This is a genomic window from Micromonospora sp. PTRAS2 (genome assembly GCF_054052245.1).
This window is the reverse complement of record NZ_JBSWBU010000003.1, coordinates 784,998-842,200: the sequence shown is the minus strand read 5'-3', so window position 1 is coordinate 842,200 and position 57,203 is coordinate 784,998. Positions and strand designations below refer to the sequence as shown.

The 57,203-nt window shown below is 74.8% G+C and carries 48 protein-coding genes and 2 pseudogenes (2 of these 50 cut by a window edge); 27 read left to right on the top strand and 23 right to left on the bottom strand.

Features of this window, described 5'->3' with window-relative positions; genetic code table 11:
• Positions 1-114, bottom strand: partial view of a penicillin-binding protein gene (locus tag ACVMYR_RS14690; protein ID WP_457122059.1) — the beginning only. Its footprint begins 2,337 nt before the window's first position; only the first 114 of its 2,451 coding nucleotides appear in the window; it begins with the start codon at positions 112-114; the stop codon falls past the left edge of the window.
• A gap of 396 nt (positions 115-510) precedes the next feature.
• Between ACVMYR_RS14690 and ACVMYR_RS14685 the strand changes: the two genes are divergently transcribed.
• Positions 511-828: a WhiB family transcriptional regulator gene (locus ACVMYR_RS14685; RefSeq protein WP_043964926.1), complete on the top strand. Its 318-nt coding sequence runs from the start codon at positions 511-513 to the stop codon at positions 826-828.
• A 42-nt stretch (positions 829-870) separates the two neighbouring features.
• On the opposite strand, the gene ACVMYR_RS14680 is transcribed toward ACVMYR_RS14685, so the two are convergent.
• From ACVMYR_RS14680 to ACVMYR_RS14670, 3 genes are read right to left on the bottom strand one after another with little or no spacing between them, the layout of a single operon-like run.
• Positions 871-2,022 (bottom strand): ArsA family ATPase, encoded by a 1,152-nt coding sequence (locus tag ACVMYR_RS14680; protein ID WP_176734170.1) that lies wholly within the window; start codon positions 2,020-2,022, stop codon positions 871-873.
• A gap of 54 nt (positions 2,023-2,076) precedes the next feature.
• Positions 2,077-3,054 carry an ArsA-related P-loop ATPase gene (locus tag ACVMYR_RS14675; RefSeq protein WP_077937986.1) on the bottom strand — a complete coding sequence of 326 codons (978 nt, stop codon included), beginning with the start codon at positions 3,052-3,054 and terminating at the stop codon, positions 2,077-2,079.
• Positions 3,055-3,102: 48 nt separating this feature from the next.
• Positions 3,103-3,795: an Rv0361 family membrane protein gene (locus tag ACVMYR_RS14670; protein ID WP_396789588.1), complete on the bottom strand. Its 693-nt coding sequence runs from the start codon at positions 3,793-3,795 to the stop codon at positions 3,103-3,105.
• 361 nt (positions 3,796-4,156) lie between these two features.
• Here ACVMYR_RS14670 and ACVMYR_RS14665 point away from each other — a divergent pair, with 361 nt between their 5' ends.
• The 7 genes and pseudogenes from ACVMYR_RS14665 to ACVMYR_RS14635 all read left to right on the top strand — a co-directional run bounded on the left by ACVMYR_RS14665 (position 4,157) and on the right by ACVMYR_RS14635 (position 12,222).
• A complete protein-coding gene (locus ACVMYR_RS14665) occupies positions 4,157-4,645 on the top strand; it encodes a hypothetical protein (protein ID WP_043964934.1) in 489 nt (162 codons plus the stop codon).
• A 44-nt stretch (positions 4,646-4,689) separates the two neighbouring features.
• The gene (locus tag ACVMYR_RS14660; protein WP_018222171.1) at positions 4,690-4,845 is read left to right on the top strand and encodes a DUF4177 domain-containing protein; all 156 of its coding nucleotides are present in this window, start codon (positions 4,690-4,692) and stop codon (positions 4,843-4,845) included.
• Positions 4,846-4,850: 5 nt separating this feature from the next.
• Entirely contained in the window at positions 4,851-5,312 is a 462-nt protein-coding gene (locus ACVMYR_RS14655; protein WP_043966380.1) for a RidA family protein, read from the top strand.
• A 123-nt stretch (positions 5,313-5,435) separates the two neighbouring features.
• Positions 5,436-6,248, top strand: coding sequence for an MBL fold metallo-hydrolase (locus ACVMYR_RS14650; protein ID WP_457122011.1), 813 nt, complete (start codon positions 5,436-5,438; stop codon positions 6,246-6,248).
• Positions 6,245-9,826 (top strand): adenylate/guanylate cyclase domain-containing protein, encoded by a 3,582-nt coding sequence (locus tag ACVMYR_RS14645; RefSeq protein WP_457122010.1) that lies wholly within the window; start codon positions 6,245-6,247, stop codon positions 9,824-9,826. The genes ACVMYR_RS14650 and ACVMYR_RS14645 overlap by 4 nt, the downstream gene beginning before the upstream one ends.
• 179 nt (positions 9,827-10,005) lie before the next feature.
• Positions 10,006-10,461, top strand: a pseudogene (locus tag ACVMYR_RS14640) (hypothetical protein); the annotation flags it as partial.
• Between the two features lie 138 nt (positions 10,462-10,599).
• Positions 10,600-12,222, top strand: a complete 1,623-nt coding sequence (locus ACVMYR_RS14635; protein ID WP_457122009.1) for a serine/threonine-protein kinase — start codon at positions 10,600-10,602, stop codon at positions 12,220-12,222.
• Here the strand turns inward: ACVMYR_RS14635 and ACVMYR_RS14630 are convergent.
• Positions 12,209-12,559: a hypothetical protein gene (locus tag ACVMYR_RS14630; RefSeq protein ID WP_141722195.1), complete on the bottom strand. Its 351-nt coding sequence runs from the start codon at positions 12,557-12,559 to the stop codon at positions 12,209-12,211. The two genes, ACVMYR_RS14635 and ACVMYR_RS14630, sit on opposite strands and share 14 nt — an antisense overlap.
• Before the next feature lie 296 nt (positions 12,560-12,855).
• Here ACVMYR_RS14630 and ACVMYR_RS14625 point away from each other — a divergent pair, with 296 nt between their 5' ends.
• From ACVMYR_RS14625 to ACVMYR_RS14615, 3 genes are all read left to right on the top strand, one after another.
• Positions 12,856-14,670 (top strand): alpha/beta hydrolase, encoded by a 1,815-nt coding sequence (locus ACVMYR_RS14625; protein WP_457122008.1) that lies wholly within the window; start codon positions 12,856-12,858, stop codon positions 14,668-14,670.
• Positions 14,671-14,801: 131 nt separating this feature from the next.
• Positions 14,802-15,743 (top strand): transporter substrate-binding domain-containing protein, encoded by a 942-nt coding sequence (locus ACVMYR_RS14620; RefSeq protein WP_043964943.1) that lies wholly within the window; start codon positions 14,802-14,804, stop codon positions 15,741-15,743.
• Positions 15,740-16,762, top strand: a complete 1,023-nt coding sequence (locus ACVMYR_RS14615) for a hypothetical protein (protein WP_457122007.1) — start codon at positions 15,740-15,742, stop codon at positions 16,760-16,762. The genes ACVMYR_RS14620 and ACVMYR_RS14615 overlap by 4 nt, the downstream gene beginning before the upstream one ends.
• Here the strand turns inward: ACVMYR_RS14615 and ACVMYR_RS14610 are convergent.
• The gene (locus ACVMYR_RS14610) at positions 16,752-17,462 is read right to left on the bottom strand and encodes a hypothetical protein (protein WP_457122006.1); all 711 of its coding nucleotides are present in this window, start codon (positions 17,460-17,462) and stop codon (positions 16,752-16,754) included. The two genes, ACVMYR_RS14615 and ACVMYR_RS14610, sit on opposite strands and share 11 nt — an antisense overlap.
• 479 nt (positions 17,463-17,941) lie before the next feature.
• Between ACVMYR_RS14610 and ACVMYR_RS14605 the strand changes: the two genes are divergently transcribed.
• On the top strand, positions 17,942-19,087 hold the full coding sequence (locus tag ACVMYR_RS14605; RefSeq protein ID WP_457122005.1) for a phospholipase D-like domain-containing protein: 1,146 nt from the start codon (positions 17,942-17,944) through the stop codon (positions 19,085-19,087).
• Between the two features lie 51 nt (positions 19,088-19,138).
• Positions 19,139-19,783, top strand: coding sequence for an MBL fold metallo-hydrolase (locus ACVMYR_RS14600; protein ID WP_457122004.1), 645 nt, complete (start codon positions 19,139-19,141; stop codon positions 19,781-19,783).
• Between the two features lie 106 nt (positions 19,784-19,889).
• On the opposite strand, the gene ACVMYR_RS14595 is transcribed toward ACVMYR_RS14600, so the two are convergent.
• The 9 genes from ACVMYR_RS14595 to ACVMYR_RS14555 form a co-directional block, all read right to left on the bottom strand.
• On the bottom strand, positions 19,890-20,564 hold the full coding sequence (locus ACVMYR_RS14595) for a hypothetical protein (RefSeq protein WP_457122003.1): 675 nt from the start codon (positions 20,562-20,564) through the stop codon (positions 19,890-19,892).
• A 162-nt stretch (positions 20,565-20,726) separates the two neighbouring features.
• Positions 20,727-21,890, bottom strand: coding sequence for an acyl-CoA dehydrogenase family protein (locus ACVMYR_RS14590; protein ID WP_387107146.1), 1,164 nt, complete (start codon positions 21,888-21,890; stop codon positions 20,727-20,729).
• Positions 21,887-23,911: an ATP-binding protein gene (locus ACVMYR_RS14585; RefSeq protein ID WP_457122002.1), complete on the bottom strand. Its 2,025-nt coding sequence runs from the start codon at positions 23,909-23,911 to the stop codon at positions 21,887-21,889. The genes ACVMYR_RS14590 and ACVMYR_RS14585 overlap by 4 nt, the downstream gene beginning before the upstream one ends.
• 12 nt (positions 23,912-23,923) lie before the next feature.
• Complete coding sequence (locus ACVMYR_RS14580; protein WP_457122001.1) at positions 23,924-25,525, bottom strand: acyl-CoA carboxylase subunit beta; 1,602 nt, start codon at positions 25,523-25,525, stop codon at positions 23,924-23,926.
• Positions 25,522-27,207 carry an acyclic terpene utilization AtuA family protein gene (locus ACVMYR_RS14575; RefSeq protein WP_457122000.1) on the bottom strand — a complete coding sequence of 562 codons (1,686 nt, stop codon included), beginning with the start codon at positions 27,205-27,207 and terminating at the stop codon, positions 25,522-25,524. Before ACVMYR_RS14575 ends, ACVMYR_RS14580 begins: the two co-directional genes overlap by 4 nt.
• The gene (locus tag ACVMYR_RS14570) at positions 27,204-28,049 is read right to left on the bottom strand and encodes a TIGR03084 family metal-binding protein (protein ID WP_396789600.1); all 846 of its coding nucleotides are present in this window, start codon (positions 28,047-28,049) and stop codon (positions 27,204-27,206) included. Before ACVMYR_RS14570 ends, ACVMYR_RS14575 begins: the two co-directional genes overlap by 4 nt.
• Before the next feature lie 32 nt (positions 28,050-28,081).
• On the bottom strand, positions 28,082-28,687 hold the full coding sequence (locus ACVMYR_RS14565; RefSeq protein WP_077938001.1) for a TetR/AcrR family transcriptional regulator: 606 nt from the start codon (positions 28,685-28,687) through the stop codon (positions 28,082-28,084).
• A 389-nt stretch (positions 28,688-29,076) separates the two neighbouring features.
• Positions 29,077-29,820 (bottom strand): metallophosphoesterase family protein, encoded by a 744-nt coding sequence (locus ACVMYR_RS14560; RefSeq protein ID WP_457121999.1) that lies wholly within the window; start codon positions 29,818-29,820, stop codon positions 29,077-29,079.
• Positions 29,821-29,904: 84 nt separating this feature from the next.
• On the bottom strand, positions 29,905-30,582 hold the full coding sequence (locus ACVMYR_RS14555) for a Crp/Fnr family transcriptional regulator (RefSeq protein WP_007073398.1): 678 nt from the start codon (positions 30,580-30,582) through the stop codon (positions 29,905-29,907).
• Positions 30,583-30,740: 158 nt separating this feature from the next.
• Between ACVMYR_RS14555 and ACVMYR_RS14550 the strand changes: the two genes are divergently transcribed.
• From ACVMYR_RS14550 to ACVMYR_RS14525, 6 genes are all read left to right on the top strand, one after another.
• The gene (locus ACVMYR_RS14550; RefSeq protein WP_228986657.1) at positions 30,741-31,439 is read left to right on the top strand and encodes an adenosylcobinamide amidohydrolase; all 699 of its coding nucleotides are present in this window, start codon (positions 30,741-30,743) and stop codon (positions 31,437-31,439) included.
• 56 nt (positions 31,440-31,495) lie between these two features.
• Positions 31,496-32,680: a CapA family protein gene (locus ACVMYR_RS14545; protein WP_457121998.1), complete on the top strand. Its 1,185-nt coding sequence runs from the start codon at positions 31,496-31,498 to the stop codon at positions 32,678-32,680.
• Positions 32,681-32,764: 84 nt separating this feature from the next.
• The gene (gene nth / locus ACVMYR_RS14540; protein ID WP_457121997.1) at positions 32,765-33,553 is read left to right on the top strand and encodes an endonuclease III; all 789 of its coding nucleotides are present in this window, start codon (positions 32,765-32,767) and stop codon (positions 33,551-33,553) included.
• On the top strand, positions 33,550-34,176 hold the full coding sequence (locus ACVMYR_RS14535) for a TlpA family protein disulfide reductase (RefSeq protein ID WP_396789604.1): 627 nt from the start codon (positions 33,550-33,552) through the stop codon (positions 34,174-34,176). The genes nth and ACVMYR_RS14535 overlap by 4 nt, the downstream gene beginning before the upstream one ends.
• A complete protein-coding gene (locus tag ACVMYR_RS14530; RefSeq protein WP_457121996.1) occupies positions 34,173-34,871 on the top strand; it encodes an NUDIX hydrolase in 699 nt (232 codons plus the stop codon). Before ACVMYR_RS14535 ends, ACVMYR_RS14530 begins: the two co-directional genes overlap by 4 nt.
• 89 nt (positions 34,872-34,960) lie before the next feature.
• Complete coding sequence (locus tag ACVMYR_RS14525; protein ID WP_043964968.1) at positions 34,961-36,139, top strand: MarP family serine protease; 1,179 nt, start codon at positions 34,961-34,963, stop codon at positions 36,137-36,139.
• A gap of 102 nt (positions 36,140-36,241) precedes the next feature.
• Here ACVMYR_RS14525 and ACVMYR_RS14520 read toward each other — a convergent pair whose 3' ends face one another.
• The 4 genes from ACVMYR_RS14520 to eccCa all read right to left on the bottom strand — a co-directional run bounded on the left by ACVMYR_RS14520 (position 36,242) and on the right by eccCa (position 43,409).
• Positions 36,242-36,949 carry a phosphatase PAP2 family protein gene (locus tag ACVMYR_RS14520; protein ID WP_457121995.1) on the bottom strand — a complete coding sequence of 236 codons (708 nt, stop codon included), beginning with the start codon at positions 36,947-36,949 and terminating at the stop codon, positions 36,242-36,244.
• 30 nt (positions 36,950-36,979) lie between these two features.
• Complete coding sequence (locus tag ACVMYR_RS14515; protein WP_457121994.1) at positions 36,980-37,831, bottom strand: phosphatase PAP2 family protein; 852 nt, start codon at positions 37,829-37,831, stop codon at positions 36,980-36,982.
• A gap of 97 nt (positions 37,832-37,928) precedes the next feature.
• Positions 37,929-39,329: a type VII secretion-associated serine protease mycosin gene (gene mycP, locus ACVMYR_RS14510; protein ID WP_457121993.1), complete on the bottom strand. Its 1,401-nt coding sequence runs from the start codon at positions 39,327-39,329 to the stop codon at positions 37,929-37,931.
• A 99-nt stretch (positions 39,330-39,428) separates the two neighbouring features.
• A complete protein-coding gene (gene eccCa, locus ACVMYR_RS14505) occupies positions 39,429-43,409 on the bottom strand; it encodes a type VII secretion protein EccCa (protein WP_457121992.1) in 3,981 nt (1,326 codons plus the stop codon).
• Between the two features lie 101 nt (positions 43,410-43,510).
• On the opposite strand from eccCa, the gene eccD reads away from it, so the two are divergent.
• On the top strand, positions 43,511-44,911 hold the full coding sequence (eccD, locus tag ACVMYR_RS14500; RefSeq protein ID WP_457121991.1) for a type VII secretion integral membrane protein EccD: 1,401 nt from the start codon (positions 43,511-43,513) through the stop codon (positions 44,909-44,911).
• Between the two features lie 31 nt (positions 44,912-44,942).
• On the opposite strand, the gene ACVMYR_RS14495 is transcribed toward eccD, so the two are convergent.
• Positions 44,943-45,449: an inorganic diphosphatase gene (locus ACVMYR_RS14495; RefSeq protein WP_077938009.1), complete on the bottom strand. Its 507-nt coding sequence runs from the start codon at positions 45,447-45,449 to the stop codon at positions 44,943-44,945.
• Positions 45,450-45,989: 540 nt separating this feature from the next.
• Between ACVMYR_RS14495 and dacB the strand changes: the two genes are divergently transcribed.
• The 3 genes from dacB (at position 45,990) to tilS (ending at position 49,602) form a co-directional block, all read left to right on the top strand.
• Positions 45,990-47,417 carry a D-alanyl-D-alanine carboxypeptidase/D-alanyl-D-alanine endopeptidase gene (dacB, locus tag ACVMYR_RS14490; RefSeq protein ID WP_457122058.1) on the top strand — a complete coding sequence of 476 codons (1,428 nt, stop codon included), beginning with the start codon at positions 45,990-45,992 and terminating at the stop codon, positions 47,415-47,417.
• A gap of 69 nt (positions 47,418-47,486) precedes the next feature.
• Entirely contained in the window at positions 47,487-48,551 is a 1,065-nt protein-coding gene (locus tag ACVMYR_RS14485) for a zinc-dependent metalloprotease (protein WP_077938010.1), read from the top strand.
• Positions 48,552-48,561: 10 nt separating this feature from the next.
• Positions 48,562-49,602 (top strand): tRNA lysidine(34) synthetase TilS, encoded by a 1,041-nt coding sequence (tilS, locus tag ACVMYR_RS14480; protein WP_396789609.1) that lies wholly within the window; start codon positions 48,562-48,564, stop codon positions 49,600-49,602.
• Between the two features lie 167 nt (positions 49,603-49,769).
• Here tilS and ACVMYR_RS14475 read toward each other — a convergent pair whose 3' ends face one another.
• The gene (locus tag ACVMYR_RS14475; protein ID WP_091278054.1) at positions 49,770-50,729 is read right to left on the bottom strand and encodes a GlxA family transcriptional regulator; all 960 of its coding nucleotides are present in this window, start codon (positions 50,727-50,729) and stop codon (positions 49,770-49,772) included.
• 151 nt (positions 50,730-50,880) lie between these two features.
• Between ACVMYR_RS14475 and ACVMYR_RS14470 the strand changes: the two genes are divergently transcribed.
• The 4 genes from ACVMYR_RS14470 to folE all read left to right on the top strand — a co-directional run bounded on the left by ACVMYR_RS14470 (position 50,881) and on the right by folE (position 54,787).
• Positions 50,881-51,018 (top strand): hypothetical protein, encoded by a 138-nt coding sequence (locus ACVMYR_RS14470; protein ID WP_396726277.1) that lies wholly within the window; start codon positions 50,881-50,883, stop codon positions 51,016-51,018.
• A 102-nt stretch (positions 51,019-51,120) separates the two neighbouring features.
• Complete coding sequence (gene hpt / locus ACVMYR_RS14465; RefSeq protein ID WP_043964985.1) at positions 51,121-51,693, top strand: hypoxanthine phosphoribosyltransferase; 573 nt, start codon at positions 51,121-51,123, stop codon at positions 51,691-51,693.
• Between the two features lie 380 nt (positions 51,694-52,073).
• Entirely contained in the window at positions 52,074-54,089 is a 2,016-nt protein-coding gene (ftsH, locus tag ACVMYR_RS14460; protein WP_077938020.1) for an ATP-dependent zinc metalloprotease FtsH, read from the top strand.
• A 32-nt stretch (positions 54,090-54,121) separates the two neighbouring features.
• Positions 54,122-54,787, top strand: a complete 666-nt coding sequence (folE, locus tag ACVMYR_RS14455; RefSeq protein ID WP_043964986.1) for a GTP cyclohydrolase I FolE — start codon at positions 54,122-54,124, stop codon at positions 54,785-54,787.
• Positions 54,788-54,880: 93 nt separating this feature from the next.
• Here folE and ACVMYR_RS14450 read toward each other — a convergent pair whose 3' ends face one another.
• Both ACVMYR_RS14450 and ACVMYR_RS14445 read right to left on the bottom strand, forming a co-directional pair.
• Complete coding sequence (locus ACVMYR_RS14450) at positions 54,881-55,759, bottom strand: hypothetical protein (protein WP_077938013.1); 879 nt, start codon at positions 55,757-55,759, stop codon at positions 54,881-54,883.
• Between the two features lie 179 nt (positions 55,760-55,938).
• A pseudogene (locus tag ACVMYR_RS14445) lies at positions 55,939-57,203 on the bottom strand (FtsK/SpoIIIE domain-containing protein) (its annotated part continues 943 nt past the right edge of the window); the annotation flags it as partial.

Here is a 57,203-nt window from a genome sequence, read left to right as displayed (position 1 = left end):
CCCGGACATCGCCACCGCGGGGAAGGCCGCCGCTGCGACCACCACGCCGGCCAGCAGGCCACAGACGAGCAGCGATGCGGCGTTGGTCAGCACATTATGGTCACGTTTCCGCATCCAGGTCACCTCGACAGGGTACGCGAGTAGGGAACGAGGGGCGCTGGGGCGTCTTTTCCCCATTTCCTGCGCGCGCCGACCTCGTTGTGCTAAACGCACGAGCCCTGGTGCAGGGTTGCGCGGATCCGCGATGAGTCTCCACCGATCGGAGGAGCGGCGCAGCGTTTTCACGTACTGCGGCCGGGTAGACGGGGGCCGAAGGCCCGGGAAGCCGGGAGTGTCCGTAATGATGGATTTTGCCGACAACGTTGCGTAATCATCCAACTACAGAGCATGATGGTTGGGGCGACAGCCACCGTCGTCCGTGCCGCCCTGGGGAGGCCGGCCGGACGACCGGGGGGATTCGACGGCTGGTCGCGCGAAGTCGGTAGGTACTGCAAGGGGGGACGTGTACACATGGGCATGATCACTGACTGGCCGTCACTGGCGGCGTGTCAGAACGGGGACCCGGACGCGCTGTTCGTACAGGGCGCTGAACAGAACGTGGCGAAGCGGATCTGCCGGAGCTGCCCAGTTCGGTACGAGTGCCTGGCCGACGCGCTCGACAACCGGATCGAGTTCGGGGTCTGGGGCGGCATGACCGAGCGGGAACGCCGGGCCCTGCTGCGCCGGCACCCCCAGGTCGCCAGCTGGCGGAAGATGTTCGAGGCGGCCATGAAGAAGAACGCGAAGGACAAGTCCGGTAAGGACAAGGTCCTCGTCCCGACCGGCTGACGGCCGGTCAGGCAGGCCAGGGCCGGCCGATCGCGGGCCGGCTCACGGCCGGCTGATCGCCGCGCCGATCGTCCGCAGCCCGTCGACGTCGTGCACGTCGGCGGGCTGCGCCGTCACCGACACCGCCGGCACCTGCGGGAACGCCTCGGTGAACCGGGCCGCCACCCGCTGCTCGCGCTGCGCCTGCTGGACCAGCGCGGCGTGCGCCCGCAGCACGTCGACCGTGCCGTCGTGCCCGCCGGCCTCGGCCAGCCGCTGCGCGGCGGCCAGGCACGCCTCGGCGTCCAGCGCCGGCACCGTCGGCTCGTGCACCCGGTTGAGCACCAGCCCGGCCAGCGGCATCCGCTCGGAGTGCAGCCGACCGGCGAAGTAGGCCGCCTCCCGGACCGCGTCGGGCTCCGGGGCCGCGACCAGCAGGAAGGCCGTCTCCCGCGCCTGGAGGATCCGGTACGTCTGCTCGGCCCGCTGCCGGAAGCCGCCGAACATCGAGTCCAGCGCCGCCACGAAGCCGGACAGGTCGGTGAGCAGCTGCGCGCCGAGCACCTTCTGCACCACCTTCGAGAACATCCCGAAGCTCGCGGTGACGAGGCTGAACATGCTGCGGCCCCCGCTGCGCGCCGGTGCCAGCAGCAGCCGCAGCATCCGGCCGTCGAGGAACCGGGAGAGCCGGGCCGGGGCGTCCAGGAAGTCCAGCGCCGAGCGGGACGGCGGGGTGTCCACCACGATCAGGTCCCACTCGCCCCGGGCGTGCAGCTGGCCCAGCTTCTCCATCGCCATGTATTCCTGCGTGCCGGCGAACGTGGAGCTCATCGCCTGGTAGAACGGGTTGGCGAAGATCTCCTGCGCCTTCGCCGGGTCGGTGTGCTGGAGCACCACGTCGTCGAACGTGCGCTTCATGTCCAGCATCATGGCGTGCAGCTCGCCGCCGCTGGCCTCGACGTCGATGCCCTTGACCTGGCGGGGCGTGTTGTCCAGCTCGGTCAGGCCCAGCGACTGGGCCAGCCGGCGGGCCGGGTCGATGGTGAGCACCACCGTGCGCCGGCCGTGCTGCTCGGCGGCGCGCAACGCGAGCGCGGCGGCGGTGGTCGTCTTGCCCACCCCGCCCGCCCCGCAGCACACCACGATCCGCACGCCCGGGTCGGCGAGGATCTGGTCGACGTCCAGCTGCGGCGCCGCGGCTTCGGAAGGCACCAATCGAGCGTATCGGGCTGAGCGCGGTCTCCGCGCCGTGCCGGCCGCCAGTGTGAGTCAATCCGCCCGCACGAGCGCCCGGGACAGCTCCGCCAGCCCCGCCCGGTCCACCCCGCCGGGCAGCAGCGGCAGCTCGGTCAGGGGCAGCCCCAGCTCGGCGAGGTCGCCGCGCAGCGAGTCCTCCAGCTCCCGGCGGACCCGCTGGTCCCGGGCCTCGGCGGCGAGCCCGGCGACGGTGTCCCGGTCGGCCGGCAGCCCGGCGGCGGCCAGGCCACGCCGCAGCTCGGCGGCGGTCACCGGCCGGCCGGCGGGCAGCGGGGGACGGGCCGCGTTGACGATCACCCGCCCCACCGGGAAGCCGAGCTGGGTCAGCTCGGCGACGGCGTCCACCGTCTCCTGGACCGGCATCTCCTCCAGCAGCGTCACCACGTGCACCGCGGTCATCGGGGAGCGCAGCAGCGCGGCGACCCCCTCGCTCTGGGTCTTGATCGGGCCGACCTTGGCCAGCCGGGCCGTCTCCGCCGTGACGTTGAGGAACCGGCCGATCCGCCCGGTCGGCGGCGCGTCGAGCACCACCGCGTCGTACGCCCGGCGTTGCCCGGCCTTGCGGGTCGTCGCCTCCTTGACCTTGCCGGTGAGCAGCACGTCCCGCAGGCCGGGGGCGATGGTGGTGGCGAAGTCGATCGCGCCGAGCTTGCGCAGCGCCCGGCCGGCCGCGCCGAGCTTGTAGAACATGTCGAGGTATTCCAGCAGGGCCTCCTCGGCGTCCACCGCGAGGGCCCGGACCTCCCCGCCGCCGGGGGCGTCGGTGAGGTGCCGCTCGGCGTACGGCAGCGGGTCGGTGCCGAACAGCTGGGCGATGCCCTGCCGCCCCTCGACCTCGACCAGCAGGGTGCGCCGACCGTCGGCGGCCAGCGCCAAGGCCAGCGCCGCCGCCACGCTGGTCTTGCCGGTGCCGCCCTTGCCGGTCACGACGTTCAGGCGCGCCGGCCACTGCGTGGGGGCCGGGTCGGCCGGCCGCTCAGCTGCTCGCACCCGTCGAGCCTATCCACCCGGCGGGTGCCCCTCGGTCGGGTCGTCCGGTCAGGCGATCTCGCAGACCCACCAGCCGGTCTTCTGCACCACCGTGAAGCGGAGATCCTGGTCGGCGACCTTCTCGTCGGAGGTCGTCATGGTCACCCTGGTGGTGACGGTGGCCCGGTCGCCGGTCTGGTTGTCCACCTTCGGGCTGGTCCAGCGGAACCGGGCGTCCGAGTACTGCTCGGCGTACCGCTTCAGCTCCGTGACCTTGGCGGTGATCTTCCGGTCGTCGCGGGCGGCGGCGCAGACGTAGCCGGCCGCCTTGCGGGCGTCCCGCTCCCGGTAGACGGCGGTGAGGAAGTTCTCCACGGCGACCGCCGGCTCCTTCGCGCCCTCGCCGTTCTCCGTGCTGCGCAGCGTGAAGAACGCGGCGGCACCGCCGCCGCCGCAGAGCAGCAGCGCCAGGACCGCCACGATCGAGGCGACGAGCACGCCCCGCCGCTGCTTCGGCGCGACCGGGGCATGGTAGGGCGGGTATCCCGGTGGGGGTGGCGGGATCGCGCCTGCCCCCGGGCCCGACGGGCCGCCGAAGGGGGTGGGCTGGGCGCCGAACGGCGCGGGTCCGGCCGGGGCGCCGAACGGGCCGGTGCCGGGCGGGGCGGGGGAGACCGGCCCGACGGGTGGGCCGGGCGTGTGGTCGCCGGAGGGCGGACCGCTGGGCGATCCGGTGGCGCCGCCGTTGGGCGGTTGGGTCATGTCGGTCCCCCGGGGGTGCGGCACGTCGTCGTCCCGGTGGGACGCGAGCGCTGGACGAGCGAAGGCGGGTGCGGAGGCGGCCGGGCCCGCGTGACCCGTCCGACGGGAAGGGTAACGGTGAACCCGGCCCAGGGTGGGGCCCCGGGCGGCCCGACCGACACGTCGATCACGGAAGCGCGTTCGGCGCCATCCGGTACCGGACCGCAATCTGTCGCATATGTGACTTTCGGTGCCCGATCATGCGCGTCCCGTTGTCCCTGTCCGAAAACGGTCCTACGTTCGTGCCGACGCGGGGGCGGATCGGCGGATGGCCCGAGCCGGATGGTGACGACGTGATCAGGTGCGAGGCCCGGAGGCAGTAATGCGCGACACCGACAACATCTCCCGAGCCCAGTTCCCGCCGCAGACCGGTTGCGCCCGGCGCGCCGGGGCCGGCCCCGCCGGCGAGGACGGCCCGGTCACCGGCCTGCCGTTCAACGAGCGTTCCTACCGCCGGCTCACCGACCCGGGGGAGATGCTGCGCACGCTCAGCCGGCCCGCCGAGCGCCCCCGCGACGAGGAGGAGACCGGCTACGTCATCCACCTGCCGATCCGGGTGCCCGACCTGGCGACGGCGACCGCGCTGGCCGGGCGCGTGGCGGTCTCGCTCGGCTTCCTGCCCGAGCTGGACGCCGGGGAGACCACCGTCTCGACGGCCGACGACCAGAACAACCGGCACCGGGTCTTCTGCGACCTGCTGCTGCCGGACCGGTCGCGCTGCCCCCAGCGGTACGACCACGAGGGCCCCTGCGGCGAGCCGCCGATCGCCCCGGAGCAGCGTCCCGCGCCGGGCGGTCCCGCCGGATCGTAGGCTGGGGCCGAAACAGTCGCCGCCTCCTAGGGAGCCCCGCACCGATGCAGAAGTGGGAATACTCGACCGTCCCGCTGCTGGTCCACGCGACCAAGCAGATCCTCGACAACTGGGGCGAGGACGGCTGGGAACTCGTCTCCGTGGTCCCCGGTCCCAACCCGGAGCAGCTCGTCGCGTACCTCAAGCGGCCGAAGGCGTGAGCGGCGTGGGCAACGGGCCGCACGCGAAGCTCGCCGAGCTCGGGCTGACGCTGCCCGAGGTGGTGCCCCCGGTGGCCAGCTACGTGCCGGCCGTGCAGTCCGGGCAGCACGTCTTTGTCTCCGGTCAGCTCCCGATGGCCGACGGCAAGCTGCTGGCCACCGGCAAGGTCGGCGCGGGGGTCTCCGCCGAGCAGGCCAAGGACCTGGCGCAGCGGTGCGCGCTGAACGGCCTCGCCGCCGTCGACGCGCTGGTCGGCCTGGAGAACGTGGTCAAGGTCGTCAAGGTGACCGGCTTCGTGGCGAGCGCCCCCGGCTTCACCGGCCAGCCCGGCGTGATCAACGGCGCGTCCGACCTGTTCGGCGCGGTCTTCGGCGAGGCGGGCCGGCACGCCCGTTCCGCGGTGGGCGTCTCGGAACTCCCGCTGGACGCCCCGGTAGAGGTCGAGCTGATCGTCGAGGTCGCCTGACCCGCACCCCCACCCCCGCGATCTTGCACTTCGGGCCCGGGCGAAAGCCGCGTAGAGGCACGAAACCCGGGCCGCAAGTGCAAGATCGCGGGGAGTGGCGGGGGGAGTCGTACGATCGCTGGCATGACCGGGCACATCACGGCGGCCGTGGCCGCGCTGGCTGACGAGCTGCCGGGATGGGTGACCCTGCTGCGGGCACCGAACCCGGGGCCGATGACCCTCGACGGCACCAACACCTGGGTGCTGCGGGCCGGGCCCGGCGAACCCGCGCTGGTCGTCGACCCGGGGCCCGCCGACGACGGGCACCTGGCGGCGATCGCCGCCCACGCCCCGGTCGCCACGGTGCTGATCACCCACGGGCACCCCGACCACACCGAGGGCTCGCCCCGGCTGCGCGAGCTGCTCGGCGGAGCGCCCGTGCGGGCCGTCGACCCGGCACACAGCCACGGCGGTCCGCCGCTGGCCGCCGACGCCGTCCTGCACGCCGCCGGCCTCACCGTGCGGGCGCTGCCCGCCCCCGGGCACACCGCCGACTCCGTCTGCTTCCTCGTCGAGCGCGGCGACGAGCGGGTCGTGCTCACCGGCGACACCATCCTCGGGCGGGGCACCACCGTCGTCGCCCACCCCGACGGGCAGCTCGGGGCATACCTCGACAGCCTGGAGCTGCTCTCGACGTACCGGGGGATCCCGGCGCTGCCCGGCCACGGCCCGGCGCTGGCCGACTGCGGCGTCGCCGCCGAGTTCTACCTCGCCCACCGCCGCGCCCGGCTCGACCAGGTGCGGCAGGCGGTCGCCGAGGGCGCGCGGACCGCGCCCGAGGTGGTGGCCCGGGTGTACGCGGACGTCGACCGGTCGCTGTGGTGGGCGGCCGAGTGGTCGGTCCGCGCGCAGCTGGACTACCTGGGGGTGCCCCCCGAACCGGCGGACCGGCCGTGACCTGCCCCGTCTGCGGGACGGTCGCCGTACCGGGGGCCCGGTTCTGCCACAACTGCGGAGCCGCGCTGCCGGCCGCCGCCACGCTGCCCGCCGCCGAACGGCGGGTCGTCACCGTGCTCTTCGGCGACCTGTCCGACTTCACCTCCTGGTCGGAGGACCTCGACCCGGAACGCGTCGGCGCGGTCACCGACCGGGTGCTCGCCGCCCTCGCCGGGGCCGTCAAGACATTCGGCGGGCACGTCGACAAGCTCACCGGCGACGGGATCATGGCCGTCTTCGGCGCGCCCGTCGCCCACGAGGACGACGCCGAGCGGGCCGTCCGCGCCGCCCTGTCCATGCAGCGGGCCGTGCGCCGGGTGCTCGACGACGAGCGGGGCGGCGGCGCGCCGCTCGGCCTGCGCGTCGGCCTCAACACCGGCGACGTGATCGCCGGCATCCAGGCCGCCATCGAATACACCGTCATCGGCGACACCGTGAACACCGCCGCCCGGCTCGCCGACGCCGCCGCCGTCGGCGCCGTCTACGCCGGGGCGCGCACCTCCGCCGCCACCCGGCACGTGGCGTCCTGGCGGGCACTGCGCCCGCTGCGGCTCAAGGGCAAGCGGGAACCCGTCGAGGCGTACGAGCTGCTCGGCCTCCTCGACGCCCCCGGCACCCGCTCCGGCCTCGGCGACGAGGCGCCGTTCGTCGGCCGGGAGACCGAGATCGGCCGGGTCGCCGGCCGGCTCGCCGAGGTCATCGACCGGGGTGAGCCCCGGGTGCTGCTGATGACCGCCGAGGCCGGCATCGGCAAGTCCCGGTTCGCCGCCGAGGTCGAACGCCTCGCCGCCGGCTACGACGTCGGCGCCGGCCGGTACGCCGCGCACACCGGCGCCCGGGTGCTCTCCGTGCGCTGCGCCGCGTTCGGCGAACGCCGCCGGCTCGCACCCCTCGCCGACCTGGTCCGCGCCGCCGTCGGCCTGCCCAACGACGCGGCCACCGCGCTGACCCGGCCCGCCGTCGAGGAGCGGCTGCGCCGGCTCAACCAGCGCATCGGCCGGCTCGGCGACGACGCCCCGCCGGTCGCCGCCGACCAGCTGCTGGCCCTGCTCGGGTACGCCGACCTGCCCGCCGGCAGCCCGGCCGACCAGGGCGAGTGGGGCGGCGGCGCGCAGCAGCCCGCCGACGTCGACGCCGTGCCCAACGCGGTCGCCGACCTGCTCAGCGCCCTGGCCGCCGAGGCGCCGCTGGTGGTGCTCGTCGACGACCTGCACGACGCCACCACCGAGACGATCCGCGCCCTCGGGGTCGCCCTGTCCCGCATCGCCGGCCCGGTGCTGGTGCTGCTGCTCGGCCGCCCCGAGCTGGTCCGCACCGCCGGCGCGCTGACCCGGGTCGCCGACGCCGAGGTGCACGCCCTGCCCCCGCTGCGCGGCGCCGACGCGGCCCGGCTGCTCACCAGCTATCTCGGCGGCGGGAAGCTGCCGCAGCCCGACGCCGACCGGCTGCTCGCCACCGCCCAGGGCAACCCGTTCTACCTCGCCGAGCTGGTCACCCTGCTCATGGAGCGGGGCGCGCTGACCGCCGTGGCCGACCGGTCCGCCCCGGCCAACTCCGGCTGGCGGCTCGCCCCCGGCTCGCTGGGCAGCCGGCTGCTCTCCCGCGACCTCGCCGCCGTGCTCGCCGCGCGCATCGACGCGCTGCCGCCGGACGCCCGGTCGGTGCTGCGCGACGCCGCCGTCGTCGGCGACACCGTGCCCGACGGCGCGCTGGAGGCGCTGCGCGAACAGCGCGCCGGGCGGGACGGCCGACCGGCCGCCGTGGTCGCCGTCGAACTGGACCGGGCCGTCGAGGAATTGCTGCAACGCCGGATGCTGCACCGCACCCGCACCGGGTACGCGTTCGCCACCCCGCTGATGCGGGAGGCCGCGTACTCCGGGGTGAGCAAGGCCGAGCTGGCCGAGCGGCACGCGGCGCTGGCCCGGTGGGCCGCCCCCGACGGGTCGGCCGCGCCGGGCGGGTTCACCGACACCGCCCGGGACGCGTTCGTCGCCGAGCACGTCGAGCGGGCCGCCGCGCTCGCCGACGCCGTCAAGCTGCGCCCGGACGCGCCGGCCCGCACCGTCGCGCCGCTGGGCGTGGCCGCGCTGGGCCGGGCCGCCCGCCGGTCCCTGCAGGCCGGGGAGCCGGCCGCCGCCGTCGAGTACGCCGAACGCGCCGCCGAGCTGGCCCGCGACGGGCTGCCCGCCGCCGACCGGGTGGTGCACGCCCGCGCGCTGCTCCAGGTCGGCCGGCCCGGTGACGCGCTCGCCTACGCGGAGAAGATCGCCGCCAACGCCGGGGACGACGCGGGCACCCGGGCCAGCGCCCTGCTGCTCGCCGGGCAGGCCCACCAGACCCTCGGCGACCAGGGCCGGGCCGTGGCCTGCTGGCAGGAGGCGTTGCAGGTGGCCGGCGTCGGCGGGCTGCCCAACCTGCGCGCCTCGGCGATGCGCCGGCTCGGCATGGCCGACTTCATCGCCGGCCGGCTCGGCCAGGCCAGCAGCCGGCTCGCCGCGTCGTACCAGGTCAGCCTCACCGCGCAGGACCGGCGGGGGCAGGCGTGGTCGTTGCAGAACCTGGCCTGGGTCACCACCACCCGCGGCGACTTCGCCGGCACCGACGCGGTGCTGAGCCGGGCCGCCCGCCTCTTCGCCGAGCTGAAGGACCCGTACGGGCGGGCGTGGCTGCGCGGCACCACCGCGTTCGCCCGGCTGCTCGCCGGCCGGCTGCGCGAGGCACGCCGGCTGGCGCGGGTCTTCCTGCCGTTCGGGGAGCGGGTCGGCGAGGCGTGGGCCGTCGGCACGCTGCGCGCCGTCGAGGCGTTCGCCGGGGCGGAGCTGGGCGAGCTGAGCGAGGCCGACGGGGCGGCCCGCCGGGCGTACCGGGACTTCGCCGAGGTCTCCGACGACTGGGGGCGGGGCTTCGCCCTGGTGGCGCGGGGGGTGGTCGCCCGAGGGCTGGGCGAGCCGGAGCACGCCGCCGACCTGCTCGCCGACGCCATGTCGTACGCCGAGCGGACCTCGCATCCGCTGCTCACCGGGATGGCCGGCACGCTGCGCGGCTTCGTGGCGCTGGACCTGGGCGACTGCGAGACCGCCGAACGGTCGGCGCGGGCCGTGCTGACCGCCGTCGAGCCGCACAACCCGCAGGCCCCCGCGCAGGTGGGCCCCCGGGTGCTGCTGGCGACCGCCCGGCTCGCCGCCGGTGACCCGGCAACCGCCGTGGGGCTGCTCGCCCCGGTGGCCACCGCCGCCGCGAACGCGCCCTCGCTGCTGTTCTCCCGCCAGCAGACCATGGCCCGGTACGCTTCCGCGCTGCTCGCCCACGGCCAGCTCGACCAGGCGCTGGACTGGGCGCACCGGGCCATGGCCGTCCCCGCCGAGGACGTGCGCAGCCAGGTGATCGCCGTGAGCGTGCTGGCCGAGGCGCTGGCCGCCTGCGGGCGTCCCGCCGAGGCGCTGGCCCGGGCCGAGGAGGCGGTGCGCCTGGCGTACGCGACGGAGCAGCGCAGCGAGCGGCTCGCGGCGGACGCGCTGCGCGTGCGCCTGCAGGGGTAAGGAGGGGCCCCTTGTTAACGCATACGGTAGAGAAGGGCCCCCTTCTCACGGGCGAGCGGCGGGGCGTGGCGGGGCGACTCTGTCGGTTCCGCCGATGCGGGTGTCGGCGGTAGCGACTACGGTGGCATCCCATGAGGCGGTCCACTGTGGGGCCGCCGTGCCCGTCCCCGGGAGGCGTGATGAGGCTGCCCCGCTCCAGTGCCGGCTGGACGATCGCGGTCTTCGGCGTCCTGGCGCTGCTGATGGGCGCGCTCGGGTTGCTCTGGCCGGAGGCGCAGCTGCGCATGCTCGGCTTCGAGGTGCCGCAGAGCCGGGCCGCCGGGGACTACACCGGCACGTTCCTGACGGCGTCGGCGATGGCGTCGTTCAACATGGGGGTCTACTACCTGCTGGCCACGGCCACCGAGTGGCGGGCCTTCTACCGGTTCACGGTCGTCTTCCGGCTGGTCACGTTCACCGTCTTCACCATCGTGGTGCTCGCCGACGTCGCGCCGGGGCGGTTCTTCATGGTGGCGCTCTGGGAGGGCCTGGGCGCGGTCGCCACCGCCGTGGCGCTGCACCTGGACGCCCGCCGTGCGGCGGCTACCGAGTCGGGCGGGTCGGCGGGCGCCGAGGCCGGTGCCGAGTCGGGCGTATCGGACGCGGCGGAGCCCGGGCGGCAGGTGCCGGCGGCGGCGGACAGCGGGCGTCCGACAGCCGCGTCGGCGGACGGCGCCTCCCGGTCTGCGGGCGCGGACCGCTGAGTCACCGGACCGGTTAGGTATTTTCGAGCAGTGACCGACACCCCGCCCGGCGCCCTGCGGCTGCCCATCGTGCCTGGTCTGACCGATCTGGAGGTATTTGCCCGGGGAGGGTACGCCACCGTCTACCGGGCCACCCAGATCTCCGTCGGGCGGGAGGTCGCGGTCAAGGTCGAGAACCGCACCCTGGACAACGAGCGGGACCAGGCCCGGTTCCTGCGCGAGGCGCGGGCCGCCGGGAGGATGTCGTCCCACCCACACGTGGTGGACCTCTTCGACGTCGGCGTCACCGTCGACCGGCACCCCTACCTGATCATGGAGCTGTGCGACGGGTCGTACGCCGAACGGATGCGCACCTCGCCCCTGGGCCCGGCGGAGACCCGGGACCTCGGCGTCAAGATCGCCGACGCGCTGGCCCACTCGCACGCCAACGGCGTCCTGCACCGCGACGTCAAGCCGGCGAACATCCTGCACTCCCACTTCAACCCGGCGGTGCTGGCCGACTTCGGGCTCGCGGTGCTGGCCGAGGTGCGCGACCCGACGGTGACCCTGGAGGTGCTCACCCCGGCCTACGCGCCGCCGGAGATGTTCAACCACAGCCCGCCGTCGCCGGCCGTCGACGTCTACTCGCTCTGCGCCACCCTCTACGCCGTCATGTTCGGCCGGCCGCCCCGCTGGCACTCCGAGCGCAGCCCCAGCCTCGTCACCGTGCTGGAGATGTTCCACCAGCCGATCCCCGGGCTGCCCGGGGTGCCCGAGGAGCTGATCGACGTGCTGCGGGCCGGCATGTCCAACGACCCGGGGGCCCGCCCGTCCGCCATCGAGCTGCGCGGCCTGCTCGCCGCCCTGCCGCTGGACCCGGTCAGCGCGCCCGTCAGCGGCGCCCCGGTCTCCGGGGGCCCCACGTCCGGCGGCCCGACGGGCACCACCACCGGTAGCCCGTCCACGTCCGGGGGCCTCTACGGCACCAGCCAGCCCGGCGTCACCGGCGGCCCGTCCACCTCCGGCGGCCTCTACGGCACCGGCCAGCCGGGCCGCGCCGCCCCGCGTCCTTCGGTGGGGCACGACCATCCCACCGAGCCGGTGACGTCCGGCCGTCGGTGGCGGCGGCGCTGGTTCCTCGGCGGCGCCGGGGCACTCGCGCTGGCCGCCTCGGCGAGCGCCGGGGCCTGGGTGGCCGACAGCGCGCCGGCCACACCGACGCCCACCCCCGTCGTCACGGTGGGCGGCACGACGACCGCCAGCAGGTGGGGGGCCCTGCCGGGCTGCGTCTCCGGGTCGGCGGGCCCGGCCGAGCTGCCGTCGGGCGCGCGGTGCGTCGCCGAGTTGCAGTGCTACGGGCCGATGCGGGTGCGCGGCACCCGGGCGGACGCGCCCCGGCTGCCCTGCGACGGCCGGCACACGTGGGAGGCCTACGCCGAGGGTGAGCTGCCCGCCGCCCTGGTCGACGCCGCGCACGACGAGGTGGCCGCCGACCCGCAGGTGCGCCAGGTGTGCAGCCCGGTGACGTTCCGGCTGACCAGCGGGATCGCGTACACCAGCGGTTGGCGGCTGGAGGTGCTGCCGCCGGCGGCGGACGGCCCGGACCGGACGTTCCGGTGCCTGGCCGGGCGCGGCGTCGACGGGCTGTACGAGCCCACCCTCACCGGTCGCTGAACCCGCTCGCGCCCTGGCGGCGTTCCCGCATGGCCCGCAGGTCGCGGCTGTCCAGCGCCTCCAGGGTGTCGGCGTCGACGTCGCTGAGCCGGGCCACGGGCTGCCCCGACCACTGCGCCGGTTCGTCGCCCCCGCGTTCGCGGGCCTCCTCGCGGCGGTGCCGCCCCTCCGTCACCGACACCCCGGCGATCATCACGAGCAGGACGCAGAGCAGGGCGAGCACCACCGCCACGATGCTGCGCGGCTGCCACCAGACCAGCGCCACCAGCAGGGCGACCGCCGCCAGCGACGCGGCCACCGCCACGACGGGCACGTCGGGCCGAGGGATTCGGGTCACCCGTCAAGGATGGCGGAGCCGGCCGTCCTGTCAACCGCCGCCCCCCGGTCACCGGCCCTGCGGGGGCCGCCCGCCCCGCTGGCCCGTCCGAGCTGCCGACGCCCACCCGTCCCGGCGGCGCTCGCTCCCCAGTGGATGGATGAGGGGAAGCGTCGAAGCGGCGAAATTCGTTACATCAGTCGGGGAAATGACCCTTTACTAGGCATTTTGCGGGCGGTGTTCGTTGGCCTCGGTCCCTAGAGTGACGGGGTCGGGGATGCCCCGACACGTCCCGTTCCCCACCGGAAGGCAGCCGAATGCCACGCACAACCCGGTCTCTCGCCGCAGCAGGAATCGCGGGGATCGTCCTCGCCGGAACGGCCGTCGCGCCGGCCGGCGCGGCACCGACCACCGCCGGCTTCGGTCGTCCGGCCACCTCGGACCGGACCGACCCCGTCGAGGCCAGGCGCGTCGACAGCGTGCCGACGCCGAAGCTCGACTGGTACGCCTGCTACGGCACCGCCGAGTGCGCCACCGTGCAGCTCCCGCTCGACTACGACAAGCCGAAGGGCGCCACCACCGAGGTGGCCGTGCTGCGGGTCAAGGCGCGCGACCAGAAAAACCGGATCGGCAGCCTCTTCGTCAACCCGGGCGGCCCCGGAGGCTCCGGCACCGACCTGGCGCTCGCCGCGCCGTACTTCCTCGGCGACGACCTGCTCGACCGGTTCGACATCGTCGGCGTCGACCCGCGCGGCGTCGCCGCCAGCGAGAACGTCAGGTGCTTCCCGTCGGTCAAGGAGCAGACCAAGGCGTACGCCGGGCTGAACGTGGCCTTCCCGTGGACGAAGGCCGAGGAGCAGGCGTACGTCGCCTCGTCGAAGGCGATCGGCAAGGCGTGCTCCAGCACCGGCAAGCCGCTCACCGGTGCCATGTCGACGGCCGAGGTCGCCCGGGACATGGAGGTGCTGCGCCGGGCCGTCGGCGACCAGAAGCTGAGCTACCTCGGCTTCAGCTACGGCACCGCCCTCGGGCAGTACTACGCCAACATGTTCCCCGACCGGGTCCGGGCCGTCGTCGTCGACGGCGTGCTCAACCCGAACGCGTGGGTGGGGCAGGGCAAGGCCCGCAACCAGCTCCAGGAGACCCGGCTGGCCAGCGCCGACGGCGCGTACGCGGCGCTGCGGGAGATCCTGAAGCGCTGCGCCTCCGCCGGCCCGCAGGCCTGCCCGCTCGCCGCCGGTGACCCCGTCGCCGCCGTCGAGACCGTGGCGAAGCGGCTGCGCAAGAAGCCGCTGGTGATCGAGGACCCGGACACCGGGGAGACGTACCCGGTCAGCTACGCCGACTACGTCGGCGCGATGCTCAACGGGCTCTACTCGCCCTACGGCTACTCGGACATCGTCGGCATCACCGCCGACCTGCTGGTGCTCACCGAGCCGGCGACGGCCACGGCGGCCCGCCGCGCCGAGGCCCGCACGGCGCTCGCCCACCGCGCCGCCACCGCCGCGACCCAGCAGGCCCGCCGCGGGTACGACTTCCCCTACAACAACAGCCTGGAGACCTTCCTCGGGGTCGACTGCACCGACGCGTACCACCCGAAGGACGCCGGCTCGTGGCCGGCGCTGGCCGCGAAGGAGGACGCGCGGGCGCCCTACTTCGGCCGGCTCTGGGCCTGGGCCACCTCGCCGTGCGCCCGCAACACGTGGACGGTGCGCGACGACGACGCCTACACGGGGTCGTTCGACAAGCGCACCAGCGCACCGGTGCTGGTGGTCGGCAACTACTGGGACCCGGCGACCAACTACCAGGGCGCGGTCACCTCGGCGGCGCTGCTGCCGAACAGCCGCCTGCTCAGCAGCGACAACTGGGGCCACACCGCGTACGGCACCTCGGCGTGCGCGACCGGCGCCATCGAGGCGTACCTGATCAAGGGGACGCTGCCGGCCAAGGGCAAGGTCTGCGTCGGCGACGTCCAGCCCTTCGCCGAGCCGGCCGCCGGTGCGGCCGGCGACCGGGTGGCCGCGACCAAGGACGACCTGGCCCGGCGGGTCGCGCCGGCCCGGGGCGAGCCGAAGCGGCTGCCCCCGGTGGTCGCCCCGCTGCCGGCGGTCGGCACGCTGACCGTCCGCTGAGGACACCCGGGGGCACGGCGGGCGATCGGGCGCCCGCCGTGCCCCCGGGCCCGTCGGATGGGTGACCACGGCAATGGATCCCTTTGGCTACTGTCGGTGTCCCGCAGTTGCACGGGTCAGCGAGGTCGCCGATGAACCAGTTCCTCACCCGGTCCCGGGTCCGCTCCGTCGCCACCACCCTGGCAGTCGCGCTGACCCTGCTGCTCGCGGCCGCCGCCGGCTGCGACAGCCGGCAGGAGCCCCGGATCCCGTCCGTCAACGACAAGCTGCGCGAGACGCACATCTACGGCCAGCCGACGATCAGGATCGGCGTCTCCACGGTCGGCCCGCTGATGGGCGAGCTGCGCGACGGCACCTACGCCGGCTTCGACATCGAGATCGCCCGGTACATCGCCGCCCAGCTCGGCTACGCGGGCGACCACCGGATCGAGTGGGTGCCGGTGTCCACCGAGGACCGCATCCCCGCCCTCCAGGGCGGGTCGGTCGACCTGGTGGTCTCCACCTTCTCGATGACCGAGGAACGCGCGAAGCTGGTCAGCTTTGCCGGCCCGTACCTGGTGACCACCCAGGAGGCGATGGTCCCCAACCGGCTCCGGGACAGCATCCGCACCATCGAGGACCTGCGCGACCCCCGCTACAAGGTCTGCACCAGCGGCGGCTCGACCACCGAGGCCGAGCTGGGCAGGCACCAGATCCGGGTGTTCGTGGTCAAGGAGGTCGGTGACTGCGTCGAGGGCATCCTCGCGGGGCGGTACGACGCGGTCAGCTCCGACGAGACCATCCTTGCCGGGTTCCTCTCCCGGCACCCGAAGGACTTCACGGTCGTCGACATGCCCTTCGGCACCAGCGAGCAGATCGGCGTCGGGGTGCCGATCAGCGACCCGGCGCTGCGCGACCTCGTCGCGTTCTTCCTCGACAAGAGCTACCAGCAGGGGCGCAGCGGGCAGAGCAGTCCCTGGCTGACCGCGTACCACCGGACCCTCGGGCCGTGGCTGCGGCAGCCGAAGACCCAGCCGCCGACGCTGGACGTCCCGGAGCTGGTCGACTTCGACGACAAGGTCCGCCCCTCATGACCGCGCCGGTGGCCACCGGAGGTGACGACGTGCACGCACCGGGCTCCGGCGCGGCCGAGCGTCGGGCCCGCGCCAGCCAGTCGTTCTGGGCGGTCGTGGTGGCCGTGCCCGCCGTCTTCTCGGTGCTGCGGCTCGGCGTGGAGGCCGGCGGCGAACTCCAGACCACCCTGCTGCTGGTCGCCAACGTCGGGCCGGTCAACCTGCTCGCCGGGTTCCTCACCACGGCCGCCCGGCTGCTCGCCACCGGGCTGGTCGCGGTGTTCGCCCTCGGCGCGGTGCTCGGCGTCAGCGTCGACCGGCTGCCCGGCCACCGCCGCTCGCTCTTCGCCCGCTGGGCGGAACTGACCCCGACCTGGTTCGTGTTGACCAGCTTCCTGCTCGCCCTGACCACCTGGCAGATCCTCTACCTGCCGCTGCTGCTGCCCGCGTTCGCCGCCGCGTTCCAGCTCCGCCCCGAGCGCCTGCACGAGCTGGCCGCGGCGCGGGTGCTGATCGTCGCGGCCCTGCTCGGCGGCTGGCTGTTCCTGCTCGCACCGACCCTGCTCGACGCCTGGCAGCAGGGCGAGCCGCTGGTCGTGGCGCTCTTCGTCGTGCCGCCGGTGCTCGCGCTCGCCATCGCCGGCCCGCTGCCCGGCGCGGTGATCCGGCCGCTGGCCTCGATCACCCAGGCCGCCGTGCTGGCCATGCTGGTCTGGGCGGCGCTGCCGGTGATCAGCACGCCGGTGCTGCCGCTAACGGTCACCACCGTGCAGACCGCGCCCGACACGACGGAGGACGTGCGCGGCCACGTCGTGGTCGTGGACGACGTGAGCATGGTGTTGCTCCAGGAGCACGGCGGCGTCCGGTACGTGCCGATCGACCAGGTGAAGGCGCAGGTGCTCTGCCCGAGCGAGGGGGAGCTGCCCCGGCACCGGCTGCGGGTGCGCGACTTCCACGTGGAGGACTCGCTGCTGGAGGCACTGGGGCGGCGGGTCCGCCCGGTGCACCGCATCGACGCCGCCTGCCGGGTCACCGGCTGACCTGGCTTCCCCGGAGCAGGTAGGCGTGCTCGGCGGCGTCGGTCAGTTCGGCGACGACCTCCGGGCTGGCCGAGGTGCCCACGGCTGTCCACAGCACGTCGACCGGCGTCGGCCCGGCCAGCCAACGTCGCATCGACTCCTCCGCGCCGTCGGGCAGGGAACCGCCGGACGACCAGCTTCCGATGACCTCGGCCAGGTGCCGGGCCGGGCCCTCGCCCGGTCCGTCCGCGAACCCGGCCAGGTAGGGCCCGACGTCGACCCCCAGCTCCGCGACCGCCGTCAGCAGGTCCCAGGCGGGCGTGACGGACGGGAACACGGCGAGGGTCAGCCGCCACCAGACGCGGGCGAAGTGCTCGACGGCGTCCCGTTCCTCGGCCGGCCAGGCCAGCCACTGCCCGCCGACCCGGCGCGTCACGGCGTCCGGCCAGAGCCAGTGCTCCATCGCCCCGGTGGCGTACGCCTCCAGCAGGCGGGGCACCAGGTGCGGTAGCTCCGTCCCGTCCCCCCAGGTGCCCGGGTTCATCAGGTACGTGCCGAGTTGGTCCGGCGTCAGCTCCCGCAGGGGCGTACGCGCGAAGAGCGCAACCTCGGCCGGGTCGACACAGTGCTCGCAGGCGGTCATGTCGGGCGGCAGCGGGCGGTGGGCGAAGGCGGCGTACAGCCGTTCCACCGCCTGCGCGAACTCGCGGTCTCCCCGCACGCCCCCAGTATGCCGGCCGGGGCGACGCCACTGCGGACCCCTGGACGCGCCGAGCGCCGATCACGGGGAGTGATGGCTGTGCAGCCAGTCTCCTCGGGGCGGTTGATCTGACTCTTCGTCACGTTCCTTCGACCTCGCCAGACGTCTCGCGTCCCCTTTGCTCTGCACCCCTATCCGCAACACCTGCTGTGAGCTGGGCCTAGGCGAGAGCGAGAGTGCAGGAGGGTGCGGCGGTGGGTTGCGCTGCGTGATTCGTTGCGTATGTGGGTGCAGAGCAAAGGGGTTCGCCGGGGTGGTGGCGTCGGGCGAGTTGGTTGCGCTGCGTCACGCCTCGGCGGGGAGCGCGGGTGCGGGTGTGCCCGTCGCCAGTGTCAAAAGTGGTCGCGGGGAGTTGCGGAGAATGTGCGCAGCGTAGGCATACTGGGCGCTCCGGTTCGCGACGGCCGGGGAGTCGGCCGCCCTGCCACCGAGGAGTTCTCATGCTTCTACGTCGTACCGTCGGGCTGATCGTCACGGGTAGCCTCGCCGCCGCCGCGCTCCTGGCCCCGGCCACGCCGGCGGTCGCGGCCGTGACCTCCGGCGCGGTCTTCAACAATCCGACGGTGGCCGGTCAGCAGTACGCCATCGTCGAGCACGTGCAGCGGCTGATCCAGGGTGCCGCCTCCGGGTCCACGATCCGGGTGGCGATGTACCACTTCACGCTCACCCGGGTGTCGAACGACCTGTCGGCCGCGTACGACCGGGGGGTGAACGTGCGGGTCGTGGTCGACAGCCAGTCCCGCTCCTACCCGGCGGTGACGGGCCTGATCGCCAAGCTCGGGACGAACCGGGCCGCCGCCTCCTGGGTGACCGTCTGCACCACCGACCGGGCCTGCATCGGCAACCTGAACACGCCGATCATGCACAACAAGTTCTTCCTGTTCTCCGACACCCTCGGGTCGACGAACGTCCTCGTGCAGAGCTCGGCCAACCTGACCAACGACAATGCCGAGCGGTACTGGAACAACGCGGTCACGATCGTCGGCAACACCGCCGTCTACAACTCCTACGTCACCTACCACGGTGACCTCGCCGCGCAGGTGAAGAACAACGACTACTACCGGACCACGTCCAGCGGCACCGCGAAGTCCTACTTCTTCCCCCGCGCCGGCACCACCCAGGACACCGACACGATCTACAACATGCTCAACGAGAACGTCACCTGCGAGGGCAACACCTCGACGGGCACCGAGACCGGCCGCACGATCATCCGCATCGGCATGTGGCACTTCAGCCGCAACCCGATCGCCACGAAGCTGCACGAGCTGGCCGACCAGAAGTGCTGGGTGGAGGTCGTCTACACCGAGACCGACACCGACGTGCGCAACATCCTCTCCGGGCACGACCGGATCAAGCTGTACCAGATCACCGGCGACTACATCGTGCACTCGAAGTACATGCTCATCGAGGGAACGTACGACGGGCAGAGGGACACCAAGTGGGCGGTGACCGGCAGCCACAACTATTCCAACGCCGCGCTCCGCGAGAACGACGAGGCGCTGCTGCGGATCCAGTCGGCGACCATCCATGACCAGTACCGCTCGAACTTCTGGAACCTGCGCGCCGCCGCCGTGCCGGTGAGCTGACCGCGCCGGACGACACACCCCTGGCCCGGCTGACCGGACTATATTCCGATCATGGCGGAATACGACGGATCAGCCCCCGGGGTACGCGAGCTGACGGCGCTGACCCTGAGCAAGATCTCGGTCGGGCCGGGCGACAACAACTGCTACCTGCTGCGCTGCCGCGCAACGGGTGCGCAGTTGATGGTGGACGCGGCGAACGAGCCGGAACGGCTGTTGGAGTTCTGCGGCGGGCGGCTCGACGTGGTGGTGACCACCCACAATCACTGGGACCACTGGGAGCACGGCCTGCCCGACGTCGTGTCGGCGACCGGGGCGCGCACCTACGCCGGCGCACCCGACGTGGACGGCATCACGGTCCCGACCGACGTGCCCGTGGAGGACGGCGACGTCATCCGCTGCGGCAAGATCTCCCTTGAGGTCATCCGGCTGACGGGCCACACGCCCGGCGGCGTTGCCCTGCTGTACGACGATCCGGCCGGCCACCCGCACCTGTTCACCGGCGACTCGCTCTTCCCCGGCGGAGTCGGCAACACCTTCGGCAACGCCGACGACTTCGAGACGCTGTTCACCGACGTGAAGACGAAGGTCTTCGACCGGCTGTCGGACGACACGTGGGTCTACCCGGGCCACGGCCGGGACACCACGCTGGGCGCGGAGCGGCCGGCGCTGGAGGAGTGGCGCACCCGCGGCTGGTGACGTCAGCCCTGGCCGACGCCGTGGGCCACCGACTGCAGCCGAATCTTGGTACGAAAGCGCCCCCGGAGGGGCCCTTCCGTACCAAGATTGCCAGCGGGATCCGGGATCAGCAGGCCTGGCGTTGGCCCGTGTAGTGGACGCCGGCCCGGCCGATCACGGTCTCGTCGCCCAGGCCGGTGTTCGCGCCGCGCGCGATGTAGCACGAGTACCGGTGCTGGTTGATCACCTCAAGGTGCACGTGGGCACCGCTGTCGCCGTTGACCTGGTAGCAACTGGAGTAGCGGAACCGGCCGGTCTCGCCGAGCTTGGTCCACGGCCCCACCGTCGCGCCCACGGCGATGCCGCCGGGCTTGTTGTTCACGTGCATGACGTCCGCGCGGGCGAGGATCTGACCGGTGGTGGTGTCCCGCGCCTCCAGCCCGATGCGGTAACCGCCGTCGGCGAGGTTGCCGGTGGCGCAGCCCGGCCGGACGGTCACGACCGTGACGGCGACCGGGTGGCCGGACGCGGTCTTGGAGCCGAAGGGGGAGACGATGGTGCCGCCGGGGTTGCGGTAGATGTCCACCGCCCAGTCGTTGGTGTAGCCCCAGTTGCCGAAGACGATGTGGTGGGAGGCGGGGCCGGATTCCCCGAAGCGGTCCCAGGTCGAGGAGTCCTGGATCGGCGGGTAGACGCTGACCCAGTCGCCGTCGGGGTGGGCGCTGGCGGCGGTGGCCGGCGCGACGGCGGCGCCGAGCGCGAGGACGACGGCTGCTGCCGTACGGGCGAACCTGAGGTGCATCGTTCCTCCGGGGTCTCCTGGCGAGGCGGGCAGGACCGGTCCGGCAACCGGTGGGCGGCAACGGACCGGCAATGTCCAGCGATGCTATACCTGTCGATCTATCGATTTCTTGCCCCGCCGCCCGAGGCGGGACGAGACGGTGGGCCGGCGGCGGCACACGATTCAGTAGGACTTGTCTTGGCCGAGGACGTGCTGGGCTACGAAGTTGAGGATCATCTCCCGGCTCACCGGGGCGATCCGCCCCGCCCTTGCCGCGCCCAGCAGCGTCGCCACGCCGTACTCCGTGGTCATGCCCGCGCCGCCCAGCGCCTGCACCGCCGTGTCGACCGCGAGCGCGGCGGCCTCGCCGGAGGCGTACTTGGCCATGTTGCCGGAGACGCCGGCCTCCAGGTCGCGCCCCGCGTCGTACAGGGTGGCCGCCTTGTAGATCATGAGGCGGGCCAGTTCCACCTGCACGGCCGCGTGCGCGAGCGGGTGCGACACGCCCTGGTGGGTGCCGATGCTCCGGCCGCCCCACACCTTGCGGGTGGCCGTGTACTCGCTGGCGCGTTCGATCGCGTACCGGCCGGTGCCGGCGCCCATCGCGGCGACCGTGATGCGCTCCGGGTTGAGGCCGGCGAACAGGGCCGGCAGGCCGGCGTCGAGGGACCCGCCGACCAGGGCGTCGGCGGGCAGCCGCACGTCGTCGAGGTAGAGCATGAACTGGTTCTCCGGGGAGACGATCTCCATGTCCAGCTTGGACCGGGTCAGCCCGGGGGCGTCGGTCGGCACGAGGAACAGGGCCGGCTTGAGCTTGCCGGTCGCCGCGTCCTCGGTGCGGGCCACCACCAGCACGTAGCCTGCCTCGTCGACGCCCGAGATGTAGCACTTGCGGCCGGTCAGCAGCCAGTCGTCGCCGTCGCGGCGGGCCACCGTGCCGAGCCGGTGGAAGTTGGACCCGGCCTCCGGCTCGGTGATCGCGAAGACCACCTTCAGCGTGCCGTCGGCCATGGCGGGCAGGAACCGTTGGCGCTGCTCCTCGGTGCCGTGCCTCGTGACGATCGTGGCGACGATGGCGGGGGAGACCACGAGCAGCAGCAGCGGGCAGCCGGCGGCGGCCAGCTCCTCGCAGACGATGGCCAGCTCGGTGATGCCGCCGCCCCCGCCGCCGTACTCCGTGGGGATGTTGACGCCGAGGTAGCCGAGCCGGGCGGCCTCCTCCCACAGTTCGGTGGTGTGCCCGCCGGACTTCGCCTTCTCCACGAAGTAGCCGTGACCGTATTTTCGGCCCAGCGCCCGGACGGCGTCGCGGAGCTGCTCCTGCTCGTCGGTGAGGTCGAAGTTCATGACGCTGTCTCCTCGGGGGTGGTGACGACGGCCAGCACGGCGCCGGTGTCGACCTGGCCGCCGGCCGGCACCGGCAGCTCGGCGACCACGCCGTCGGCGGGGGCGAGCACGGGGTGTTCGAGCTTCATCGCCTCCAGGGTCAGCAGCAGGTCACCGGCGGCGACCCGCTGACCGACCTCGACGTGCACCCGCGCCACCGCGCCGGGCAGCGGCGCGAGCAGCGACCCGGCCGCCAGCTCCGCCGTGGGCAGCGGGAAGCGCGGCAGCTCCGTGAGGCTCGCCGCCCCGTCCGGGCCGTCCACGAAGACCTGTGACCCCACCCGGTGTACGGAGTACGCGCGCCGCACGCCGTCGACGTCGAGGACCACCCGGTCCGGGGCGGCGGCGACCAGCACCACGCTGGGCGGGAGGGGGCGGGCGGCGGGCGGCCCCGAGCCCTCGGCGGGCGGAGCCGAGTCGCCGGCCGACACCGCGCAGTCGGCGAGTGCGCCGGTGCGGTCCAGTCGGTAGCGGACCTCGATCCCGTCGCCGTCCGGCCCCGCGTACCGGGTCACCTGCGGGAACGATGGCACGTTGCGCCAGCCGGAGGGGAGCCCGGCGAGCACCGGGGCCGCCGCCCGGCGAGCGGCGGCCGAGGCGAGCGCGGCGGCGAGGGCGGCCAGCGGTAGCTCGTCGGCCGGCAGCAGCGGGGCGAACACGTCGGGGTGCCGGTCGAGGAAACCCGTGTCCACCTCGGCCGCGGCGAACGCGGGGCTGCGCAGCACCCGGACCAGCAGGTCCCGGTTGGTGGTCACCCCGTGCAGCTCGGCGCGGGCCAGCGCGCCGGCCAGCAGCCGGGTCGCTTCCGCCCGGGTCGGCGCCCAGGCGACCAGCTTCGCCAGCATCGAGTCGTAGTGCACGCCGACCGTCGAGCCGTCCGCCACCCCCGAGTCGAGGCGCAGCCCCTTCGTCGGGGCGAACTCGCCCGCCACCTGCGGCACCGCGAACCGGTGCAGGACGCCCGTCGCCGGCCGGTAGTCGTGCGCCGGGTCCTCGGCGCACAGGCGTACCTCGATGGCGTGGCCGTCGGGCGGCGGGGCCGCCGCCAGCGGCAGCGGCCCGCCCTCGGCGACCAGCAGTTGCAGGCGCACCAGGTCCAGCCCGGTGACGGCCTCGGTGACCGGGTGCTCCACCTGGAGGCGGGTGTTCATCTCCAGGAAGAAGAACCGCCCGTCCGGGGCGAGCAGGAACTCGACCGTGCCCGCGCCGACGTACCCGACCGCGCGGGCGGCGGCGACGGCCGCGGCGTGCAGCCGCTGCCGCACCCCGTCCGGCAGGACCGCCGGGGCCTCCTCGACGATCTTCTGGTGCCGGCGCTGGATCGAGCAGTCCCGCTCGCCCAGCGCCACGACCGTCCCGTGGGTGTCGCCGAAGACCTGCACCTCGACGTGCCGGCCCCGCTCGACGTACCGCTCGACGAAGACCGTGCCGTCGCCGAACGCCGCCGCCGCCTCCCGCCGCGCCGAAGCGACGGCCTCGGCGAGCCCGGCCGGGTCGGCGACGATGCGCATGCCGCGCCCGCCGCCCCCGGCGGACGCCTTGACCAGCACCGGGAAGTCGGTGATCTCGTCGGGATCGGTCCAGGTGGGCAGCATCGGCACGCCCGCGTCGGCCAGCAGCGCCTTCGCCGCGACCTTGTCGCCCATCGCGGCGATCGCCTTCGCGGGCGGGCCCACCCAGGTCAGGCCCGCGTCGGTCACCGCCGCCGCGAACTCGGCGTTCTCGGCGAGGAAGCCGTAGCCGGGGTGCACGGCGTCCGCGCCGGTGCGGCGGGCCGCGTCCAGGATGAGGTCGACCCGCAGGTACGTCTCGGCGGGCGCGTTCCCCGGCAGGCGTACGGCCAGGTCGGCCTCGGCGACGAACGGCGCGTCGGCGTCGGCGTCGGAGTGCACGGCGACCGTGGCGACGCCGAGCGCCCCGCAGGTGGCGATGACGCGCCGGGCGATCTCGCCCCGGTTCGCGACCAGCAGACGGGTGATCATGAAAGCAGCCCCCTACATCCGGAAGACGCCGAAGCCGTCGGCACCCTTGACCGGTCCACTGTGGATCGCCGACAGGCAGAGCCCGAGGACGGTACGCGTGTCCCGGGGGTCGATCACCCCGTCGTCGTAGAGCCGGCCCGAGAGGAACAGCGCCCCCGACTGCGACTCGATCTGCTGCTCGACCATCATCCGCATGGCGGCGTCGGAGTCCTCGTCGAACTCCTGCCCCCGGGCGGCGGCGGCCTGCCGGGCCACGATCGACAGCACGCCGGCCAACTGCGCCGGCCCCATCACCGCCGACTTCGCGTTCGGCCAGGTGAACAGGAACCGGGGCTCGTACGCCCGCCCGCACATGCCGTAGTTGCCGGCCCCGTACGACGCGCCCAGGTTGACCGTCAGGTGCGGCACCTTCGAGTTCGACACGGCGTTGATCATCAGCGCGCCGTGCTTGATGATGCCCCGCTGCTCGTACTCCGTGCCGACCATGTAGCCGGTGGTGTTCTGCAGGAAGACCAGCGGGGTGTCGGCCGCGTTGGCGAGCTGGATGAACTGGGCCGCCTTCTGCGCCTCCTCGCTGAACAGCACGCCCCGGGCGTTGGCGAGCACCCCGACCGGGTAGCCGTGCAGCTCGCCCCACCCCGTGACCAGCGCCGTCCCGTACGCGGGTTTGAACTCGTCGAACTCGCTGCCGTCGAGCACCCGGGCCAGGACCTCGCGTGGGTCGAACGGCACCTTCAGGTCGGCGCTGACGACGCCGAGCAGCTCCTCCGGGTCGTACTTCGGCGGGGCGGGGAACGCGGTGCGCGGCGGCGGGCCCTGCTTGCGCCGGTTGAGCCGGCGGACGCACTGCCGGGCCAGCCGGATGCCGTCCCGCTCGTCCTCCGCGAGAAAGTCGGCCAGGCCCGACCTGGTGGCGTGCATGGCCGCGCCGCCGAGGGACTCGTCGTCGGTGACCTCGCCCGTCGCCATCTTCACCAGCGGCGGCCCGGCCAGGTAGACCTGCGACCGGTCCCGGATCATGATCACGTGGTCGGACATCCCGGGCACGTACGCGCCGCCGGCCGTGGCGTTGCCGAACACCACGCTGACCGTGGGGATGCCCTCGGCCGAGAGCCGGGTCAGGTCGCGGAACACCCGCCCGCCCGGGATGAAGATCTCCGCCTGGGTGGGCAGGTCCGCCCCGGCGCTCTCCACCAGGTTGACCATCGGCAGCCGGTTGGCCAGGGCGATCTCCCCGGCCCGCCGGGTCTTCGCGAGCGACCACGGGTTGACCGCGCCGCCGCGTACCGTCGGGTCGTTGGCGACGACCAGGCACTCCACGCCCTCGACGACGCCGATCCCGGTGACCACGCTGGCCCCGACGGGAAAGTCCGTCCCGTACGCGGCGACCGGCGACAGCTCCAGGAACGGGCTGTCCGGGTCGAGCAGCAGCTCGATCCGCTCCCGGGGCAGCAGCTTGCCGCGCTGGTGGTGCCGGGCCGCGTACTTCGCCCCGCCGCCCGCGCGAGCCTGATCGAGGGCCGCGTCCAGCTCGGCGAGCCGCTCCAGCAGGGCCTCCCGGTTGGCCCGGACGGCCGGCGCGGAAGGGTCGAGCGAACTGTCCAGTGTGGTCACAGCCCCATCTCCTCCGTCGGCAGGTCGACGACGCGGGAGCGCAGCAGCTCGCCCAGCGCCTTCGCCTGCGGGTCGAACCGGGTCGACGCGGCCACGCCCTGCCCGAGCAGCCCCCGGATCACGAAGTTCACGGCGCGCAGGTTCGGCAGCTCGTGCCGCTCGACGGTCAGCGGGCCGGTCTCCGGCAGCAGCTCGGCCAGCCGCTCGACGGTCAGCCAGTGGCGCAGCCACGCCCAGGTCGCGTCGGTACGCGCCCAGACGCCCAGGTTCGCGTCGCCGCCCTTGTCGCCGGAGCGCGCCCCCACCACCTCACCCAGCGCCCCCCGCCGCGTGCGCTGCGGGTGCAAGGAAGGGCCCCCTGTTAACGCATTCTGTTGTACAGGGGGCCCCTGCAAACACGTCACCGGCGGGGGAGCGATCGGCACCCGCTCGCCCGACGGCAGGACGGCCACGTGCTCCACCGCGTCCTGCGGCACGGCGTCGGCGGTGAACACCCCGTACGGGGTGGCGTCGCCGGGCAGCGTGGTCAGCGTGCAGCCCGGGTAGGAGGCCAGCGCCAGCTCGACGGCGGCGGCCGAGAACGCCCGCCCGGCCCGCGCCTTGTCGCCGTCCCGCAGGTGTACGTGCAGCAGCGCGCTCGCCGCCTCCGTGTCGCTCGCGTCCGGGTGGTCGGTGCGGGCCAGGGTGAACTCCAGCCCCGCCGGGCCGACCGCCGCCTCCAGCTGGCCCCGGACCAGGGCCGCCTTCGCCGGGATGTCCAGCCCGCACAGGACGAACGTCATCGAGTTGCGGAACCCGCCGAGGTTGTTCACCCCCACCTTGAGGGTGGGCGGCGGGGGCGTGCCCCGGACCCCGGTGACGCGCACCCGGTCCGGCCCGTCGGCGGTCAGCTCGACCGTGTCCAGCCGGGTCACCACGTCCGGGCCCAGGTAGTCGGGGCCGCCCACCTCGTACAGCAGCTGCGCGGTGACCGTCTCCGGGGTGACCGCGCCGCCCGTGCCCGGGTGCTTCGTGACGACCGAGGAGCCGTCCGGGTGGATCTCGACGATCGGGAAGCCGGGGCGGTGCCCGCCGTCGGGCAGCTCGGTGAAGAAGCTGAAGTTGCCGCCGGTGACCTGCGCCCCGCACTCGATGAGGTGCCCGGCCACGGTCGCCCCGGCCAGCGCGTCGAGGTCGCCGCGCCCCCAGCCGTACCGGGCGATGGCCGGCCCGACCGCCAGGGAGGCGTCGGTGACCCGGCCGGTCACCACGACGTCCGCCCCGGCGTCGAGGCAGGCGGCGATCCCGAAGGCACCCAGGTACGCGTTCGCGGTCAGCGCGTCGGGGCGGGGCAGGGCGTCGCCCTCGACGTACCCGATGCGGGCGGTGAGGCCGAGCCGGTCGGCGAGCGACCCGATCGCGGCGGCCAACCCGGCCGGATTCAACCCGCCGGCGTTGGTCACGATCCGCACCCCGCGTTCCAGCGCCGTGCCGAGGCACCCCTCGAGCTGACGCAGGAACGTCTTCGCATACCCCAGGGCGGGGTCGCGCAGCCGGTCCCGGCCGAGGATCAGCATGGTCAGCTCGGCCAGGTAGTCGCCGGTCAGCACGTCCAGCTCGCCGCCGTCGAGCATCTCCCGCCACGCGGTGGCCCGGTCGCCGTAGAAGCCGGACGCGTTGCCGACCCGCAGCGGCGCGCTCACGCGGCCACCCCGCGTCGGGCCGCCCCCGGGCCGGTCGTTCCGGGCCGTGCCGCCCCGGTCCGGGCGCCCGCCGGCCCGCGGCCGGGCCCGGGCGGGCCGGCGAACGCCTGCGCCACGTCGAGCCACGCGTCGGCGACCGGGCCGGTGGCCACCAGGTCGAGGTCGGCGCGGTGCCGGCGCTGGGTGACCAGCAGGCAGAGGTCCAGGGCCGGGCCGGTGACCCGGTCGGCGGCGTCCGCCGGGCCGTGGGCCCAGACGCCGCCGCCGGGCGCGGTGACCTCCACCCGCACCGGCGCCGTCGGGACCGCGCGGCCGTGGGCCGCGAACCCGTGCCCGAGGGTACGGAAACCGAGGTGTACGACGTGCCGGAGCCGGGCGGTCGGGGCGCGGGTGACGCCCAGCGCGTCGGCCACGTCCTCGCCGTGCGCCCAGGTCTCCATGAGCCGGGCGGTGGTCATGGAGGCGGCCGACATGCGGGTGCCGTACCAGGGCAGTTGCTCACCGGTCGGGACATCGGCGAGCGCGTCGGCGAGCGCGGATCGGCCCGCCCGCCAGCGCGCCAGCAGCTCGGCCGGCGGGGCCAGGAACTCCTCCGCGCCGGCGTCGACCAGGCGGGCCGGGTCGGGGGCGGAGGTCACCGAGGCGACGAACGCGTCGGGGTCGGTGGCCGCGAGCAGGGCGACGTGGTCGGTCCAGGCCAGGTGGGCGATCTGGTGGGCGACCGTCCAGCCGGGGGCCGGGGTGGGCCGCGCCCAGTCGCCCGGGGGCAGGGCGGCGACCAGGGCGTCCAGCTGCGCGGACTCGTCGGCCAGGTCCGTGCGCAGTTCCGTGCGGTCGACCATCGTGCCTCCAGGGGGCCGGCCGGGCGGGCCGGTCAGGGGGTGAGCAGGGTGGCGAGCTGGCGCTTCCAGGTGGTGAGCAGGGCAGCGCGGCGGGCCGAGTCGTCGTTGAGCAGGTTGGCCACCCCGAGCCCGCGCAGCAGGTCGAGGGTGGCCTGCACGGCCTCGCGGACGCCGGGGCGACGCTCGTCGACGCCGAGCAGGGCCACGGTCAGCCGGTGCATCTCCCGGCCGACCTGCCGTTCGAGGGGGACCAGGGCGGTGCGCAGCTCGGCGTCGGTGCGGGCGGCGACCCAGAGTTCGAGAGCGGCCACGAAGAGCGGGCCGGTGAACGCCGCGCCGAGGAGGTCGATCACCCGGTCGAGCCGTTGCGGCCCGGCGGGCAGCGCCTCGGCCTCGGTGCGCAGCTCGTCGGCCCGGCGCTGGGCCAGGTGCGCGACGGCGGCGGTGACCAGAGCGGCCTTCGTGGGGTAGTGGTGCAGCTGCGCACCCCGGGACACCCCGGCCCGGGTCGCGACGACCGTGGTGGTCGTGCCGGACCAGCCGTGCTCGACGAGACACTCGACGGTCGCCTCCAGCAGCCGGGCCCGGGTGGCGCGGCTGCGCTCCTGCTGCGGGACACGGGTCGGTGTGGCGGTCACCCGGTCAGCGTGCCGCCGCCAAAACAAACAGTCAAGCCTGACTTTTTTGTGCGTCGGATGGGGCCCGCTGGTCGGGGGTGCGCGCGTGGCGGGTGTCGTCCGCGCGTCAGGGGGCTGATGTGGTCAGCGCCCGCAAGAGGGCTGATGTAGTCCGCGCCTGCTAGGGAGCTGATGTGGTCCGCGCCCGCCAGGGGGCTGATGTGGTCCGCGCCCGCTAGGGAGCTGATGTCGCAGACGACTCACCGATCGGGCGCCGGGCGATGTCGTAGACGACTCAGCTCCCTAGCGTGCCGCGCGGATGCCGTCCCGGGCGGGACCGGCGGGGTGCCGTCGCGGGGTCGGGTCAGTGCCAGCCACAGGGGCGGGTCAGCGACAACCGCGGGGTCGGGTCAGCGGCCGTCGCGGGGGCCGAAGACGGCCAGCGCCTCGGCGTCGCTGTGCCGGGAACGCAGGTACTCGTCCGCCCAGCCGGCCGCGTCGGGGAAGCCGGACTCCGCCGCCACCCGCGCGCACGCCGCGTCGACGTCGAACGCGGTGCGCCGCAGCTGCACCCCCGGCCCGAGCAGCGCCCAGTCCGCCCCCGGCCCGCCGTACGGCATGCCGACGCTGCCCGCGTTGACCACCAGGCGCCGGTCGACCAGCCGGGCGAACGGCATGTGGGTGTGCCCGCAGACCACGGTCCGGACCTCGGCCGGCACGTCGGCGAGGACCTCGGCCCAGCGGGACAGCCGGGAGTCCACGAGGACGACCTCCTCGTCGTCGCGGGGCGTGGCGTGGCAGAACAGCACCTCGCCCAGCCCCGCGACCGGCAGCGTCACCGCCGTCGGAAGCGCCGCCAGCCGGGCGACCTGGTCGTCGCGGAGCTGCCCCGCGGCCCAGTTCGACACCTCGATCGGGGACGGCCGCCCGGCCCGCGCCTCGACCAGTTCCCGGTCGGCGTTGCCGCCCACCCAGCGGACCCGGTCGCCGAGCCCGGCAAGCAGGTCCAGCACCTCGACGGGCTGCGGGCCGGCGGCGATGTCGCCGGTGAGCACGATCAGGTCGGCGGTGGCCACGTCCGGCTCGGCCAGGACCGCCTCCAGCGGGGGCAGCGCGCCGTGGACGTCGGAGAGGACAGCGACCCGTTCCAGCATCCCGTCACGGTGCGCCCCGGCCCGCCGGCCCGTCCAGGGATTCTCCGCCGGGCAGAACGCCCGCCGGGGCGGACGGCGGATGACTCAGACGCGGGCGCGGCGGGCCAGGCGCTCCGGGTCGAGGATGATGATGCTCTTGCCGTCGAGCCGCAGCCAGCCGCGCGAGGCGAAGTCGGCGAGCGCCTTGTTGACGGTCTCCCGGGAGGCGCCGACGAGCTGGGCGATCTCCTCCTGGGTCAGGTCGTGGGTCACCCGCAGCACGCCGCCGTCGCGGGTGCCGAACCGCCCGGCCATCTGCAGCAGGTTCTTCGCGACCCGCCCCGGCACGTCGGTGAAGATCAGGTCGGCCAGCGAGTCGTTCGTCCGGCGCAGCCTGCGGGCCAGCACCCGCAGCAGCTGCTCGGCGATCTCGGGCCGGTTGTTGAGCCACGGGCGCAGGGCCTGCTTGCGCAGGCGCACGAGGCGGGTGTCGGTAACCGCGGTGGCCGTCGCCGTGCGGGGGCCGGGGTCGAACAGCGACAGCTCGCCGACCATGTCCGACGGGCCCATCACGGCGATCAGGTTCTGCCGGCCGTCCGCCGCCCGGCGACCGACCTTGATCTTGCCGGACAGCAGGATGTAGAGACTGTCGCCGGGCTCGCCCTCGTTGAACACGACCTCGCCCTTGCGGACCTCGATCGTCTCCATCTCCTTGGCGAGCGCCTCGGCAGCCTCCGGGTCGACTCCCTGGAAGATCCCGCTGCGAGCCAGTACCTCGTCCATCGCGCACCTCCGCCTGCGCGTGCCGTCTTCTCGGCCGGGCCGCCGTCCGCTGATCCCTCGCGCGAGGCCAGTCTAGGCGCACGTGAGCGGTAATCAGAGCCGCACCCCTGGGAAACCCCTGGTCCCCCTCGCCGCGCCCGGGACGTAGGGTCGGCGGCGTGCTGACCGAGCCGACCCTGACCAGCCGCCACGAGGACGGCCGGGACGTCCCGCTGCTCGTGTGGCGCGCCGACCGGCCGTTACTGACCGTCAGCTCCGCGCCACTCGGCGGTGGGATCGGCGTACGGCACTGGGTGGTCAACGCGACCGTGCCCATGTCGTACCACCGGGACGACCCGGCCGACCACCTGGCCGAACTGGCCGACCAGCTCGGCCTCGACGGGCCCGGCGTCGGCCTCCTGACCGGCGTTGACGTCGCCGAGGTGGTCGCCCGCGCCGACTCCGGGGTGCGGGTCTGGGCGACCGTCGGGCTGGGCACCCCCGTCCAGGCCGCCGCGCCCGACCCCGCCGTCGGCACGCCCGCGCCCGCCCCGGCCCGGTGCGCCGCGCCCGCCCACCGGGTCGGCACGGTCAACATCGTGGTCGAGGTGCCCGCCCGGCTCGGCGACGCGGCCCTGGTCAACGCGGTGGCGACCGCGACCGAGGCGAAGGCGCAGGCGATCCGGGAGCTGGGGCTCGTGGCCACCGGCACCCCCACCGACGCCGTCACCGTGCTCTGCCCGGCCGACGGGGAGCCGTCCGCCTACGGCGGGCCCCGATCCGCGTGGGGCGCCCCGCTGGCCCGCGCGGTGCACGCCGCCGTGCTCGTCGGCGGGGCCGGGACCGTGGTCCCCTGGTCCGAACGGCGCACGGCCTGATTTTTCGGCCGATCGGCCATCGTCACCGCGTATCCCGCCCGGTAGCGTCGCGGGCGATGTATTCTCCCGCCCGCCCCGGCCCCCGTCCCCGCCTGCCCCGCGCCGGTGCCGCCCGCCCGCGCCGCCGCGTGGCGCTCGCCCTCGGCGTGCTGCTCGGCACGCTGCTCGCCGCCGGCTGCGCCGAGACGACCGACGCGCCCACCTGGCAGCCCGGCACCCGGGCCGGCGCGACCGGCACCGCCTCCCCGGCCCCCTCCGGCGACACCCCTGAGGGCAAGGTCGAGAGCGTGTCGCTCTCGGCCACCGGCGACATCATCATGGGCAACGCGCCGAACCGGCTCCCGCCGAACGGCGGCAAGGGTTTCTTCGACTCGGTGCAGAAAGCGCTCGCGGCCGACCTGGTGATGGGCAACCTGGAGGAGCCGCTCACCGTCGACACCGGCACCGGCAAGTGCGGGGCCAACTCGACCCGCTGCTTCCAGTTCCGCGCCCCGCCGGAGTACGCCGCGCACCTGCGCGACGGCGGGTTCGAGCTGCTCAACCAGGCGAACAACCACGGCTACGACTACGGCCCCAAGGGCTACCGCAACACCCAGGCCGCGCTGGAGAAGTACGACCTGGCGCACACCGGGGCGCCCGACCAGATCACCGTGGTCGAGGTCGAGGGCGTCAAGATCGCCGTCGCGGGCTTCTCGTCGTACGTCTGGTCCAACAGCCTGGTCGACATCGACGCCGCCAGCGCGGTGATCAAGAAGGCGGCCACCATGGCCGACCTCGTCGTCGTGCAGGTGCACATGGGCGGCGAGGGCGCGGACAAGACCCGGGTGCGCCCGGGCACCGAGATGTTCCTCGGCGAGAACCGGGGCGACCCGATCAAGTTCTCCCACGCGATGGTCGACGCGGGGGCGGACCTGGTCGTCGGCCACGGCCCGCACGTGCTGCGCGGCATGGAGTTCTACGAGGGCCGGCTGATCGCCTACAGCCTCGGCAACTTCGCCGGCGGCGGCAACTCGCTGAGCAACAACGGCCGGCTCGGCTGGGGCGGCGTGCTCAAGGTGTCGCTGAAGCCGGACGGCAGCTTCGCCGGCGGCTCGTTCACCTCGACGTACATGAACTCGATCGGCAAGCCGACCATGGACCCGGACGACCGGGGCCTCGGCCTGGTCCGGGAGCTGAGCCGGCTGGACTTCCCGAAGAGCGGCGCCCGCCTCGACGACGAGGGCCGGATCACCGAGCCGTGAGCCGGCGGCCGGCCACCGGTCGCCGGGCGCGGCCGGGCCGCGTGGCGCGGCGGGCCGTCACCGGGTCGACGTAGTCTTTCCGTCGTGACCACCAGTCCCCCCGCAGCCAACGAGACCGACCTCGGCCGCACGCGTCGCGCCCGGAAGATCCACCGGGTGCTCACCCGGACGCACCCCGACGCCCACTGCGAGCTGGACCACACCAATCCGCTGGAGCTGGCCGTCGCCACCATCCTGTCCGCCCAGTGCACGGACAAGAAGGTCAACGAGGTCACCCCGAAGCTGTTCACCCGCTACCCGACGGCCGCCGACTACGCCGGGGCGGACCGGGCCGAGCTGGAGGAGCTGATCCGGCCCACCGGCTTCTACCGCAACAAGACCAACTCGCTGATCCGGCTGGGTCAGGCCCTCGTCGAGCGGTACGACGGGCAGGTCCCCGGCAAGCTCGACGACCTGGTGACGCTGCCCGGGATGGGCCGCAAGACCGCCAACGTCATCCTCGGCAACGCCTTCGGCGTCCCCGGCATCACCGTCGACACGCACTTCCAGCGGCTGGTGCACCGCTGGCGGCTGACCGCCGAGACCGACCCGGTGAAGATCGAGCACGCGATCGGCGCGATGTTCCCGAAGCGCGACTGGACGATGCTGTCGCACCGGATCATCTTCCACGGCCGGCGGGTCTGCCACGCCAAGAAGCCGGCCTGCGGCGCGTGCACGCTGGTGAAGCTCTGCCCGTCGTACGGGACGGGGCCGACGGAGCCCGCGCCGGCCGCGAAGCTGCTCAAGGGCCCCCGGGCGCGGGACCTGGCCGTCGCGGCGGGCGTCGACCCGGAGCTGGTGCCGCAGCAGGCGGTCGCCGCGGAGGCGCCGTGACGCACCGCTCCACCGCCCGGCGTTCGCTGGTCGCCCTGCTCCTGCCGTTCGCGCTGCTCGCCGCCGCCTGCACGGCGACCCCGGCCGAGGAGAAGACGGCCGAGCCCCGGCGGAACACCCGGCCGTCGCCGTTCGCCGCCTGCGCGACCCTGACCGTGCCGCCCCCCTCGGCCGCGCCCACCCCCGCCGGGTCCGGCGGGCCGGAGCTGCCCGAGCTGACCCTGCCCTGTTTCACCGGCGGCGACCTCGTCGCCCTGCGGGCCGTGCGCGGGCCGGCCGTGGTCAACCTGTGGGCGTCCTGGTGCCCGCCCTGCCGCAAGGAACTGCCCGCGTTCCAGCGACTCAGCGAGCGCGCGGACGGCAGGCTCCAGGTGATCGGGGTGAACACCCGCGACAGCCGGGACGCCGCCCAGTCGATCGGCGAGGACTTCGGCGTGCGCTTCCCCGTCCTGTTCGACCAGGGCGAGAGCCTGCGCCGGGCGCTCAACCGCAACGCGGTCCCGCTGACCGTGCTCGTCGGCGCGGACGGCCGCATCCGGCACGTCGACACCTCCGGCGCGCTGGACGACGCCCGGCTCGCCGCGCTGGTCCGCGAACACCTCGGCGTGGTGGTGCCGGCGTGAGCCGTACGCCGCCGCCCTGGATGCAGCCCCTGCTGTCCCGGCTCGGCTCCGCCCGCGCCGAGGACTTCACCCGGATCGTCACCCCGGCCAGCGGCGGGCGGGAGAGCGCCGTGCTGGTGCTCCTCGGCGAGGAGCCCGGGGCGGGCCCGGACGTGCTGGTCCTGCAACGCGCCGCCACCCTGCGCAACCACGCCGGGCAGCCGGCGTTCCCCGGCGGGGCGGCCGACCCGGGCGACGCCGACTCCGCCGCCACCGCCCTGCGCGAGGCCAACGAGGAGGTCGACCTCGACCCGGCCAGCGTCACCGTCCTCGCCGAGCTGCCGAGGCTGTGGATCCCGGTCAGCGACTTCGTGGTGACGCCCGTGCTCGGTTGGTGGCACCGGCCGCACCCGGTGCACCCCCGGGAGCCGGCCGAGGTCGCGCACGTCGCCCGGCTGCCGGTCGCCGAGCTGGTCGCCCCCGAGAACCGGCTGCGGGTCCGCCACCCGAGCGGCTGGATCGGCCCGGCCTTCTCGGTGCGCGGCATGCTGGTCTGGGGGTTCACGGCCGGGGTGCTCGCCGCCCTGCTGGAGATGGGCGGGTGGGCCCGCCCCTGGCCGGACGACCGGGTCGTCGACCTGCCGCCGGCCGGGGCCGCCCCGGCACCCTCCGCCGGCACCGACGCCGCCGACGAGATGGCCGGACCGCTCGCCTGACCGCCGGCGCGGCGGCGGGACGCTGACCGGACCGTCACGTTCCGCGAGCGGTGGGCACCCGGCGGGCCCGCTGCCCGTACCCTTGGGGCGTGTCCGCCGTGGATCTCGTTCTGCTCCTGCTCATGCTCGTGTTCGCGATCAGCGGATACCGTCAGGGCTTCGTCATCGGGGTGCTGTCGTTCTCCGGGTTCTTCCTGGGCGCGCTCATCGGTCTACAGGTCGGCCCGTTGCTGGCCCGCCAGTTCACCGACAGCGGCACCCGGGTGCTGATCTCCCTCGTCGCCGTGTTCGGGCTGGCCGTGGTGGGGCAGGCGCTGGCCGGTTGGCTCGGCTCGCACCTGCGCCAGACCATCACCAGCGACATCGCCAAGCGGGCCGACGACATCGGCGGGGCGGTCGTCTCGCTCTTCGCCGTCATGCTGGTCGCCTGGCTGGTGGCCGTGCCGCTGGGCTCGTCCTCGCTGCCCTGGCTGGCCTCCTCGGTGCGCAACAGCGCGCTGCTCACCGTCGTGGACCGGGTCCTGCCGGACCAGGCGCAGGAGCTGTCCACCGCGCTGCGGGACACCGTCGACACCAACGGCTTCCCGGACGTCTTCGGCGATCTCGCGCCCACCCGGGCCCGGCAGGTCGAGCCGCCCGACCCGGCGCTCGCCGGCTCCCAGGTGGTGGCCGACGGTCGGCGTGCGGTGGTCAAGGTGCTGGGCTCCGCGCCGAGCTGCGCGCGCCGCATCGAGGGCTCCGGCTTCGTGTACGCCGACGACCGGGTGATGACCAACGCGCACGTGGTGGCCGGCACCCGGTCGGTGGCGGTCGAGTTGAACGGCGACCGGTACGACGGGGAGGTCGTCGTCTACGACCCGGACCGGGACCTGGCCGTGCTGCGGGTGCCGGGGCTGCCCGGCCCGTCCCTGCGGTTCGCCGCCGGCAACGCGGGCAGCGGGGCGGACGCGATCGTGCTGGGCTTCCCGCTCGACGGGCCGTACAACGCCCAGTCGGCGCGGATCCGGGACGTCGACCGGATCACCGGCCCGGACATCTACTCCTCCGGCGACGTGACCCGGGAGATCTACACGATCCGGGCGCTGGTGCGCAGCGGCAACTCGGGCGGGCCGCTGCTCTCCTCGAACGGCCTGGTGCTCGGGGTGATCTTCGCGGCGGCGGCGGACGACCCGAACACCGGCTTCGCGGTGACGGCGGCCGAGGCCCGCCCGGTCGCCCTGGCCGGTGCCGAGCGGACCCGCCCGGTCGGCACCGGCGAGTGCACCTGAGCCACAGGAACGCGGCCGCCGTGGCGGCCCTCCGGCTCCGGCGGTCGGGACCCGGGCCGGCCGTCCGGCTCAGGCGGTCGGGACCCGACCCGGTCACCCGGCTCAGGCCGTCGGGACCCGGGCCGGCCGGCCGACCGTGGGCAGCTTCTCCCGGCCCCACCGCACGCCCCGGTCCAGCACCGCCCGCGCCATGATCACCACGCAGGTGCCGCCGTTGAGGAACGACGCCAGCACGTCGCTCGGGTGGTGCATGCCCCGGTACATCCGGGTCAGGGCGACACCGACCGGCACCAGGACGAGCAGCGCCCACCAGGCGACTTTCGCCGGGGTGCTCCGCGCCCGCAGCGCCAGCAGCACCGCGATGCCGACGTAGAGCGCCACGGCGGCCGACGTGTGCCCGGACGGGAAGCTGGACGTCGGCGGGGAGACGTCCATGTGCTCGACCGCCGGGCGGCGGCGGTCGATGGCCATCGTGGTCAGCAGGAACACCAGCGCTTGGGCGGTGACCGCCGCGCACAGGAACAGCGGCTCCCGCCAGCGGTGCAGCACCAGCCGCAGGACCACCGCCACGATCGCGGTGACCAGCACGATCAGCTGGGTGCTGGCCAGCGTGCTGAACACCAGCGACACGTTGTTCCAGCCGGCGGTCCGGTCGGCGGCCAGCTCGCGGTTGACCGCGTCCTCCACCGTGAGCGGCCAGGTGTGCGCGAAGACCCGGGTGACGAGGACGCCGAGCAGCACCATGACGGAGAGCAGCAGGGCCACCGGCAGCAGCACCCGCTTGGCTGCCTGACCCACCAGTTCGGACATGGCCCGCCCAGTACCCGCGCGGGCCGCCCGCTACGCCTGCCCCCGGGCCGGGCGGGGCCGCTCCACCCCGTCGGCCAGCTCCGCCCCGTCGGCCAGCTCCGCCCCGTCGGCCAGTTCCGGCTCGACGCCTTCCGTGGTGGCGGGCCGCGCCGGCCGGTGACCGGTCCGGGTGCGCCAGGTGCGGAAGGCGGCGGTGGTGGCGGCCACCGTCGCCACGCCCAGCAGCCAGCCGCCGACCACGTCGCTCGTGTAGTGCACGCCGAGCGCCAGCCGGCTCACCCCGGTCAGCACCGTCACCACGACGGCGGCGACCCAGAGCGCCCACCGCAGGGCGGGCCGCCGCCGGGCGTACGGGAGGAAGACCAGCAGCAGCACCCCGGCGGCGAGGGCCGCGTTCAGCGCGTGCCCGGAGGGGAACGAGTATCCGGCGGCCCGGGCGACCGGGTCCAGCAGGTCGGGCCGGTCCCGGCCCACCAGCAGCTTGAGCAGCGCGCCGAGCAGGCCGCCCACCGCCATCGTGGTGACCGCCCACCAGGCCAGTCGCGGCGCGCGCCGGGCGAACAACCAGACCACCACGGCGAGTACGGCGACCCGCAGCGGCCCGGGACCGAACACGTTGGTCCAGACGGTCATGAACCACACCCAGCCCGGGTGGTCGACGGCGTACCCGTGCAGGTCGTGCGCGACCGAGGCGTCCAGCCGGTGCAGCGGCGGCCAGGAGCCCAGCACCAGCAGGGCGAGCAGGGCGAACGGCACCAGGACCAGGAAGACGGCGGTGGCGGCGAGGGTGAGCCGCAGCCCCAGCGAACGGTCGGGGTCGAGCCGGCGGGCCCGCCACGACGGCGACGCGGGGACGTGGGTGCGCTGACCGGACGTGCTCATGCCCGGCATCCCTACCCAGCGGGACGCCGGATCAGACCGGCCGGGCCGGGAATCGGGTGGGCCGGGCACGGAACCGGACCGCCCCGCCGGGATGCGGTCAACGGCTGCGCTGGCGCAGGCGGCGGGCCACCAGCGCGGCCCCGGTGACCAGGGCGGCGAGGAAAGCCCCGCCGGCCCAGAGCCGGTGCGGGTCGGTGTCGTCGCGGCCGCCGGCCGGCTGGGCCGTCCAGCGGGTGTGCTGGCGGGGCGCGGTGAAGCCGAGCGGGTCGCCGCCGGCACCCGCGACCGGGGCGTCCTGCTCGGCACCGGGCGCCGGGCCGAAGCCCACCACGCCGGGGGAGGACTGGTCGTCGAGCGGGTTGCGCCCCACCGGGGGCACGTCGGCGGTGAGCGCGGCGACCGGGTCGACCAGGCCGTACCCGAAGCGGTCGTCCCGGCCGGTGGGCCCGATGTCCCGGGCGGTGCTGATCAGCCGGTTGACCACCTCACCGGCGGACATCTGCGGCCAGTGGGCCCGGATCAGCGCGGCGGCCGCGGCCACCAGCGGCGACGCGAAGCTGGTGCCCTGCACCCGCCAGTAGCCGCTGCCGGGCCGGGCCCCGACCAGGCCGGTCGCCGGGGCGGTGAGGACCGTGGCGCGGCCGGTGATCGACCCGGACCACAGGTTGTCGCTGGCCCGTTCCAGGCCGGCGACGGCGATCACGCCCGGCTCCCGCGCCGGATACCAGACGTTGGTGTCGGAGGAGGCGGCGACGTTGCCGGTGCAGGCGACCACCACCACGTCGCGGGCGAACGCGTAGTCCAGCGCCGCAGCCAGGGCCGGGCTGTCGCCGCTGCCGCCGAGCGACAGGTTGATCACCCGGGCGCCGTTGTCGACGGCCCACCGGACGCCCCTGGCGACGATCAGCGCGTCGTCGTAGCGGTTCTCGTCGTCGAGGACCCGCACCGGGAGGATCTTCGCGTCGGGGGCGAGGCCCACCGCCCCCCGCCGGTCGTCGTTGCGGCCGGCGATCAGGCCCGCCACCGTCGTGCCGTGCCCGACCGGGTCCGGCCCGTCGGTGTCGCCGTCGTCGACCAGGTCGATGCCCGGCAGCACCTGGCCGGCCAGGTCCGGGTGGGAACCGTCCACCCCGGAGTCGATCACGGCGACGACGACCCCGCGCCCGGTCGAGGTGCGCCAGGCCGTCGACGCCCGCAGCTCGTCGAGCTGCCACTGCTCGTCGCGGACCTGGTCGGCCCGGGCCGGCGTGTCGACGGGGGACACCCGCCAGGACGAACCCGCCGACACCGGCGCGGCGAGCGGTGCGAACCCGGAAACCGGGGCGGCGAGCGGGGCGAACCCGGGCAGCGCGGTGGGGGGCGGTGCGGCGAGGGCCGCCGGCGGAACCGGGCCGACGAGCGACACCGCGAGCGCGGCGGTGCCCACCAACGCGCGGCCGGTGAACCGTCGCGCCGTCGCGGGCCTACCGTGCCGAACCCCAGTCACATTCCCAGCCATTCATCGCGGCGGACACATGCTGCTCGGAGATTACCGGTTCCCACCCCCGCCACGCGCCATTCCGGGGTCGGATCACCGGGTCGTCGGCGGGGCGGACCCCTACGGCGGGGGAAGATGGGCCAGCTGCACCAGGCGTACGCCCTCGCGCCGGGTCACCAGCCGGGCCCGCCCCGGCGGGAGCGGCCCGGGCCGGACCTGCCCGACGATCGGCCCCTCGTCGGGACTGCCGGCCATCACCAGCCCCGGGGTCGACAGCTCCTTGAGCCGCTGGAGGAACTGGTCGTAGCCCCGGCCGGTGCCGCCGGCCCGGCGCGCCAGCACCAGGTGCAGGCCGATGTCCCGCGCCTGGGGGAGGTATTCCTCCAGGGCCCGCAGCGGGTTGACCGGCCCGCTGGCCACCAGGTCGTAGTCGTCGACCAGCACGAACAGCTCCGGCCCGGACCACCACGACCGCTGGCGCAGCTGCGCCGGGGTGACGTCGGGGCCGGGCAGCCGCAGCTGCATGTAACCGGCGGCGGACTCCACCAGCTCCGTGGTGCGGGCGGCGGCCGTGCCGTAGCCGATCCGGTGTTCGGTCTCGATCGCGCCGAGCAGGCTGCGCCGGTAGTCGACCAGGATCACCCGCGCCTGCTGCGGGGTGAACCGGCTGACGATGGTCGCCGCGAGGGCCCGCAGGAACGACGACTTGCCGCACTCGGCGTCGCCGAAGACCAGCAGGTGCGGCTCGGTGGCGAAGTCGAGCACCACCGGGCGCAGGTCCGCCTCGGCGATCCCCACCGGCAGCGCCAGCCCGGCCGTCGCGCCCAGGTCCAGCTCCGCGTACGGCAGCACGGGCGGGAGCAGCCGGACCGGGGGCGCCGCCGGCCCGTCCCACGCCCCGGCGACCGCCTTGACCAGCGTCGCCGTGTCGCCGTCGGCCAGTCGGGGCAGGGCGGTGAGGAAGTGCAGGCTCTCGCCGGTCATGCCCCGGCCGGGCGTCTTGTCGGGCACGGCCGCCGCCGCCGCGCGGCGCACCAGCAGCGAGTCCGACGGGTCGCCGAGGCGCAGCTCCACGCGGGAGCCGAAGAGGTCCCGGATCGCCGGCCGGTAGTCCGTCCAGCGGAGCGCGGTGGCCACCACGTGCACCCCGTACGACAGGCCCCGGGTGGCCAGCTCGGTGACCAGCGGCTCCAGGTCGTCGTACTCGCTGCGCAGCGTGTTCCAGCCGTCCACCACCAGGAACACGTCGCCGAACGGGTCGGTGACGGGCTGCCCGGCGGCGGCGAGGGCGGCCCGTCGCTGCCGGTACGCGGCCATCGACTCCACCCCCAGCTCGGCGAAGCGGCGCTCCCGGTCGACCAGCACGGTGACCAGCTCCCCGACGGTGCGCCGCACCGCGGTCTGGTCGGTGCGGCCGGACACCCCGCCCACGTGCGGCAGGTCGCGCAGCGCGGCCAGCCCGCCACCGCCGAAGTCCAGGCAGTAGACCTGCGCCTCGACGGGCGTGTGGGTCAACGCCAGCGCGCACACCAGGGTGCGCAGCAGGCCCGACCTGCCGCTCTGCGGGCCACCGACCACGCCGACGTGCCCCGCCGACCCGCCGAGGGTGAGCCAGAGCAGGTCCCGCCGCTGCTCGAACGGCTTGTCGACGACGGCCACCGGCACCTGGAGCGCGCCGTGCAGTTCCGGGTTGGCGAAGGTCAGCCCGCGCGCCGGGTCGACGCCGACCGGGCCGAGCAGCTCGTCGAGGGTGGGCGCGGCGTCCAGCGGCGGCAGCCACACCTGGTGCGCGGGCGGGCCCTGCCCGGCCAGCCGCCCCACCAGCACGTCGAGCAGGCTGGCCCGCCCGGCGTCGTCCTCGGCGGTCGCCGTCAGCGCCGGGGTGGGCGGCTCCGGCACCGGCACCACGTGGGTGGTGAAGGTCAGCAGGCGGGGCGCGCCGGGCCCGCCCGACCCCGCCGCGCCGGCCCGCCGCCGCAGCGGCCCCGAGACGTACGCGGCCTTGAAGCGCATCAGCGGCTCGGTGCCGAAGCGCAGGTAGCCGTGGCCCGGCGAGCGGGGCAGCTCGTGCGCGTCCGGCACCCCGAGCACCGTCCGGGACTCCAGGGCCGAGAAGGTCCGCAAACCGATCCGGTACGACAGGTGGGTGTCCAGCCCGCGCAGCCGCCCCTCCTCAAGCCGCTGGCTGGCCAGCAGCAGGTGCACCCCCAGCGACCGGCCCAGCCGGCCGATCTGCACGAACAGGTCGATGAAGTCGGGCTTGGCCGACAGCAGCTCGGAGAACTCGTCGCAGACCAGCAGCAGCGACGGCAGCGGGGCCAGCGGGGTGCCCGCCGCCCGCGCCCGCTCGTAGTCGCGCAGGCTGGCGTAGTTGCCGGCCCGGCGCAGCAGCTCCTGGCGGCGCATCAGCTCCCCGTTGATCGCGTCGACCATCCGGTCGACCAGCGGCAGCGCGTCGGCCAGGTTGGTGATCACCGCGGCGGTGTGCGGGAGCCGGTCGAAGGAGGCGAACGTGGCCCCGCCCTTGAAGTCGACCAGGACGAAGTTGAGCTGCTCGGAGCTGTGCGTGGCGGCCAACCCGAGGACCAGGGTGCGCAGCAGCTCGGACTTGCCGGAGCCGGTGGCCCCGATCAGCAACCCGTGCGGGCCCATCCCGTCCTGCGCGGACTCCTTGAGGTCCAGCTCGATCGCGCCGCCGTCGGCACCCACCCCGATCGGCACCCGCAGCCGGTCGCGCGCCGACCGGGGCGCCCAGCCCTGCTCGGCCGTGAAGCCCTCCGGGTCGCCGATGCCGAGCAGCTCGGGCAGGCCCAGCTCGGCGTTGACCGGGGCGTCCGGCCCGCGTACGGCGGTGGCGAGCCGCAGCGGGGCGAGCCGGCGGGCGACCGCCTCGGCGTCGGCGGACGCCAGCCGGTCGGGGGTGCCCACCTCGGCGTGCCCGTCGGCCGAGTGCGAGTGCAGCCGGCCGCCGCGCAGGTCGAGCAGGAGGGCGTACCGGTCGAGCAGCCGGGGCGGCGGGGTGTCCAGGTCGACCACGGTGACCGCGTCGATGCCGCCGTCGCCGACGAGGTCGGTCGCGCCGGTGAGGTCGCCGCCGTCGAGCACCACCACGACGTGCGGCCCGTCGGTCGCCGGGCCGGACGGGCTGAACCGGGACCGGCTGGCCAGCACCTCGTCGAGGAGCCGTTCCAGCTCGACGGCGGAGCTGGTGACCAGCCGGACGGGGCCGACGGCGTCGGTGCGGGTGGGATGGTGCGCGTGCGGCAGCCACTTCACCCACTCCCACAGCGCCCGCCGCTCGGGGCCGGCGCAGACGGCGATCAGCAGCTCGTCGGGGGCGTGGAACACCGCGAGCTGGGTGAGCAGCGCCCGGGCCAGCGCCTGCGCGTCGGGCGACCCGGTGCCGGGGCGGATGCCCGCCTCCGCGCTCTCCCGGGACGCCCCGCCGCGCACGAAGACCCGGGCGAAGCTGCGCAGCGACAGGGCCACCGGCAGGTCGGGCACCACCGCGTACGCGTCGAGGAACCGCCGCAGCGCGCCGGCGGTCATCGGCTCCAGCTCCTCCAGCGGGCGGGTGACCGGGCCGACCAGCGGGGTGGCCAGGGTCTGCGGGCCGACGCCCACCCGCACCACGGCGAAGTCCGGGTCACCGGGCCGACGCTCCCACACCCGGTGGCTGTCGACGGTGGACCACAGCCGGCCCGGGTCGGGGTGGCGGTAGTGCAGCCCGGCCCGCTGCCGCTCGGCGGTCTGCCGGACCCGGCGACGCAGCGTGCCCAGGTGCCGCAGGTATTCCCGGCGGGCGGCCATCATCTCCGACTTCTTCGGGGTGCCGGAGGCGCTGCCCCACGAGGTGACCAGCATGGCCAGGGAGGAGAGCCCGAACATCCCGCCGACCACGTACGAGTACGCCCCGCCGCCCCGGCCGAACATCATCGCCATCGCGACCGACCCGCCCAGCATGGGCAGCCACATCAGCGCCTGCTGCCAGCGGCCGCCGGTGACGGCGGGGATCTCCGGCGGGGCCTCGACGGGCAGCTCGCCGACCGGGATCTCCGGTGCCGGCCGCCGGGGTGGTCGCTTGATGACGACGGTGGACACTCGGCCTCCCCACAGCGCTCGGTAACCCGAGCCTGGCTCATCGTAGGTAAAGTCCTGTCGTCCGCGCAGCCACCGTCCCCCCTCGATATGGAGATGCGCCGATGACAGTCGGGTTGGCCCGGGTCACGATCAGCGCCCCCCAGCGCCGGGTCGACGTCGCCCTGCCCGAGCAGGTCCCCCTGGCCGAGCTGCTGCCCGAGGTGCTCCGGCACGCCGGCGAAGGGCTGGCCGACGACGGCGAACGGCACGGCGGCTGGGTGCTGCGCCGCACCGACGGGGCGGTCCTGGCCACCGCCCAGGCGCTGCTGCCGCAGGGCGTCCGCGACGGCGAGGTGCTGCACCTGGTGCCGGCCCGCGCGCAGTGGCCCGAGCTGGAGTACGACGACGTGGTCGAGGCGATCGTCGACGGGGCCCGCCGCAGGGGTGCCGCCTGGTCGCCGGCCGCCACCCGGTGCGCCGCCCTGGCCGGGGCGGCCGTGCCGCTCGGCGTGGGGCTGCTCGCCGCCCTCGCCGCCGGCCCGGGGCCCGGGGCCGGCTGGCCCGTCGCGGTCGCGGTGGCGCTGCTGCTCACCCTCGCCGGGGCGGTCGCCTCCCGCGCGTACGGCGACGGGGCCACCGGCGCGACCCTCGGCGGCTACGCCCTGCCGTACGCGTTCGCCGCCGGCGCCCTCGCGGTCAGCTCCGGCGACCCGGTCGGCCCGGTCGCGCCGCTGCCCTGGCTGGGCGCCCCCGAGCTGCTGGCCGGAGCGGTGGCGCTGCTGCTGGTGGCGGTGCTCGGCCTGCTCGGGGTGGCCAGTCGGGTGCGGGTCTTCGTGGCCGGCGCGACCGTCGGCGCGGGCGGTGCGCTCGCCGCCGTCGGCGGGCTGACGCTGACCGCCGGGGGCGCCGCGGCGGTGCTGCTCTGCGCCCTGGTCTTCGCGCTCGGCGCGCTGCCGCTGCTGGCCATCCGGCTGGGCAAGATGCCGCTGCCGCCGATCACCCTGCCGGGCGACGGCGGCCCCGGCGCGGACGCCGCCCGGGACCTGCCGGACCGGGCCCGGGTGCACGCGGCGGTGGCCCGCACCGAGGAGATGCTCACCGGGATGCTGCTCGGGCACGCCGTGCTGGTGGCCGGGGCGGCGGTGGTGCTGGTGACGGCGGGCGGCGTGGCCGGGCGGCTGCTGGTCGCCGTGGTCTGCGCGGTGCTGCTGCTGCGCACGCGGCTGTTCGTGGCGGTCCGCCACCGGGTGCCGCCGGTCGTCGCCGGGCTGGCGGGGGCCGTCCTGCTCGGCGGGGTGCTCGCCGTGGGCTCCGGGCCGGCGGGCCGGCTGGCGCTGGCCGTCGGCGGGCTTGCCGTCGCCCTGCTCGCCGTGGCGGCCGGCACCACGTACGCCCAGCGGCCCGCCTCCCCGTATCTGGGCCGGGCGGCCGACCTGGTCGACACGGCGCTGGTGGTGTCCGTGGTGCCGGTGGCCTGCGCGGTGCTCGACCTGTACGAGCGGGCCCGGGGGCTGCTCGGTTGAGCGGCTCCCGGGCCCGTCGGCGTGGGTGGGGTCAGTGGATGGTCTCGCCGCGCTCCTCGGCCTCCTTGGCCCGCCGGTACGACGCGTGGATCTCGGCCTCCGCCTCGACGCGACCGACCCAGGTCGCGCCCTCGACCGACTTGCCGGGCTCCAGGTCCTTGTACACCTCGAAGAAGTGCTGGATCTCCAGCCGGTCGAACTCGCCCAGGTGGTGGATGTCGCGCAGGTGCTCCTGGCGCGGGTCCTCGTAGGGCACGCAGAGGACCTTGTCGTCGCCGCCCTTCTCGTCCGTCATCCGGAACATGCCGATGGTGCGGCAGCGGATCAGGCAGCCCGGGAACGTCGGCTCGGGGACCAGCACCAGCGCGTCCAGCGGGTCGCCGTCCTCGCCCAGGGTGCCCTCGATGAACCCGTAGTCCGCCGGATACTGCGTGGACGTGAAGAGGGTGCGGTCCAGCCTGATCCGGCCGGTCGCGTGGTCCACCTCGTACTTGTTGCGGTGACCCTTGGGGATCTCAACCGTGACGTCGAAATCCATTTCCCACGCTCCCTCGTTTGCCCACGCTGGCTGACGGAACCAAGTGGCGGTGCCCCCCGAGCAGGTGAATGCCCACCTGCCCGCTCCGGCCGCCGCATAGTGTTCGGACCGAAGTAGTGTCACCCAAGCTGTTTTCCGCACGGGGAGGAGGGGGTCGTGGGGAGGGAAGATTCACACTACCGCCCGCAGGGGGTTGACGGGCGGAAGAAGCCGCGCCCGGGGTCCGGGAGCGCGACCGGCCGGGTGCCGGTGCCCGAGGCGCACGTCCCGCGTGCCCAGGAGCCGGCCGGGGACGACTTCGATCCGGAGGCCACCGCCCCGATCGTGGGGTCCGGCGAGCCGGTGTGGCGGCCCCCGGACACCAACCGCTCCCCGGAACTCGTCGCGACCCCCGCCTCCGCCGCGCCGGCCGTCCCCACCGGGTCGGAGCCGGCCGCCGCGGCGGCCCCGCCCACGCCCGGCGGTCCCGGTGACCCGCCGGCCGGCCCCCCGCCGGGGTACGACCCGTCGCCCGCCCGCCGACGCCGCCTCCCGCTGGCCGTGCTCGCCGTGCTGCTGCTGTTCGCCCTGGTCGGCGCCGGCCTGGTGGTGGTCCGGCCCGGCCCGGTGGCCGGCTGGCTCGGCGACGGCAAGGACATCTCCCGGGCCGACGCCGAGGTCGTCGAGCCGGATCCGACGCCGGTCCTCGCCGGCCCGGACGCGCACGCCCCGGAGCCCACCGCCGACGGGGTGAAGGCCGCGATCGAGCCGCTGCTGGCCGCCCCGGAGCTGGGCGACCGGGTGAACGTCTCCGTGTCCGACGTGACGACCGGCCGGTCGCTGTACTCGCGGGGCGGCGACGACGCCACGGTGCCCGCCTCGGTGACCAAGCTGGCGACCGCGGTGACCGTGCTGGCCGCCCGCGGCCCCGACCACCGCGTGCCGACCCGGGCGGTGGCCGGCGCGGCACCGGGCGAGGTGGTGCTCGTCGGCGGTGGCGACCCGACCCTCGCGGTCGACGGCGACGGCTTCTATCCCGGCGCGGCCCGCCTCGACGACCTGGCCGAGCAGGTCAGGAAGGCCCTCGGCGGCACCGCGCCGACCCGGGTCACCGTCGACTCCTCGCTCTTCCCCGGCCCGGTCTACGGACCCGGCTGGGACGCCGACATCCCGACCGGCGGGTTCGGCGCGGCGATCAGCGCGTTGATGACCGACGGCGCGCGGGTGGACCCGGTGGCGGCGAAGAAGAACTTCGACGCGAGTCACGGCTGGGCGCAGCGCAGCCCCCAGCCGGACCTCGCCGCCGGCCGCGCCTTCGCCCGGCTGCTGGGGCTCTCCGGCGCCGCCGCCGAGGTCAAGCGGGGCACCGCGCCGGCCTCCGGTGACGCCTCGGCCGGTGCGGCCCCGGCCCCCGGCGCCGAGCTGGGCAAGGTCGAGTCCCCGCCGATGATCCGGCTGGTCGACATGATGATCACCGACAGCGACAACGTGATCGCCGAGGCGCTCGCCCGGCAGGTGGCGCTGGCCCGGGACCAGCCGGCGTCCTTCGCCGGCGGCGCGGCGGCGATGGACATCGTCCTCGGTGAGCTGGGCCTGCCCGCCGACGAGATCACCCTCTCCGACGCCAGCGGGCTGTCCCGCAGCGACCGGATCAGCCCCTCCCTGCTGACCGACCTGATCGCCATCGCCGGTGACGGCTCCCACCCGGAGCTGGGCAGCATCTTCGGCGGCCTGCCGGTGGCCGGCTGGTCGGGCACCCTCGACGGGCGGTACCGGTCGGACGGCACGACGGCCGGGGCCGGGGTGGTCCGCGCCAAGACCGGCACGCTGACCGGGGTACACGCCATCGCCGGGCTGGTCACCACGGCCGACGGGCGGCTGCTCACCTTCGCCGTGCTCGCCGACAAGGCCCCGGCGGGCAGCCTCGACGACACCCGCCGCGCCCTCGACCGGGTCACGTCCGCCCTGGCCCGCTGCGGCTGCCGCTGACCGGTCCGCGGTGGTATGTCCTCCGATCACCGAAAGGTGGGGGTGTTCCGGCGCGGGTACGGTGGGTGCATGGCGCAGTTCGTGGACTGGGATCTGGCCGCCGCGACGGCGGGGGCCCTGGGCAAGTCGGGGCCCCGGGTGTCGTACGCCGAGGCCACCGAGGTGGTCTCCGAGCTGCGGCGGCTGACCGACGAGGCGGCCGGGCACGTGGCCGACTACACGGGGCTGCGGTCCCAGGTGGTCCACCCGCCCGTGCGGGTGGTGGACCGCCGGGACTGGGCGGCCACCAACATCGCCGGGCTGCGGGAGGTGATCACCCCACTGGTCAGCCGGCTCTCCGGCGACAAGCGGCCGGGCCCGCTCACCGAGGCGGTCGGCTCCCGGCTCACCGGCGTGCAGGCCGGCACCGTGCTGGCGTACCTGTCCGGCCGTGTCCTAGGCCAGTACGAGGTCTTCTCCGGCGACCCCGGCCAGCTGCTGCTCGTCGCGCCGAACATCGTCGAGGTGGAGCGGAAGCTCGGGGCCGACCCGCGCGACTTCCGGCTCTGGGTCTGCCTGCACGAGGTCACCCACCGCACCCAGTTCACGGCCGTGCCCTGGATGCGGGCCTACTTCCTCGGCGAGGTGCAGGCGTTCGTGGACGCCTCGCAGGGCGGCGAGCACCTGCTGGAGCGGCTGCGCCGGGGCGTCGCCACCCTCTCCGACGCGGTGAAGGACCCGGACAGCCGGGCCAGCGTGCTGGACATCGTGCAGACCCCCGCCCAGCGGGCCGTGCTCGACCGGCTCACCGCCCTGATGACCCTGCTGGAGGGGCACGCCGAGTTCGTCATGGACGGCGTCGGCCCGCAGGTCATCCCCAGCGTCGAGTCGATCCGGGCCGCGTTCAACCGGCGTCGGGAGACCGGCAACCCGCTGGAGAAGGCGATCCGCCGGCTGCTCGGTGTCGAGGTCAAGATGCGCCAGTACGCCGAGGGCCGCAAGTTCGTCCACGGCGTCGTCGAGCGCGTCGGCATGGACGGCTTCAACAAGATCTTCGGTTCCCCGCTGACCCTGCCCCGGCTCGACGAGCTGGGCGACCCCGACGCGTGGGTGGCCCGGGTGCACGGGCCGGCCGCCACCCCGACCGCCGGCTGACCGTACGCCGATGCCCGCGCTCGCCCCGGCGGTCGCCGCCGTCCGGCTCGCGGTCCGCCGCGCGCTGACCGGGCTGCCCGGGGCCGGGCCGGTGCTCGTCGCCTGCTCGGGCGGGGCCGACTCGCTGGCCCTGGCCGCCGCCGCCGCGTTCGTCGCGCCCCGGCTGGGCCGCCCGGTCGGCCTCGTCACCGTCGACCACGCGTTGCAGGCCGGGTCCGACCGGCGGGCCGCCGACGTCGCGGCCTGGGCCGCCGGGGCCGGCTTCGCGCCGGTCGAGGCGGTACGCGTCGACGTCGCCGGCCGCCCCGGCGGCCCCGAGGCGGCGGCCCGCGAGGCGCGCTACCAGGCGCTCGCCGAGGCGGCCCGGCGACACGGGGCCGCTGCCCTGCTCACCGGGCACACCCGCGACGACCAGGCCGAGACGGTGCTGCTGGCGCTGGCAAGGGGCGCCGGCCCGCGCGGGCTCGCCGGGATGCCGCCCCGGCGGGACCTGGCCGGGGTGCCGCTGCTGCGGCCCCTGCTCGACGTAAGCCGCGAGCAGACCCGCAAGGCGTGCGCCGCGCTCGGCCTCACCCCGTGGGAGGACCCGCACAACGCCGACCCGTCGTATGCCCGGGCCCGGGTCCGGGCCGACGCGCTGCCCGCGCTGGTGCGTGCCCTCGGCCCCGGGGTGGTGGACAACCTGGCCCGGACCGCCCGCCTGGCGGCCGCCGACGCGGCGGCCCTCGACGAGCTGGCCGCCGCCGCCCTGCCCGTGACCTCGTCGGCCGGCAGCTCGTCCGCCGCCGACGGCCCGGCCGGCGTGCGGGCCCCCGGCGGCGGGCTGGTGGTGGCGGCGCTGGCCGGGCTCGCCCCGGCCGTGCGGACCCGGGTGCTGCACGCCTGGGCCCGGGAGCTGGGCGCGTCGCCGGCCGCGCTGTCGCATCGGCACGTCGAGGCGCTCGACGCCCTGGTCACCGCCTGGCACGGCCAGGGTGAGGTCCATCTGCCCGGCGGCCTGCGGGTGGCCCGCCGCGCGGGCCGGTTGACCGGGCCCGACCCGGCCGGCTGACCCGCCGGGTTGACCTTCGTGCACTGCCCGGCGCGACGTCGCGCCGGCTGCGCCCTCTCCGCCGCCCCGGCTGGCTCGGGTGATCGACTCCGTGCCGGCGACGTGGGGGCTTCCGGCTCACGGTGACCCCGCGAGGTCGCCGGCCTGGAGCGGAGCACGCTGGAGGCTCAGGACGCGGCGACGCGGTCGCGGAAGGTGGTGCGGTAGGCGTGCGGGGTGGTGCCGACCCGCCGGGCGAAGTGGTGCCGCAGCGCCGCGGCGTCGCCGAAGCCGGACCGGCCGGCCACGCTCTCCACGCTCAGCGGGGTCTCCTCCAGCAGCCGTCGGGCCAGCAGGACCCGCTGGTTGGTCAGCCAGTCGTGTGGGGTGGTGCCGGTCTCGGCGCGGAACCGGCGGGCGAAGGTGCGCGGCGTCATCCCGGCGCGGGCGGCGAGCTCGTCGACGGTGACCGGCCGGTCGAGGTGACCCACCAGCCAGGCCAGGACCGGCTCCAGGGTGGGCGCCTCGGGGGCCTTCGGGATGGGCGCCTCGACGTACTGCGACTGGCCGCCGTCGCGGTGCGGCGGGACGACCATCCGGCGGGCGAGCCGGGTGGCGGTGGCCGAGCCGTGCTCGTGGCGCACCAGGTGCAGGCAGGCGTCGATGCCGGCGGCCGTGCCGGCGCCGGTGAGCAGGCGGCCGTCGGCCACGTAGAGCGAGTCGCAGCGGACCCTGGCCCGGGGGTGGCGGCGCTGCAGTTCGTCGACGTACCGCCAGTGCGTGGTGCACTCCCGGTCGTCGAGCAGCCCCGCCGCGCCGAGCACGAACGCGCCGGTACAGACGCTGAGCACGTACGCGCCGCGCGCCTGCGCCCGGCGCAGCGCCGCCAGCACCTCGGGCGGTGCGACCGTGTCGTCGTGCCCGGGGACCGCCACGAGGTCGGCGTCCTCGACCGGCGTCAGGTCCGCGTTCGGGGTGACGAGAAAGCCGGAGGAGGTACGCACCGGAGCGCCGTCGGCGGCGCAGACGTCGAACCGGTAGCCGGGGAAGCCGTCGTCGGTGCGGTCGGTGCCGAACACCTCGGCGAACACGCCCAGCTCGAACGGGACCACCTGGTCCATCATGACGACGGCGACGGAACGGAGCATGTGACGAGGGTAACCGCGCGGGTGGCAGAAAATCGAGGTGCAGTGGCATTCCTGCCACTGTCCCGCCGCCCGGCGGGGGCGCAGACTTGGGTCAAGTCCGGTGCGCACCGGCGGCGAAAGCATCCCAAAGCCTGCGAAAGCGAGCGCCGCCATGGAATCCCTGTTGCTCCTGCTCTTCCTGCTCCTCCTGGCCGCCGCCTCGGCGGCCGGCCTCACCGCCGACACCCGGGACTCGGCGGACTGGAAGCCCACCGACGGCGGCCGCCGGTGGCGGTCCCGCACCTGCTGACCTGATTGCTGTCGGTATGCGCGAGAAATGCCAGGCGGGGCCGGCCCCGAAAGAGGCGGCCCCGCCGACGGCGGACATCCGGCGTACGGCAGGCTAGGAGCCATGGCTGACGGCTCCTGGTACGACGCCGACATCGACCACGTGATCATTTCCGAGGCGCAGATCCGCGAGAAGACCGCAGAGCTGGCCAAGCAGGTGTCGGCGGATCACGCCGACGTCGACGGGCTGCTGCTCGTCTGCGTGCTCAAGGGCGCGGTCATGTTCATGGCCGACTTCGCGCGGGCGCTCGGTCGGCAGGGCCCCCCGGTCGAGCTGGACTTCATGGCGATCTCCTCGTACGGCCAGGGCACCACCTCCTCCGGTGTGGTGCGCATCCTCAAGGACCTGGACCGGGACATCGCCGGCCGGCACGTGGTGGTCGTGGAGGACATCGTCGACTCCGGCCTCACCCTGTCCTGGCTGCTGCGCTACCTGGAGTCGCGGTCGGCGGCCAGCGTCGAGGTCGTCGCCCTGTTCCGCAAGCCGGAGGCGATCAAGGTCCCGGTGCCGGTGAAGTACGTCGGTTTCGACATCCCGACCGAGTTCGTCGTCGGCTACGGCCTCGACTTCGGCGAGCGCTACCGCGAGCTGCCCTACGTGGGCGTGCTCAAGCCCGAGGTCTACGCCCGCGCCTGACCGACGGGCGCGGCGCGGTGCCCGTCAAGCGGACGTTCAGCGCACTCTCAGCTGATCGGACTACGGTAGAGGCCGGTGGTGTGGACGCACCCTCCACGTCCGACCCCTCGACCCGCGTGACCGGGCGGTCGGGTGGCCGGGCGGGGAAACCACGCCACGCCGGCTGAAACCCGGTTCGCCTTACGCGTAACTGCTGGCCTCGCAAGGCCACATGTCGCGCACACGGTGTACCGTCGAGTGACCGTGACGCGGCAGTGACGCGTCCCGGGGTCGAGGCCGGCCCGCACGGCGGCTCCGGCCGCCGCCGCGGCGGCGACAGCCATTCAGACGGTCAGGACGTCGATCAGGAGGATGCGGGCGTCTCGGCGCTCGACAACAGCATGGAACGTACGCGTTTCTTCCGCCGACCGGTGGTCTGGATCATCCTGGTCATCCTCGGCGCCGTTGTGCTCAGTCAGCTGTTCACCGCTGGTCCCAGCTACCACCGCGTGGACACTTCCGTTGCGCTCGACCAGCTGCACACCGCCAAGATCAAGAAGGCGGTCTTCCAGGACAAGGAGCAGACGCTCCAGCTGGACCTGGAGAGCAAGACCAAGTTCGGTGACACCACCACCGACCGGATCGAGGCCCAGTTCCCGTACGAGGTCGGTGACGAGGTCTGGAACGAGGTCCTCGCGGCCAAGGCGGCGAACCGGATCACCGGCCCGGCCGACACCAAGGTGTCGTCCGACAGCGTCTGGGTGAGCCTGCTGGTCAACCTGCTCCCCATCGCGCTGCTCGTGCTCCTGCTGCTGTTCTTCATGTCGCAGATGCAGGGCGGCGGCTCCCGGGTGCTCAACTTCGGCAAGTCCAAGGCGAAGATGATCACCAAGGACACCCCGAAGACGACCTTCGCGGACGTCGCGGGCGCCGAGGAGGCCGTCGAGGAGCTGCACGAGATCAAGGACTTCCTGCAGAACCCGGCGAAATACCAGGCCCTGGGCGCCAAGATCCCGAAGGGCGTGCTGCTCTTCGGCCCGCCCGGCACCGGTAAGACGCTGCTCGCCCGCGCCGTCGCCGGCGAGGCGGGGGTGCCGTTCTACTCGATCTCCGGCTCCGACTTCGTCGAGATGTTCGTGGGTGTCGGCGCGAGCCGGGTCCGCGACCTGTTCGAGCAGGCCAAGTCCAACGCCCCGGCGATCGTCTTCGTCGACGAGATCGACGCCGTCGGCCGCCACCGCGGCGCCGGCATGGGCGGCGGCCACGACGAACGCGAGCAGACCCTCAACCAGCTCCTCGTCGAGATGGACGGCTTCGACACCAAGGGCGGGGTCATCCTGATCGCCGCCACCAACCGGCCGGACATCCTCGACCCGGCGCTGCTGCGCCCCGGCCGCTTCGACCGGCAGATCCCGGTGGACGCCCCCGACATGGAGGGCCGCAAGGCCATCCTGCGGGTGCACGCCAAGGGCAAGCCGTTCACCCCCGACGTCGACCTCGACTCGGTGGCCCGGCGCACCCCGGGCTTCAGCGGCGCCGACCTGGCCAACGTGATCAACGAGGCCGCGCTGCTCACCGCCCGCAAGGACCAGCGGGCGATCACCAACGACTCCCTGGAGGAGTCGATCGACCGGGTCATCGCCGGCCCGCAGCGCCGCACCCGGGTGATGAGCGACCAGGAGAAGAAGATCACCGCGTACCACGAGGGCGGGCACGCGCTGGTCGCCTGGGCGCTGCCGCACGCCGCACCGGTGCACAAGGTGACGATCCTGTCGCGTGGCCGCTCGCTGGGCCACACGCTGGTCCTGCCGACGGAAGACAAGTACACCCAGACCCGCGCCGAGATGGTCGACACCCTGGCGTACGCGCTGGGCGGCCGGGCCGCCGAGGAGCTGGTCTTCCACGAGCCGACCACCGGCGCCGGCAACGACATCGAGAAGGCCACCGGGCTGGCCCGCGCGATGATCACCCAGTACGGCATGAGCTCCAAGCTCGGTGCGATCAAGTACGGCACCAGCGGCGACGAGCCGTTCCTCGGCCGCAACATGGGCCACGAGCGGGACTACTCCGACGCGGTGGCCGCCGAGATCGACAACGAGATGCGGGCGCTGATCGAGCTGGCCCACGACGAGGCCTGGGAGATCCTGGTGGAATACCGGGACGTCCTGGACAACATCGTCCTGGAGCTGATCGAGAAGGAGACCCTCTCCACCGCCGACATGGCCCGGATCTGCTCCCGCGTGGTGAAGCGCCCGCCGATGGCCCCCTACAACGGCTTCGGCAAGCGTCAGCCCTCCACCGAGCCCCCGGTCCTCACGCCGACCGAGAAGGAGGCGCTCAAGGCGCAGGCCCAGGCCGACGGTGCCTCCGTCGGCGGCGGCCTGCCGGGCTCCAACAACTCGGACGGTACGCACTGAGCACCGACCCGACGCCCGGTCACGAGGCACCGATCCCGAGTGCCTCGTCGACCGAGCCCGACACCGACGGTCTGGACTACCTCGCCGCGCGGCTGGTCAACGGCAAGTTGACCGGTCGCCCGGTCGAGGAGTCCGTCGACCTGGCCCGCATCGAGAAAGCCGTACGCGAGATCCTCATCGCAGTCGGCGAGGATCCCGACCGCGACGGTCTCGTGAAGACCCCGGCCCGGGTCGCCCGCGCGTACGCCGAGCTCTTCGCCGGCCTGCGGGTCGACCCGGCGCAGGTGCTCAGCACCACCTTCGAGGCCAACCACGAGGAGCTGGTGCTCGTCCGGGACATCGACGTGATGAGCCTCTGCGAGCACCACCTGCTCCCGTTCCGGGGCAGCGCGCACATCGGCTACATCCCCGGGCCGGACGGCCGGATCACCGGCCTGTCCAAGCTCGCCCGGCTCGTCGAGGTCTTCGCCCGCCGTCCCCAGGTGCAGGAGCGGCTCACCTCGCAGATCGCCGACCTGCTGATGAGCAGCCTCGCCCCGCGTGGCGTCGTGGTCGTGCTCGAATGCGAGCACATGTGCATGGCCATGCGCGGCATCCAGAAGTCCGGAGCGAAGACCATCACCTCCGCGGTACGCGGCGTGCTCCAGCACGACGCCAAGTCCCGCGCCGAGGCGATGGCCCTGATCATCCCCCGCTGACCGCGGGGCAGTCCGACGCCGGGGCGACCACGCGGTCGCCCCGGCGTCGTCGTACCCGGCCCCTGGCCGCGCGGCCGGTCACAGCCCCGCTGATCAACCGGCCAGCATCGCCAGCACGAGCCCGGCGGTGGTCAGCACAGCCGGGACGAGACACACCAGGACCCCCCACCGGGGCGTCCGGTCCACCGGTCTGCCGGCCGGGGCACCGGCCCGCCCGGCCGGCGCGGAGGGCACGGCACCACCGCCGGCCGGCACGACCGGGTCGCCCGCCGGGCGCACCGGGGCCGCACCGTGCGCCGCTGCCCCACCGACGTTCCGCCCGGCGTGGTGTGCCGCCGCCGTCCCCGAGGTCTCGCCGAAGAGGCGGCCCACGCCGATCCAGCCCACGACGAAGGCGGCCGCAGGCATCGGGAGCCCGCACACCAGGGCCACCACGCTCGCCGGGCCGGGACCCGTCGTCGCGTACAGCAGCACCTGGAGCAGCGGAACGACCAGCGCGAGCGGCCCGTAGACCAGCAGGTTGCGCAGCCGTGGCGGCCACGTCCCCGCACCGGTCCGGCCGCGCCCGGCCAACAGGCCGTCCGCCCCGTCCGCCCACTCCCGCGCCGCGCGCAGGGCCGTCGACACCGCCGTCGGCCCGCCGACCATCTCCCGGGCCGCCTCGCTCAACTCCGGCGGCGACGGCGCCAACACGATCGGGGGTACGCCCAACTCGCGCAGCCGGGACCGCTGCGGCGCCAGCCGCTCGCGTACCCCGGTCAGCTCCTCGCGGGCGGCCTGAACCGCCCGGGCCTGCTCTGTCGCGGCGGTCGCCGCGCCCCGGCGTACCCCGTCGAGCTGGCGGGCGGCGGCGACGTATTCCGTCCACGCCGCGGCGCCGTCGACGGCGGGCACCGGGTCGACGCCGGTCCGTTGTCGGACCGGCCCCGCAGCCGGCGGCGCGGCGATGACGCTGATCGACTCCCGGCTCACTCGCCCTCCCCGTCGTCGGTCCCTGCCGTGGCACGGGCGGCCCCCGTCGGGGTGCCGCCGCCCGTCGGGGTGTCGGCTCTCGTCGCGGTGCCGCCTCCCGGCGTGGTGTCGGCTTCCGTCGTGGTGTCGGCTTCCGGCGGGGGGCCCGTCGACGGCGGAGCGTCACCGCCCGGACCGGCGAACGGCACCAGCAGGACGCCCCGCTCGTCCGGGCCGTCCCAGAGCATCGCCCGGCCAGGCCGGGGACGCCACTGCACCGGATGCCCGAACAGCGCCGCGAGCTGGGCTCCCGGCACATCCACCGCGACCACGGCGGCCAGCTTGTCGAGATCGTCCTCGGCCCGGGCCACCGCCGTGAACGGCGGCACCGTGCGCCACCAGCCGAGCAGATGCCGGCCGGCGGGCGGGCCGTCCCGCAGCAGGACCCGCAGCCGGTCCGCCAGCAGCTCGTGAACGGCGGCCGGGTCGGCCGGCCGATCGCGCGGGTCAGGCCCGTTCGCCGGCCGCTCGTTGGCGGCGCGCCGGTCCGTCGGCCGCCCCTGCGACGCAGGCCCGTCAGCCGGTCGCTCCTGCGAGGCGACCCTGTCCAACCCGAAGACCACCAGGTAGCCGGGTTCCTCGGCGGCGACGGCGTCGAGCAGGCCCGGCAGGTCGACACGCTCCACCCGGTGCTGGCCGGCGAGGTCCGCCGCGAGGGCGTCCGCCACCAGTGCCGCCTCGGCGGCGAGTGCGGCCACCACGAACCGTCCCGTGCCCGGTGGGTGGTGCGCCGCGACACTACGGGCCGCGGTGGCCAACAGAGCGACCGCCTCCGCCCCCGGACCGAGGACGGCCAGGTTACGGCCGGCACCCGAACCCAGCGGCACCATGACCGTAGACCGGGACAGATCCACCGCCCGGCCCAGCAGGGCTACCGGCCCCCGCGCCCGCCCCGCGAAGGCCGCCCGGTAGTGCGGATCGTTACGCAACGACGGGCGCGCCCAACCGGCGAAGACGACCGGCGGAGCCGACCGCTCCGGACGGGCCGCCCAGAGCCTGCGCCGCAGCTCCCCGATCGTCTCCGGAGCCTCGTGCGGGTCGGGGAAGCGGACCATCCGCTCGTGTCCCCGGGTGGCACCCCGGGGACCGCCCAGGCCGCCCGCAGTGTTCACCACCGCACTGCCCACCGGCAGCCCGGCCGCGGCGTCGTTGCTCGGCTCCAGCACCGGACCGCCGCCGGCCAGCGCCACCCGCACCGGGAACTGCCCGAGCATCGAGTCGCGGGTCGTCGGCCCGCCGGCGATCCCGAGATCACCCTCCCCGGCCAGGACCAGGTGCACGCCGTACGCCCGACCGGAGCGGGCCAGGGCGTCCAGCCGGGCGACCGCGTCAGTGGCCAGCCGGTCCCGCTCGGCCAACAGGAGCGGAAGATTGTCGATCACACAGACCACCCGGGGCAGGGCCT

Excerpts from the sequence above, each read along its gene's own strand:
- ACVMYR_RS14585 (WP_457122002.1), bottom strand. The coding sequence starts at position 23,911 with ATGATCACCCGTCTGCTGGTCGCGAACCGGGGCGAGATCGCCCGGCGC.
- ACVMYR_RS14650 (WP_457122011.1), top strand. The coding sequence starts at position 5,436 with ATGACCGGGCACATCACGGCGGCCGTGGCCGCGCTGGCTGACGAGCTG.
- ACVMYR_RS14570 (WP_396789600.1), bottom strand. The coding sequence starts at position 28,049 with ATGGTCGACCGCACGGAACTGCGCACGGACCTGGCCGACGAGTCCGCG.
- ACVMYR_RS14475 (WP_091278054.1), bottom strand. The coding sequence starts at position 50,729 with ATGCTCCGTTCCGTCGCCGTCGTCATGATGGACCAGGTGGTCCCGTTC.
- ACVMYR_RS14600 (WP_457122004.1), top strand. The coding sequence starts at position 19,139 with ATGGCGGAATACGACGGATCAGCCCCCGGGGTACGCGAGCTGACGGCG.
- mycP (WP_457121993.1), bottom strand. The coding sequence starts at position 39,329 with ATGGCTGGGAATGTGACTGGGGTTCGGCACGGTAGGCCCGCGACGGCG.
- ACVMYR_RS14615 (WP_457122007.1), top strand. The coding sequence starts at position 15,740 with ATGACCGCGCCGGTGGCCACCGGAGGTGACGACGTGCACGCACCGGGC.
- ACVMYR_RS14620 (WP_043964943.1), top strand. The coding sequence starts at position 14,802 with ATGAACCAGTTCCTCACCCGGTCCCGGGTCCGCTCCGTCGCCACCACC.
- ACVMYR_RS14625 (WP_457122008.1), top strand. The coding sequence starts at position 12,856 with ATGCCACGCACAACCCGGTCTCTCGCCGCAGCAGGAATCGCGGGGATC.
- ACVMYR_RS14670 (WP_396789588.1), bottom strand. The coding sequence starts at position 3,795 with ATGACCCAACCGCCCAACGGCGGCGCCACCGGATCGCCCAGCGGTCCG.
- ACVMYR_RS14605 (WP_457122005.1), top strand. The coding sequence starts at position 17,942 with ATGCTTCTACGTCGTACCGTCGGGCTGATCGTCACGGGTAGCCTCGCC.
- ACVMYR_RS14560 (WP_457121999.1), bottom strand. The coding sequence starts at position 29,820 with ATGCTGGAACGGGTCGCTGTCCTCTCCGACGTCCACGGCGCGCTGCCC.
- hpt (WP_043964985.1), top strand. The coding sequence starts at position 51,121 with ATGGCTGACGGCTCCTGGTACGACGCCGACATCGACCACGTGATCATT.
- tilS (WP_396789609.1), top strand. The coding sequence starts at position 48,562 with ATGCCCGCGCTCGCCCCGGCGGTCGCCGCCGTCCGGCTCGCGGTCCGC.
- ACVMYR_RS14520 (WP_457121995.1), bottom strand. The coding sequence starts at position 36,949 with ATGTCCGAACTGGTGGGTCAGGCAGCCAAGCGGGTGCTGCTGCCGGTG.
- ACVMYR_RS14590 (WP_387107146.1), bottom strand. The coding sequence starts at position 21,890 with ATGAACTTCGACCTCACCGACGAGCAGGAGCAGCTCCGCGACGCCGTC.
- ACVMYR_RS14685 (WP_043964926.1), top strand. The coding sequence starts at position 511 with ATGGGCATGATCACTGACTGGCCGTCACTGGCGGCGTGTCAGAACGGG.
- ACVMYR_RS14545 (WP_457121998.1), top strand. The coding sequence starts at position 31,496 with ATGTATTCTCCCGCCCGCCCCGGCCCCCGTCCCCGCCTGCCCCGCGCC.
- ACVMYR_RS14485 (WP_077938010.1), top strand. The coding sequence starts at position 47,487 with ATGGCGCAGTTCGTGGACTGGGATCTGGCCGCCGCGACGGCGGGGGCC.
- ACVMYR_RS14495 (WP_077938009.1), bottom strand. The coding sequence starts at position 45,449 with ATGGATTTCGACGTCACGGTTGAGATCCCCAAGGGTCACCGCAACAAG.
- ftsH (WP_077938020.1), top strand. The coding sequence starts at position 52,074 with ATGGAACGTACGCGTTTCTTCCGCCGACCGGTGGTCTGGATCATCCTG.
- ACVMYR_RS14595 (WP_457122003.1), bottom strand. The coding sequence starts at position 20,564 with ATGCACCTCAGGTTCGCCCGTACGGCAGCAGCCGTCGTCCTCGCGCTC.
- ACVMYR_RS14555 (WP_007073398.1), bottom strand. The coding sequence starts at position 30,582 with ATGGACGAGGTACTGGCTCGCAGCGGGATCTTCCAGGGAGTCGACCCG.
- ACVMYR_RS14515 (WP_457121994.1), bottom strand. The coding sequence starts at position 37,831 with ATGAGCACGTCCGGTCAGCGCACCCACGTCCCCGCGTCGCCGTCGTGG.
- ACVMYR_RS14470 (WP_396726277.1), top strand. The coding sequence starts at position 50,881 with ATGGAATCCCTGTTGCTCCTGCTCTTCCTGCTCCTCCTGGCCGCCGCC.
- ACVMYR_RS14665 (WP_043964934.1), top strand. The coding sequence starts at position 4,157 with ATGCGCGACACCGACAACATCTCCCGAGCCCAGTTCCCGCCGCAGACC.
- ACVMYR_RS14660 (WP_018222171.1), top strand. The coding sequence starts at position 4,690 with ATGCAGAAGTGGGAATACTCGACCGTCCCGCTGCTGGTCCACGCGACC.
- eccD (WP_457121991.1), top strand. The coding sequence starts at position 43,511 with ATGACAGTCGGGTTGGCCCGGGTCACGATCAGCGCCCCCCAGCGCCGG.